Source organism: Robertkochia marina, from assembly GCF_004799345.1.
GTDB classification, from domain to species: domain Bacteria; phylum Bacteroidota; class Bacteroidia; order Flavobacteriales; family Flavobacteriaceae; genus Robertkochia; species Robertkochia marina.
The window spans coordinates 57,672-115,342 of sequence record NZ_SSMC01000001.1 but is presented as its reverse complement, the minus strand read 5'-3'; the positions used below and the strand labels follow the sequence as shown (position 1 = coordinate 115,342).

45 protein-coding genes and 1 tRNA gene (1 of these 46 only partly in view) are annotated in these 57,671 nt (G+C 44.7%); 22 read left to right on the top strand and 24 right to left on the bottom strand.

Annotation, left to right across the window (positions count from 1 at the left end; genetic code table 11):
• The 14 genes from E7Z59_RS00435 to E7Z59_RS00370 form a co-directional block, all read right to left on the bottom strand.
• On the bottom strand, positions 1 to 129 hold the beginning of the coding sequence (locus E7Z59_RS00435) for a GAF domain-containing protein (protein WP_136334321.1). The gene continues 327 nt to the left of window position 1, outside the view; the window shows 129 of its 456 coding nt (coding positions 1-129); the start codon lies at positions 127 to 129; the stop codon falls past the left edge of the window.
• A gap of 63 nt (positions 130 to 192) precedes the next feature.
• Entirely contained in the window at positions 193 to 1,167 is a 975-nt protein-coding gene (locus E7Z59_RS00430; protein WP_136334320.1) for a hypothetical protein, read from the bottom strand.
• Positions 1,168 to 1,357: 190 nt separating this feature from the next.
• Positions 1,358 to 2,308, bottom strand: a complete 951-nt coding sequence (locus E7Z59_RS00425) for a hypothetical protein (RefSeq protein WP_136334319.1) — start codon at positions 2,306 to 2,308, stop codon at positions 1,358 to 1,360.
• On the bottom strand, positions 2,305 to 3,195 hold the full coding sequence (locus E7Z59_RS00420) for a pepsin/retropepsin-like aspartic protease family protein (RefSeq protein WP_143969424.1): 891 nt from the start codon (positions 3,193 to 3,195) through the stop codon (positions 2,305 to 2,307). Before E7Z59_RS00420 ends, E7Z59_RS00425 begins: the two co-directional genes overlap by 4 nt.
• A gap of 182 nt (positions 3,196 to 3,377) precedes the next feature.
• Entirely contained in the window at positions 3,378 to 5,009 is a 1,632-nt protein-coding gene (gene groL / locus E7Z59_RS00415) for a chaperonin GroEL (RefSeq protein WP_136334317.1), read from the bottom strand.
• Positions 5,010 to 5,067: 58 nt separating this feature from the next.
• On the bottom strand, positions 5,068 to 5,346 hold the full coding sequence (locus E7Z59_RS00410; RefSeq protein ID WP_136334316.1) for a co-chaperone GroES: 279 nt from the start codon (positions 5,344 to 5,346) through the stop codon (positions 5,068 to 5,070).
• 145 nt (positions 5,347 to 5,491) lie between these two features.
• Positions 5,492 to 5,851, bottom strand: a complete 360-nt coding sequence (secG, locus tag E7Z59_RS00405) for a preprotein translocase subunit SecG (RefSeq protein WP_136334315.1) — start codon at positions 5,849 to 5,851, stop codon at positions 5,492 to 5,494.
• 4 nt (positions 5,852 to 5,855) lie between these two features.
• Positions 5,856 to 6,800 carry a hypothetical protein gene (locus E7Z59_RS00400; RefSeq protein ID WP_136334314.1) on the bottom strand — a complete coding sequence of 315 codons (945 nt, stop codon included), beginning with the start codon at positions 6,798 to 6,800 and terminating at the stop codon, positions 5,856 to 5,858.
• Between the two features lie 3 nt (positions 6,801 to 6,803).
• On the bottom strand, positions 6,804 to 7,295 hold the full coding sequence (lptE, locus tag E7Z59_RS00395; protein ID WP_136334313.1) for an LPS assembly lipoprotein LptE: 492 nt from the start codon (positions 7,293 to 7,295) through the stop codon (positions 6,804 to 6,806).
• A gap of 35 nt (positions 7,296 to 7,330) precedes the next feature.
• Positions 7,331 to 8,602: a sigma-54 interaction domain-containing protein gene (locus E7Z59_RS00390; RefSeq protein ID WP_136334312.1), complete on the bottom strand. Its 1,272-nt coding sequence runs from the start codon at positions 8,600 to 8,602 to the stop codon at positions 7,331 to 7,333.
• A 28-nt stretch (positions 8,603 to 8,630) separates the two neighbouring features.
• Positions 8,631 to 10,076, bottom strand: coding sequence for a tRNA (N6-isopentenyl adenosine(37)-C2)-methylthiotransferase MiaB (miaB, locus tag E7Z59_RS00385; RefSeq protein ID WP_136334311.1), 1,446 nt, complete (start codon positions 10,074 to 10,076; stop codon positions 8,631 to 8,633).
• Positions 10,077 to 10,337: 261 nt separating this feature from the next.
• The gene (locus tag E7Z59_RS00380; protein WP_136334310.1) at positions 10,338 to 11,435 is read right to left on the bottom strand and encodes a BspA family leucine-rich repeat surface protein; all 1,098 of its coding nucleotides are present in this window, start codon (positions 11,433 to 11,435) and stop codon (positions 10,338 to 10,340) included.
• Positions 11,436 to 11,584: 149 nt separating this feature from the next.
• Entirely contained in the window at positions 11,585 to 13,378 is a 1,794-nt protein-coding gene (locus E7Z59_RS00375) for a BspA family leucine-rich repeat surface protein (RefSeq protein WP_136334309.1), read from the bottom strand.
• A gap of 149 nt (positions 13,379 to 13,527) precedes the next feature.
• Positions 13,528 to 14,808 carry a BspA family leucine-rich repeat surface protein gene (locus E7Z59_RS00370; RefSeq protein WP_136334308.1) on the bottom strand — a complete coding sequence of 427 codons (1,281 nt, stop codon included), beginning with the start codon at positions 14,806 to 14,808 and terminating at the stop codon, positions 13,528 to 13,530.
• Positions 14,809 to 15,430: 622 nt separating this feature from the next.
• Here E7Z59_RS00370 and E7Z59_RS00365 point away from each other — a divergent pair.
• The 8 genes from E7Z59_RS00365 to E7Z59_RS00330 all read left to right on the top strand — a co-directional run bounded on the left by E7Z59_RS00365 (position 15,431) and on the right by E7Z59_RS00330 (position 26,154).
• On the top strand, positions 15,431 to 16,210 hold the full coding sequence (locus E7Z59_RS00365; protein ID WP_136334307.1) for a hypothetical protein: 780 nt from the start codon (positions 15,431 to 15,433) through the stop codon (positions 16,208 to 16,210).
• Positions 16,211 to 16,324: 114 nt separating this feature from the next.
• A complete protein-coding gene (gene topA / locus E7Z59_RS00360) occupies positions 16,325 to 18,808 on the top strand; it encodes a type I DNA topoisomerase (protein ID WP_136334306.1) in 2,484 nt (827 codons plus the stop codon).
• Positions 18,809 to 18,811: 3 nt separating this feature from the next.
• Positions 18,812 to 19,969 carry a formimidoylglutamase gene (locus tag E7Z59_RS00355; protein WP_136334305.1) on the top strand — a complete coding sequence of 386 codons (1,158 nt, stop codon included), beginning with the start codon at positions 18,812 to 18,814 and terminating at the stop codon, positions 19,967 to 19,969.
• A gap of 147 nt (positions 19,970 to 20,116) precedes the next feature.
• A complete protein-coding gene (gene porK, locus E7Z59_RS00350) occupies positions 20,117 to 21,472 on the top strand; it encodes a T9SS ring complex lipoprotein PorK/GldK (protein ID WP_136334304.1) in 1,356 nt (451 codons plus the stop codon).
• Between the two features lie 42 nt (positions 21,473 to 21,514).
• Positions 21,515 to 22,168, top strand: coding sequence for a type IX secretion system motor protein PorL/GldL (gene porL / locus E7Z59_RS00345; RefSeq protein WP_136334303.1), 654 nt, complete (start codon positions 21,515 to 21,517; stop codon positions 22,166 to 22,168).
• 34 nt (positions 22,169 to 22,202) lie between these two features.
• Entirely contained in the window at positions 22,203 to 23,813 is a 1,611-nt protein-coding gene (porM, locus tag E7Z59_RS00340; RefSeq protein WP_136334302.1) for a type IX secretion system motor protein PorM/GldM, read from the top strand.
• 15 nt (positions 23,814 to 23,828) lie between these two features.
• Positions 23,829 to 24,716 (top strand): type IX secretion system ring subunit PorN/GldN, encoded by an 888-nt coding sequence (porN, locus tag E7Z59_RS00335; protein ID WP_136334301.1) that lies wholly within the window; start codon positions 23,829 to 23,831, stop codon positions 24,714 to 24,716.
• A 379-nt stretch (positions 24,717 to 25,095) separates the two neighbouring features.
• Positions 25,096 to 26,154: an NAD(P)/FAD-dependent oxidoreductase gene (locus E7Z59_RS00330; protein WP_136334300.1), complete on the top strand. Its 1,059-nt coding sequence runs from the start codon at positions 25,096 to 25,098 to the stop codon at positions 26,152 to 26,154.
• Here the strand turns inward: E7Z59_RS00330 and E7Z59_RS00325 are convergent.
• A complete protein-coding gene (locus E7Z59_RS00325; protein ID WP_136334299.1) occupies positions 26,151 to 26,534 on the bottom strand; it encodes a DUF983 domain-containing protein in 384 nt (127 codons plus the stop codon). The genes E7Z59_RS00330 and E7Z59_RS00325 overlap by 4 nt on opposite strands.
• 65 nt (positions 26,535 to 26,599) lie before the next feature.
• Between E7Z59_RS00325 and E7Z59_RS00320 the strand changes: the two genes are divergently transcribed.
• The 5 genes from E7Z59_RS00320 to E7Z59_RS00300 all read left to right on the top strand — a co-directional run bounded on the left by E7Z59_RS00320 (position 26,600) and on the right by E7Z59_RS00300 (position 34,538).
• Positions 26,600 to 28,513, top strand: a complete 1,914-nt coding sequence (locus E7Z59_RS00320; protein WP_136334298.1) for an ABC-F family ATP-binding cassette domain-containing protein — start codon at positions 26,600 to 26,602, stop codon at positions 28,511 to 28,513.
• Positions 28,514 to 28,672: 159 nt separating this feature from the next.
• The gene (locus tag E7Z59_RS00315) at positions 28,673 to 29,830 is read left to right on the top strand and encodes an efflux RND transporter periplasmic adaptor subunit (protein ID WP_136334297.1); all 1,158 of its coding nucleotides are present in this window, start codon (positions 28,673 to 28,675) and stop codon (positions 29,828 to 29,830) included.
• A complete protein-coding gene (locus E7Z59_RS00310; RefSeq protein ID WP_136334296.1) occupies positions 29,827 to 33,033 on the top strand; it encodes an efflux RND transporter permease subunit in 3,207 nt (1,068 codons plus the stop codon). The genes E7Z59_RS00315 and E7Z59_RS00310 overlap by 4 nt, the downstream gene beginning before the upstream one ends.
• Positions 33,020 to 34,345, top strand: a complete 1,326-nt coding sequence (locus tag E7Z59_RS00305) for a TolC family protein (RefSeq protein ID WP_136334295.1) — start codon at positions 33,020 to 33,022, stop codon at positions 34,343 to 34,345. The genes E7Z59_RS00310 and E7Z59_RS00305 overlap by 14 nt, the downstream gene beginning before the upstream one ends.
• A 13-nt stretch (positions 34,346 to 34,358) precedes the next feature.
• Positions 34,359 to 34,538, top strand: a complete 180-nt coding sequence (locus E7Z59_RS00300; RefSeq protein WP_136334294.1) for a CPXCG motif-containing cysteine-rich protein — start codon at positions 34,359 to 34,361, stop codon at positions 34,536 to 34,538.
• Here E7Z59_RS00300 and E7Z59_RS00295 read toward each other — a convergent pair whose 3' ends face one another.
• Complete coding sequence (locus tag E7Z59_RS00295) at positions 34,539 to 35,303, bottom strand: LexA family transcriptional regulator (protein WP_136334293.1); 765 nt, start codon at positions 35,301 to 35,303, stop codon at positions 34,539 to 34,541. It abuts the gene before it with no gap.
• Between the two features lie 158 nt (positions 35,304 to 35,461).
• Here E7Z59_RS00295 and E7Z59_RS00290 point away from each other — a divergent pair, with 158 nt between their 5' ends.
• A complete protein-coding gene (locus tag E7Z59_RS00290) occupies positions 35,462 to 36,103 on the top strand; it encodes a hypothetical protein (protein ID WP_136334292.1) in 642 nt (213 codons plus the stop codon).
• Between the two features lie 30 nt (positions 36,104 to 36,133).
• Here E7Z59_RS00290 and E7Z59_RS00285 read toward each other — a convergent pair whose 3' ends face one another.
• The gene (locus tag E7Z59_RS00285) at positions 36,134 to 36,838 is read right to left on the bottom strand and encodes a hypothetical protein (protein WP_136334291.1); all 705 of its coding nucleotides are present in this window, start codon (positions 36,836 to 36,838) and stop codon (positions 36,134 to 36,136) included.
• A 201-nt stretch (positions 36,839 to 37,039) separates the two neighbouring features.
• Between E7Z59_RS00285 and E7Z59_RS00280 the strand changes: the two genes are divergently transcribed.
• The 4 genes from E7Z59_RS00280 to E7Z59_RS00265 all read left to right on the top strand — a co-directional run bounded on the left by E7Z59_RS00280 (position 37,040) and on the right by E7Z59_RS00265 (position 43,920).
• A complete protein-coding gene (locus tag E7Z59_RS00280) occupies positions 37,040 to 38,491 on the top strand; it encodes a GDSL-type esterase/lipase family protein (RefSeq protein ID WP_136334290.1) in 1,452 nt (483 codons plus the stop codon).
• A gap of 3 nt (positions 38,492 to 38,494) precedes the next feature.
• A complete protein-coding gene (locus E7Z59_RS00275; protein WP_136334289.1) occupies positions 38,495 to 39,796 on the top strand; it encodes a GDSL-type esterase/lipase family protein in 1,302 nt (433 codons plus the stop codon).
• Positions 39,783 to 41,441, top strand: coding sequence for an MBOAT family O-acyltransferase (locus E7Z59_RS00270; protein ID WP_136334288.1), 1,659 nt, complete (start codon positions 39,783 to 39,785; stop codon positions 41,439 to 41,441). Before E7Z59_RS00275 ends, E7Z59_RS00270 begins: the two co-directional genes overlap by 14 nt.
• Positions 41,442 to 41,820: 379 nt before the next feature.
• Positions 41,821 to 43,920 carry a hypothetical protein gene (locus E7Z59_RS00265; RefSeq protein WP_136334287.1) on the top strand — a complete coding sequence of 700 codons (2,100 nt, stop codon included), beginning with the start codon at positions 41,821 to 41,823 and terminating at the stop codon, positions 43,918 to 43,920.
• A gap of 99 nt (positions 43,921 to 44,019) precedes the next feature.
• Here the strand turns inward: E7Z59_RS00265 and E7Z59_RS00260 are convergent, their stop codons facing one another.
• A complete protein-coding gene (locus E7Z59_RS00260) occupies positions 44,020 to 44,718 on the bottom strand; it encodes an aspartate/glutamate racemase family protein (protein ID WP_136334286.1) in 699 nt (232 codons plus the stop codon).
• A 176-nt stretch (positions 44,719 to 44,894) separates the two neighbouring features.
• The gene (locus E7Z59_RS00255) at positions 44,895 to 45,242 is read right to left on the bottom strand and encodes a DUF202 domain-containing protein (RefSeq protein WP_242015652.1); all 348 of its coding nucleotides are present in this window, start codon (positions 45,240 to 45,242) and stop codon (positions 44,895 to 44,897) included.
• 130 nt (positions 45,243 to 45,372) lie between these two features.
• Between E7Z59_RS00255 and E7Z59_RS00250 the strand changes: the two genes are divergently transcribed.
• A complete protein-coding gene (locus E7Z59_RS00250; RefSeq protein WP_136334284.1) occupies positions 45,373 to 46,065 on the top strand; it encodes a CPBP family intramembrane glutamic endopeptidase in 693 nt (230 codons plus the stop codon).
• 477 nt (positions 46,066 to 46,542) lie between these two features.
• Here the strand turns inward: E7Z59_RS00250 and E7Z59_RS00245 are convergent, their stop codons facing one another.
• On the bottom strand, positions 46,543 to 47,253 hold the full coding sequence (locus E7Z59_RS00245; protein ID WP_136334283.1) for a membrane or secreted protein: 711 nt from the start codon (positions 47,251 to 47,253) through the stop codon (positions 46,543 to 46,545).
• A 700-nt stretch (positions 47,254 to 47,953) separates the two neighbouring features.
• Positions 47,954 to 48,035 (bottom strand) — tRNA-Leu (locus E7Z59_RS00240).
• 735 nt (positions 48,036 to 48,770) lie between these two features.
• On the opposite strand from E7Z59_RS00240, the gene E7Z59_RS00235 reads away from it, so the two are divergent.
• Positions 48,771 to 50,012 (top strand): peptidase U32 family protein, encoded by a 1,242-nt coding sequence (locus tag E7Z59_RS00235; RefSeq protein ID WP_136334282.1) that lies wholly within the window; start codon positions 48,771 to 48,773, stop codon positions 50,010 to 50,012.
• Positions 50,012 to 50,242 (top strand): ferredoxin, encoded by a 231-nt coding sequence (locus E7Z59_RS00230; RefSeq protein WP_136334281.1) that lies wholly within the window; start codon positions 50,012 to 50,014, stop codon positions 50,240 to 50,242. The genes E7Z59_RS00235 and E7Z59_RS00230 overlap by 1 nt, the downstream gene beginning before the upstream one ends.
• Positions 50,243 to 50,658: 416 nt before the next feature.
• On the opposite strand, the gene E7Z59_RS00225 is transcribed toward E7Z59_RS00230, so the two are convergent.
• Together E7Z59_RS00225 and E7Z59_RS00220 are read right to left on the bottom strand one after the other, a co-directional pair.
• The gene (locus E7Z59_RS00225; protein ID WP_136334280.1) at positions 50,659 to 51,855 is read right to left on the bottom strand and encodes a hypothetical protein; all 1,197 of its coding nucleotides are present in this window, start codon (positions 51,853 to 51,855) and stop codon (positions 50,659 to 50,661) included.
• A gap of 652 nt (positions 51,856 to 52,507) precedes the next feature.
• A complete protein-coding gene (locus tag E7Z59_RS00220) occupies positions 52,508 to 53,677 on the bottom strand; it encodes a hypothetical protein (RefSeq protein ID WP_136334279.1) in 1,170 nt (389 codons plus the stop codon).
• 191 nt (positions 53,678 to 53,868) lie between these two features.
• Here E7Z59_RS00220 and E7Z59_RS00215 point away from each other — a divergent pair, with 191 nt between their 5' ends.
• A complete protein-coding gene (locus E7Z59_RS00215) occupies positions 53,869 to 55,509 on the top strand; it encodes a S41 family peptidase (RefSeq protein WP_136334278.1) in 1,641 nt (546 codons plus the stop codon).
• Positions 55,510 to 55,938: 429 nt separating this feature from the next.
• Here E7Z59_RS00215 and E7Z59_RS00210 read toward each other — a convergent pair whose 3' ends face one another.
• Positions 55,939 to 57,573 (bottom strand): DUF885 domain-containing protein, encoded by a 1,635-nt coding sequence (locus tag E7Z59_RS00210; RefSeq protein ID WP_136334277.1) that lies wholly within the window; start codon positions 57,571 to 57,573, stop codon positions 55,939 to 55,941.
• Between the last annotated feature and the right edge of the window lie 98 nt (positions 57,574 to 57,671).

The window sequence follows — 57,671 nt, the reverse complement described above, 5'->3', positions numbered from 1 at the left end:
ACCAACCCAGTCATAATAGGGTACAGAATTGCGAAGTAATTCGCAGATGGCGGTTAATTTTTCTTCAGTATTCCCGGAAGTGCCGGCAATAATACGGTCTATTTCTGGTTTCAGGGTTTCGAATTCCATAGCGTTTATTAAAAATTGTGAAGGTAGTCTTTCTTCCGCAAAATACCTTACAGTTTTTTTGGGTCAGTTTACAATGATCACTGAGTTGATGTTTCCGTTTACATCGTATTCCTGGGTAGGGTTTGCGGGGTCGGTGATCCAGATGTCATCAACAACGAATTTGTAATGGTGTTTGCCGTTGGTGAGTTCTATTTTTAGTTCCCAGCCTTCCGGGGTTCGTTGCATCACATCAATGCCAGGTTTCCAATTATTGAAAGTGCCTACTACTGCCACCTTACCGGCAGATTTATGAGTGTGAAGAAAAAAGCGCACTTCCCTGGTTACGCGAAGTACAGAGACAAGATCCAGTTCCTGGTGTTTAATAAGGTTGTCATTAAAAGGGTCCGGCATATAGGTGCCGTCTACAATGAATTTGTATTGATGGTATCCGGGTTCGAGGTCAACCGCCAGGTTCCAGCCGTTCTGGGTCTTATTCATGACCAGGTTATGGTTGTTCCAGTTGTTAAAGCTGCCGGTAACTACAACCTCACTGGCTTCGATGAATCCGGGTAATCTGAACAGGGTGTTACCCATGGGGTCGGCCGTGAAGGTGTTGAGTTGAAGAAAATAGCTGGGACTCCCGTCAGGGTGGGTCCCGGCAACCACGTGATCTCGAAAACTGGGGTCCGGTTCTGCCCAGAATTTACCATTCACAACATATTTAAAGTCCCAGGTGAGCTCGTCCTTAAAAAAGGAAAGGGGCTGCGATAATACAAAAACCTCATCTCCCAATGGTTCCATGTAGACCCCCTCCTTGCTCCAGTTATTAAAATTTCCTGAGATGCATACTTCCTTCACCTTCACTCGTGAAGGTTTTTTAAACCGCCCGTTCTTAAGTCTCTGAAAGGTTTCGTAATCCTCGGGGGTAAAGACAAAGATCACCTGGTCGTCCTTTATGTAGTGACCCAGTTTTTGAGCCGAAGAAATGCATGGGGTCATCATCAGGATCAGAATAATGAACCGGGCCGAAAAAAAAGGTATGCATCTTTTAGTTTTCATGCATTGTTCTTGGCGGCAATGAGTTCATTGTGAAGGGAAAATCGGGCTGCCCATGGCGTTTAGCAGGTTGAGAGCGACGTTGTAGGAAAGGGGGGTGGGAGTAATTAGGAAATTTACCGAATTATAGTAACAGCTGAACAGGAATTCCGTTGAACTTTGTTTTTATCTGACAAAATAAGGGGCAATTTCCTCATTGAACCATGATGACCGAATTCAGGTTGCCATATCGGTCAATTTCTTTGATCTCATTGTCAGGGTCAATGATCCAATTGCCGTCTACAATAAATTTGTATTGATGCTTACCGCCTGTTAGGTCTATGCAGGCTTCCCAGTGATCTCCGTTTTTGGTCATAGGTGTGGCTTCAGGGTTCCAGTTGTTGAAGGTTCCGGAAACATATACCCTTTGGGCCTGTATGTGATCGTAAAGTTCGAAGAACGTAGGCTTGGTGATCTCTTTTACAGAATTAAAACCTCCGTACTCATTCGTGATCTTGATCGGATTTTTAACATCATGCTGCCACTCTCCATCAATGATAAACTTATAGGTGTATTGACCCGGAGGAAGATCCAGGGTAAGCTGCCAGGTATCCCCGTTTTTATGCATCCTGAGGGCTTCTTCATTCCATTTGTTGAAACTGCCGGACAAGATGACTACTGTGGCATTTTCATGACCTTCCAGGGTGAAAGTAGCATTGCCGTTCGGGTTGGGAATAACGGTGTGAAGTTTCAGGTTGTATACGCTATTCCAGAAATCGCTCTGTTCAGATAGGGTGATATTCTCAAAATTGGTGTCGGGCTCTGCCCAGAAAGATTGGTTTGCCAGGTATTTGAACTCCCAGTCAATATGATCGTTCAATTCTTTGATGCTTTTTACCAGTTGAAATTTGGTTGCAGAAACCCTTTTCATCTTCCAGCCCTGACGGGACCAGTCATTAAATTCACCTGTCAAATACACATTGTTAACATCCAGGTCTTCGGCTGAGATGCGCCTTCCGTCTTGGTCGTTCGTATACTTTTTATAGTCCTTGAGGTTAAAGGTAAAGACCACCGAATCGTTAACGATCTCATAGCCCTTTTGCTGGGCAGTCCCAACTAAGGTGCTTACAGAGAATAGTAATATGAGAATCCGGGTCAGCTTCATGTTCTCGTGGTCTTATAGGGTAGCTTCACAAAAGTAATGAGTTTCTTTTTGTAGTTGATCAGTAATCTTTTCATGGCAATGAAGTCGTATCCCAATACACCGTCAACCCGGGTCCCGTAAGCTTCTTTCATATCGCTCAGGTCGGCAAGAATGGTTCTCATTACGCCGATGGGGTAGGAGTCATCCAGTCGCAGATCATAGAGTCTTCCTGCCAGCATTTCACTTTTTTTATGGCCCATACCTCTTAGTTTAATACGTTTGATGCCTCTGAATTTCTTCAGGGCTTCCCCCGAAATATCAGAATCGAGAAAGTTGATCTCAGCCCCGGTATCAAGGGCCATTTTTAAGGGCGTGGTACCAAGAGTGGTATTCAATACAATGCAATGTCCGTGATCGAGAAAGGGTATTTCTGCTGTGGGGGTGTCTATAAAAAAGTGATCGTCAATGCGGTTTCCTACATTGTCAGTTCTGAACAGGGTAACCTGTTTAAGATAGAAGTCAATATAGATCTCGAAATCATAAAGCACACTTTTGCCCATCACCCCAAGGATCTTTAGTTTTTTGTTTTTTTCGATATGTGAGAGGTCTAAGAGATCACCAAGTTTATAGGGTATTTCAAAGGAATTAAAGTTGAAACTTTCTATGCGTTGAGCAGAGACAGACTGCAGGCTTCCGGTTACACTGTACCCAACTCCTTGTTTGATCTGAGTGTGGCGTTGTTTGAAGTGATTTTTATTGATCACCAGGTTCTTCGAGCCTGTATCGAGGATCAGATTGCCTTGCTGGCCGTTAATACTGCCTTTAAGGATGATGAGATGGTCGGCAAGTTGAAAGGGAATACGAACAGTATTTTCAGAGAGGACTTCGGCTTCAGGAAAACCTATCATGGCAGTCCATATGGCCGGGGGACAGGCATGACTGTTCAAAATAATGAAGAAGCATAAGATATATAAGTGCCTTAAGGTCAATTCCTGTCGCTTTATTAAAAAGACGACTTTAGGGAGGTTGTGTTACAATAAAAAAAAGAGCCGCGAACGGCTCTTTTCTTTGAATTCTGTCTGAAATGTGATTACATCATTCCGGGCATTCCTCCACCACCCATCGGAGGCATGGCAGGATGCTCTTCTTTAATGTCAACCAGCGAGCACTCTGTGGTCAGGATCATTCCTGAAACAGAAGCAGCGTTTTCCAGGGCGATACGTGTTACCTTGGTTGGGTCAATAATACCCGCCTTAAGCATATTAACGTATTCATCGGTTTTGGCATTATATCCGAAGTCGTCTTTACCTTCGTATACTTTAGCAACCACTACAGAGCCTTCTTTTCCTGAATTTTCTACGATAGTTCTCAGAGGCTCTTCGATGGCTCTGGCAACGATTTGTACTCCGGTTGCCTCATCATCATTTTCAGGGCTAACACTTTCAAGAGCTGCCTTTGCTCTGATCAGGGCTACTCCTCCTCCGGCTACAATTCCTTCTTCAACGGCAGCACGGGTAGCGTGAAGGGCGTCATCAACACGGTCTTTTTTCTCCTTCATTTCAACTTCTGAGGCTGCACCAACGTAAAGTACGGCCACTCCTCCGGCTAACTTGGCCAAACGCTCCTGAAGCTTTTCACGGTCGTAGTCTGATGTAGTAGCTTCGATCTGAGCTTTGATCTGGTTTACTCTGGTCTGGATGTTGTCGGCATCACCACTACCGTTAACAATGGTGGTGTTGTCTTTGTCAATGGTAACTGTTTCAGCCGTACCCAGCATATCAAGAGAAGCATTCTCCAAAGAGAAACCTCTTTCTTCAGAGATCACGGTACCACCTGTAAGGATGGCGATATCTTCAAGCATGGCTTTTCTTCGGTCTCCAAATCCGGGAGCCTTTACGGCAGCGATCTTGAGTCCGCCGCGAAGCTTGTTCACTACTAAGGTAGCCAGCGCCTGTCCGTCTACATCTTCTGCAACGATAAGTAGTGGTCTTCCTGATTGAGCTACAGGCTCAAGTACCGGAAGGATTTCCTGAAGATTCGAGATCTTTTTATCAAATAAAAGGATGTAAGGATTGTCGAAAGACGTGATCATCTTTTCTGAATCGGTAACGAAGTATGGAGAAAGATATCCTCTGTCAAACTGCATTCCTTCTACCACGTCTACATAGGTATCGGTACCTTTGGCTTCTTCTACAGTAATAACACCTTCTTTTCCTACTTTTTCAAAGGCCTGGGCGATCAGATCTCCGATAGTTTCATCGTTGTTGGCAGAAATGGCGGCCACCTGCTTGATCTTCTCTGAAGAGTCTCCTACTTCCTGAGCTTGTTTGGTAAGGTCGGCAACAATAGCTTCAACAGCTTTGTCGATACCTCTTTTCAGGTCCATTGGGTTGGCTCCGGCAGCTACGTTCTTCAAGCCTTCCTTAACGATTGATTGAGCAAGAACGGTAGCCGTGGTAGTACCATCACCTGCAAGGTCATTGGTTTTAGAGGCAACTTCTTTAACCATCTGAGCTCCCATGTTTTCAAGAGCATCTTCCAGTTCGATCTCCTTCGCTACAGATACACCATCTTTGGTTACATGAGGTGCGCCAAAAGATTTGCTGATGATTACGTTTCTTCCTTTTGGTCCCAGGGTTACTTTTACCGCGTTAGCCAGGGCGTCAACACCCTTTTTAAGGCCGTCACGTGCTTCAATATCAAATTTTATTTCTTTAGCCATTTTCTAATGTTTTTTTGATTTTGTTTCTATGAAACGGTATGATTATACTGGTTGAGATTTATACGATAGCAAGAATGTCGCTCTCTCTCATCATAAGGTAGTCGTTGCCTTCCAGTTTTAATTCTGTGCCTGAGTATTTCCCGTAAAGTACGGTATCTCCAACTTTCACAGTCATTTTTTCATCCTTGGTTCCCGGGCCAACAGCAACCACAGTTCCTTTTTGTGGCTTTTCTTTGGCGGTATCAGGAATAATAATACCTGAAGCAGTTTTGGTTTCTGCTTCTAAAGGTTCTACCAGAACTCTGTCTGCTAATGGTTGAATGTTCACTTTAGACATATGCTTTATTTTAGTTAATGAAACTTTTAAAATTCACTTCCTCCTAAGAGGCAGAAACTATGCCAATGCTCAAGGCCTGACAAAATGCAAAAAAAAATGCCAGCTTTCTGACAAGCTGGCATTTTTGCTATTGTTGTAACCTATATTATTCTGCTCCTGTAGTATCTTCACCTGTAGTGGTGGCAGGAGTTTCAGTTGGAACTGTTTCAGGAACGGTGGTTTCGATCTGTGAATCTTCCAGAAGCTTAGAGTCGCTTCCAATCCCGTTATTAGAAACAAGGGTGATGTTTGAAAGCAGGATCAGCACTACCAAAATGGTAGCCAGGGTCCAGGTACTTTTATCAAGAAAATCACCTGTTTTCTTTACTCCACCAACAACCTGGTTGCCTCCGCCTCCAAATGAAGAAGAAAGTCCTCCTCCTTTTGGGTTTTGAACCATAATCACCAACACCAACAGGAACGCCACAATAATGATCAGAACCATGAAAATATTAAAAGTACTCATATCGTTATTTATTACTATCTCTTAATTTCTTAATCGCTTGAATTTGGTCTGCAAATAAAATACTTTTTTCCGGATATTTCAAACTTAATATTTTATAAGCCTGAATGGCCTTCTTGTATTTCTTCTGCTCAAGGTATACCCGCGCCAGGGTTTCTGTCATAAGGACAGAACGAGGTGCTTCTTCTTCTTTGATGAGGCTTTCTGACGGACCGTCTTTTTTGATCGGAGAGATCTTAGGGTTGTTTTCTATAAACTTGTCTATGAGGTCAAGTTTGCTTTTCAGGCCGGATGCCTGTTCTTGTTTTTCCTCCTGCTTTTCTTCTGATGGAAGGGGTGTGGTTGGTGAAACTATTTCCTCTTCGGGTTTCCGGTCTACCGGGCTGAGTTTACCTGACAGGCGCAGCCATTCACTGAACGAATGTGTCTCTGATCGATCAAAATCAAGGGGCTGCCCCAGTTTTAATGTTGCTTCCGGCGTTTTCGGTTCTTCTTCATCTTCATCCGCCTTTGGTTTTGCGTCTGAAGAAGTGCGAATGGGGTCTTTAGGTTGAAACAGCTCCGGGTCCATCACCGTTTCTGAATCGACGTGGTTGAAGTCGAAAGCGGTTTTATTGTCTTTTACGATCACCTCTTCCTGGTCTTCCACCTCCAGTTGTTCAACTGTCATTCCCGTTGCCGACTGCATGATCCTGTTGGCTACCTGATTCTGAATAAATTCCTTGGAGGTAATAAATTCAAAAAGGATAGACCGATCGCAGGTATAGGCTGCTGCCACCTTGAGGCTGTTGTTATACTGAATGCTTTTGTCTTGTTTCAGGGCTTTTAATTGCAGGGCCCGGGCGGGTTGAAAATACGGATATTCATTGATCACCTCCTGGAACTCCCTGGCGTGATCTGCCGTTACTTTCTCCGGTTTGTGTAATAAAAATGAAAACCTTGAAACGTTCATAGTTTACCAATTAGCCAAGGAGGCGTTAAAAATATCCTGTGTAATACGCTCAAAGATCTCTTCATAAGCAGCATCTCTGACCGTTACCAGCTGAGTGCTGGCCGGGTAATCGTAGAAGAACGAGAACGTACGTTCAAAGTTTTCTTCTTCATTGTCTGTGTTGGTAAATCGTACCCTTACCCCAATGGTGAGCCTGTTCTGTGCAGCACGCTGGTCGGCGGTTGCCGACATCGGGGCTATCCGGTATTCGGTGATCTCACCTTCATAAATGAGGTCGCCATTGTCGGTTACCAGTTGCAGGTTGGTCTGATTCAGGATCAGGTCCTGCAGGGTGTTGGTAAACAGGATGTCAAGGCCGGGTTCAACAATGGGGGCGTTGTTTTGGAAAAAATTCACCTGGTAGCTCTCTGCAGTGGTATTGACTCCTGTGAAGTCATATACACCGCAGCCACTTAGCATTACACAGCAGATAAATAAACAAAAAAATCTTTTCATGAAGGTCAGGATAAGGTTCAAAAGAACGAAAAAAATTATAAATCGTACTGCTTGATCTTGCGATAAAGGGTACGCTCTGAAATGCCCAGTTCGTTAGCAGCTGCCTTTCGCTTTCCTTTATTGCGATCCAGGGCTTTTTTAATAAGTTCCAGTTCCTTGTCTTGCAAAGAAAGGGTTTCTTCTTCTTGGATCTCTTCGGCAAAATGATACTTGTCTTCCTGGGTGATCGGGGCGGGTGCAGAGACATCTTCCCGGGGTTGATCGAGTTCGAGTATGGCAAGGTCAGAAGGTTCATCCTCAGTGTAGTCTACAACATCTTCATCACCATAGATCTTTTTGATCAGGGTTTCATTGTCGCGTTGCACCTTCTCCTTATTGCCCTCCTTCATGAGCTCCATCGTAAGTTTCTTAAGGTCATTGAGGTCGCTCTTCATGTCAAAGAGCACCTTGTACAGGATCTCTCGTTCACTGCTGAAGTCGGTGTCTTTTTTCTCGTGGCTGATCACTGCCGGCAGATTATTTCCTGCATTAGGAAGATAGCCTGAAAGGGTAGAGGTTTTGATGCCTCTTTGCTGTTCGAGAACGGATATTTGTTCTGCTACATTTCTTAGCTGACGTATATTGCCGGGCCATCGGTAAGCGTTGAGCATTCGTACAGCATCATCCTCCAGTCTGATGGTAGGCATCTTGTATTTCTGGGCAAAATCTGCCGCAAATTTTCTGAAAAGCAGGTGAATGTCCTCCTTGCGATCCCTCAGGGGAGGAAGGTGGATCTCCACAGTGCTTAAACGGTAGTAAAGATCTTCTCTGAACTTCTCTTTTTTAATGGCCTCGAACATATTGATGTTGGTGGCTGCTACGATGCGTACATTGGTTTTCTGTACCTTAGAAGATCCGACTTTTAAGAACTCACCGTTTTCCAATACCCTCAATAGCCTTACCTGGGTAGTTAAGGGCAGCTCTCCCACCTCGTCGAGAAAGATCGTTCCCCCATCAGCCTCTTCAAAATATCCGCTTCTGGTTTGGGTGGCACCGGTAAAGGCTCCTTTTTCGTGTCCGAAAAGTTCCGAATCTATGGTGCCCTCAGGAATGGCACCGCAGTTCACGGCTATGAATTTTCCGTGTTTTCTGTGTGAGAGGGCATGAATGATCTTAGGGATTGATTCTTTACCAACACCACTTTCTCCTGTTACCAGAACGGAGATGTCTGTCGGAGCCACCTGAATGGCCTTTTCAATGGCACGGTTCAGTTTAATGTCGTTTCCGATAATACCAAAGCGTTGTTTGATGGCCTGTACAGATTCCATGGTTATATTTTGCCGGGGTTAATAGAATTTAGTTGTTGTCGCTGTATCCCACGGCCTCCCCGATAAGGGTGGCAGAGGTACAATCGTTGATCTTTACATTTACAAAGTCGCCCACCTTGTAGTTTTCCTTGGGGAATACAACTACGGTGTTCTGGGTGTTTCTGCCCATCCAGTGAGCGTCAGATTTTTTGGAGGGGCCTTCAATAAGTACCTCTTCTACCTTGCCAAGATGCTGTTGGGTGCGGTAAAGACTGTGTTTTTGCTGCAGGTTAATGATCTCTGTAAGACGTCTCTTTTTGACATCCTGTGGAACGTCGTCTTCCATCTTTCTTTCTGCCAGGGTTCCGGGGCGTTCTGAATAAGCGAACATGAACCCGAAATCATATTTCACGTATTCCATCAGAGACAGGGTATCCTGGTGATCTTCTTCGGTCTCTGTAGGGAATCCGGCGATCATATCCTGAGAAATGGCGCAATCGGGAATGATCTTTCTGATGTTGTCGATCAGCTCAAAGTATTCCTCCCGTGTATGAAGCCTGTTCATGGCATTCAAAATACGGTTGCTTCCGCTTTGAACCGGCAGGTGGATGTATTTACAGATATTCTTATGTTCGGCCATGGCCTCGATCACATCGAGGGTCATATCCTGTGGATTGGAAGTGGAAAAACGAAAACGCATTTTAGGCTGCGCCTGGGCTACCATATCCAGCAGGCCTGCGAAATTGATTGCGGTGGCTTTTTGCATTTCACTGGCTTTGGCAAAGTCTTTTTTAAGTCCGCCTCCGTACCAGAGATAACTGTCTACATTCTGCCCCAACAGCGTAACTTCCTTAAAACCTCTGTTCCACAGGTCGTTGATCTCTTCAATGATACTTTGTGGGTCACGGCTCCTTTCACGACCGCGGGTAAAAGGTACCACGCAAAAGGTGCACATATTGTCGCACCCCCTGGTGATGGATACAAAAGCACTTACTCCGTTGCTGTTCAGACGCACCGGAGCAACGTCTCCATAGGTCTCTTCCTTAGAAAGGATCACATTAACGGCATCACGCCCTTCATCAACCTCGGCAACCAGATTAGGCAGGTCCTTATAGGCATCAGGCCCCACCACCATGTCGACGATCTTTTCTTCTTCCAGGAATTTACTCTTAAGACGTTCGGCCATACAGCCCAGAACTCCCACCTTCATTTTAGGATTGATGCGCTTAACGGCATTAAAGGCCTCCAGTCGCTTTCGAACGGTTTGTTCTGCCTTCTCCCTGATAGAACAGGTGTTTACCAGTACCAAGTCGGCCTCTTCCATTTGCTGGGTGGTATTAAATCCTTCTTTGGCAAGGATAGAGGCAACGATCTCACTATCAGAAAAGTTCATCTGACAGCCGTAGCTTTCTATGTATAATTTTCGTGTGTTGTCCTTCTTCTGATCAAGCACCAGCGAATCGCCCTGCTTGTTCTCATCTATGATCTTCTCCATAACCCGTAAGTTCAATTAGACTGCAAAGATAAAATTTATTGTGGAGCAGTGACAAATTGGCAGGAAAAATAAGTTGCGAGGTTACGGAGTTACGAGGTTACGAGGTTGTGTCTTCGCGAAGGCCTTCTTGAAGGCCTGTGGCAATCTCCCGAATTCACCTCCGATGCTCTTGCGGGACGAGGCAATCTCCCGAAATTTAATCAGTACGCTATGCAAAGGTGGGGGCTTCTTCACGAAAAGACAGTGGAGAAGATCTTTCTGTTAAAACGGATCGCAATTGGTAAAATCTGGTTTGGGCAGGGTCCAGCTGGAGGCATTCAGAGAGAAGTAGGCGCATTTGGTTACGCTTTCTACCATCCAATTGCTTATGTTCTGGTTAAAATCGTATGCTTCAGTAAACATACCTGCCATGTCATCAACCATGGATACATTCCAGGAGCTGATGTCCTGGTTGAAGCGGTATGCAGAGTGGAACATGCCGGGCATTAAAATAACATTACTAACATCCCATTCGCTGATATCCCTGTTGAACTCATAGGCATAGGCAAACATACCTGCCATATCAACAACCTGGCTCACATTCCAGTTGCTGATGTTCCCGTTAAACATCGGGCAATAGGAAAACATACTGTTCATATTGGTCACGTTACTTACGTCCCAATTATTGAGGTCGCCGTTAAACGAATCTGCAGAATAGAACATCAGGGTCATACGGGTTACAGAACTCACGTTCCATTTGCTGAGATCTCCTGTGAAACTTCTGGCAGCGTCAAACATGACGGCCATATCGGACACATTACCTACATCCCATGAACTGATATCTCCATTAAAGGAGGCGGCATTCCAGAACATTCCCTCCATATTCGTAACACTGCTCACGTCCCAGCTGTTCAGGTTTTGGTTGAATAAATAGTCTCCTCTGAACATTTGCTTCATGCTGGTTACCTTACTTACATCCCAATTGTTAAGCGGTTGGTTGAAGATGTCTGCATTGAAAAACATGTAATCCATATTGGTTACGTTGCTCACATCCCAGTTGCTGATGTCTTGCTCAAAAGTATCTTTGTCTTTGAATAAATTACTCATATTCGTGACTAAGGTGGTAGCTAATGTGGTTACATCCTCATGATGGGCAACCATGGTTCTGAGGGTAGATTCATCCACAACGGTATAGGTAACCCCGTTGATCTCTCCTGTATCCCCGGGTTTTGCCCAATCCCTTGCCTTTACAGTAACCCCGTTGGTATCGAGGTAAACAGGATTGTTTGCGATTTCTTCTTCCTTGTTTTGGGTTTCCTCCTTTGTACATCCTGTAAATAACAGAACAAATAAGAGGGTGATACAGGTATTGACTTTCATAACTGTTGGAATTGATTAAGTGTGGTCTTTCTTTATTGAAAGATGAATTCCGTTAAAGAACATTAAATATTCACTGCTATTGAGATTGTTATTTTTTTGGGTTCTCTCATCGACTCAACACTTACAACCCACAATTCACCACACCCCACTTAAGGCACGCAAAGCGCGAAATTGGGCTTAGGAAGTGTCCAGTTCCCTGTGTCAAAAGCAAAGGCACTGCAATTGTCTACTCTGGAGACGTCCCAGTTACTGAGGTCCTGATTAAAGTTTTTCGCACTAAAGAACATGGCCTGCATATTGTTAACGCTACTTACATTCCAATTGCTGAGATCCTGGTTGAAAGCATAGTTATTAGCAAACATAGCCTTCATGTTGGTTACCTTGCTGACATCCCAATTGCTGAGATCACCATTAAAGTATTCACACCCGCCAAACATGTTTTGCATGTCGGTAACGTTGCTTACATTCCAGTTGCTTAGGTCACTGTTGAAGAATCTGGCGCCGTCAAACATGAATTGCATGTCGGTTACCTGGCTCACATCCCACTGGGAGAGATCCTGGTTAAAGCTGGTAGCGCCTTGAAACATATCCCTCATATCTTGAACGTTGCTTACGTTCCAGGTATTAAGCGGGGAGTTGAAATTGCTCGCTTTGGCAAACATGGAGCGCATGGTCGTAACCATGCCTACATCCCAGGATGAAAGATCCTGGTTGAATGCTGTGCAAAAGGAAAACATGAAACTCATGGCCTTCACATTGCTGACGTCCCAATTGCTGATATCGCTGTTGAAGGCGTGATTCCCTGAAAACATTAGGGCCATACTGATGACCTTACTTACATTCCATTTGCTGATGTCGCTGTTAAATACGGTGTTTCCTGAAAACATATGGGCCATGTAAGTGACCTCTCCGACATCCCAATTACTCAGATCTTTATTGAAATTTTTGGTTCCGGAAAACATGGCTGTCATATCGGTTACTTTACCAACGTTCCAGGTGCTGACGTCTCCATTGAAAGCCGTAGCGTCAAAGAACATGCCTGCCATGTTAACCACCTGGCTGACATCCCAGAAGGCCAGGTCCTGATTAAAACTGCTGGCTCCCCTAAACATTTCGACCATCATGTTGACATTGCTTACATCCCAACTACCGATATCCTGGTTAAAATCGATATTACCTTGAAATAACTGACTCATGTCGGTGATCATGGTCGTAACCACATGACGTACATCGGCATCATTGGCAGCCATATCTCTCAAGGTGGTTTCATCAACTACAGTATAAACAATGTTATTGATCATGCCGGTGTCGCCTGCCTGTGCCCAATCCCTGGCTTTAACAGTGACCCCGTTGGTATCCAGGTAAACGGGTTGTAACACACACCCGTTCTCATCAATGGTATCTCCCGGCTGGGTGTCATTACATTGGTCCAGGTCGTCAGAGATGCCATCTCCGTCACTGTCCTTTTGAGATGGGGCGCATCCGTTCTCATCTGCGGTTTCGCCCTGGGGCGATTCCGGGCAGATGTCCTTATCGTCTGTTATCCCGTCATTATCACTGTCCTTTTGAGAAGCAGAGCACCCATTGGCATCGACTTCGACTCCAGGAGCTGAGGAGGTACACAGGTCGATATCGTCGGTAACCCCGTCACCGTCGCTGTCGAGCTTGGTGAAATGGGCGCGGACGGTTTTGTTGCCGTCCATTTTAAACGAAAAGGGATTGTTGCTGCCGGTAACATCGCCCGACCATTTGGAGAATTGGTAAAACTCATCAGGGGTGGCACTGATGGTGGCCTGTTGCCCCTCGGTAAACACTTTTTCGGCAGGGGTGGCTACCCCGCCTTGTTCTGCGGTTACTCTAAGGGAGTAGGATGGGATTTCGTCTTTTTTACAGGATGCCGATAGCATAAGCAGGCACAGGGGGAGGGTGAAATGGATCTTCACAATGTTGATTGTTAGGTTTTTCCTGTAAATATATAGAAAATAAATAACAAAAAGAAAGTGGAAATATCAAGAATTGCAGGAGTTACAGGGGTGCAAAGGTGACAGGGGGTTTAGGGGTGTTTGCCCGCTTACCCGTCTACCTGCCTCCCTTAAGGCGTGCAATTCGTGAAATTGGGTTTTGGCAGGGTCCAATTAGGAGTGTTGTTACTGAATAAAGGGCAAAAATCAACCTTAATCACATCCCAGTTGCTGAGATCCTGGTTAAAAGAAATAGCCCCTTCGAACATTTGGGCCATATTGGTTGTGTTGGATACGTTCCATGATTCAAGAGATTGGTTGAAATTGCTGGCATTTTGAAACATATTCCGTATGGATGTTACATGGCTTATGTTCCAGTTGCTTATGTCTTGGTTAAAGGTGGTTGCGCCCGAAAATAGGAATGAAAGATTCTCTGTTTTTTCAAGCTGCCATTTGCTGATGTCTTGGTTAAAGGATGATGCGTTCTTAAACATTGCACTAATTTGGTATACGTTTGATACGTTCCAGTTGCCAATATCGGCGTTGAATAATGTTGCGTCGGCAAACATTCCTTTCAGATTTGTCACCTTCGATACATCCCAGTCACCAATGTTTTGGTTAAATACAGATCCATAAAACATTCCCTCCATGTTGGTTACGGTGCTTACATCCCACTCGGATATGTCAGCGTTAAAATGTTCGCACCATCTGAACATGAATTCCATATTTCTAACCTTGGCAACTTTCCAATTACTGATGTTTCCGTTGAAAGCGGTCGCTTGATCGAACATCCAGCTCATATCTGTAACGTTCTCCACAACCCAGAAATTGAGATCCTGATTAAAACTTTCTGCTTCGCTAAACATGCCGCGCATCGTTTCCACATTCGAAACATTCCAACTCCCGATGTCGCCATTAAAGCTGGTGGCTTTAGAAAACATACTATTCATATTGGTTACACTGCTCACGTTCCAATAGTTGAGGTCCTGGTCAAAAGCGTATGCCTTATTAAACATTCCTTCCATATTTTTGACGTTGCTTACATCCCAGGATCCTATATCACCATTAAAGGTCCATGCATCTTTAAGGAGATAGCTCATGTCTGTAATCTTGGTGGTAACCGCCAGGTCCAGATTGGCTCCGTTTCTGATTAGTGTTTCCAATTGATAGCGATTCACGACAGTATATGTTTTTCCCTGAATGGTGCCGGTAAATCCGGGTTCGGCCCAATCGTAGGCTTTTAGGGTAACTCCATTATCGTCAAGATAAACAGCATTTTTGCTGCAACCACTAATCAGATTATTAGCGCAGGCATCTTTGTAATTTATATCCTCTTCCTCTTTATTGCAGCTCGTAAGCGTTGTTATTATGAGTAGGCAGACGAACTGATAAGCTTTAAATTTAAGATTCATCCGGTTTGATATTAAAATTTACTTGTAGGCCAGGGGAGTATTATGTTAGAGGGAACAATTTGTAAAATTAGGTTTTGGCAGGGTCCAGAAGTGTTTTTAAAATGCATTATTACTGTAGATATAACCTATTAAATATAGTAAATAAATAGCAGGTAGTCTGTGATTTGACCGTGAGTATGAGCCGCAGGGCAGGGTGTTGTGGAGGTGTTCTGTATGCATTAATCAGCTTGCCCGTTTAGGAATACTCCTTTCATCAGCGCTGCCTGCACGCCTCCCCATAGCCATCGGGATGCCCCCACGCTAAGAACAGCTGCTGGTTGTTTTTGTTAACCCTCGGGCCTCCCTTAACATGGGGAAGGCGAAGAAGAAAAGGGGTAAACCTGCGTGCCGCCAGCCAGGGAGGCAAACTGGTAAAGGGGTAAATTCCAGATCATAAGATTTTCCTTCACCCCCGAGTCTCACCCTCAAGCCTCACCCTCCATCTCGATACAATTGCTGGGCAAGCACCCGGGGTGACGCGGTACTCAAACTCAAACTCAAACTCAAACCTGCCTGCGGCAGGCAGGCTCGTCCCTCGAACTCAAATTTTATCTCTACATTTACTTCAACTAATCCAACTAAAATGACTTACGAACAACTTCTTCAAAGGCTCGATGCCGGCAAAATACCGGATCTGGGCGATGTACTCGGCAATGCTTTCGAATTGTATAAAAAAACATGGTTGCACGGATTTCTTTATGTGCTGTTAAGTTTTATCCTGGTGGCGCCGGCCTTGCTTATCATTTATTTTCCGATACTGGGGGCGGCCATCTTCGATGCCCAGGGGTATGATCCGGCTGATGTTATTGAGTCGATGCCGGCCATATCCATCATTTCTATGACCCTATTGTTCCTTGTGGTCATGATCTTTGTTCAGGCTATCGTCATGGCTTTGCAGGCGGGTCTGTACCGATTGTTTGCTGCTGCGGAGAAAGGGGAGGAAGTCAAAGCAGGTATTCTTTTTACCTTTTTAAAAGGGAGGTACCTTGGGAAAACCTTTCTGCTTTCACTCATTGCCATGTTGATCGCTCTATTGGCAACCGCGATGTGTGTGCTTCCGGTGATCTATGTAAGTGTGCCTATCTATTTCTTTGCAGCGGTATTTGCTTTTCATCCTGATTTCAGTGCCGGACAAATAGTAAGGGCTGCATTCAGATTAGGAAATAAGACCTGGATTGTTAGCTTTGTGCTCATCATTCTTTCTTCCCTGATCGCGCAAATGGTGGGATTTCTGGCCTGCGGAGTAGGGGTGTTGTTTACATCTGCTTTTGTTTATATGACGATATACAATATATATAAGGGTGTTGTATCAGGAGGTGATGAGGGTGGAGAGCCCGGGATAAATATTGGTACTAACGTGTAAAGATCGCCCGAAAATTGTGACCTTCCGAGAGGTGCGGATCGCAATTGCGGAGAAGGTGTACAGGAGGATATTAAAAAATCTGTATACTTTTGTAAACTCAATAACAAGGAGCTTATGGCAAAGAATTTGGTAATAGTGGAGTCGCCTGCCAAAGCGAAAACCATAGAAAAATTTTTAGGGAAAGACTATCAGGTTGAATCCAGTTTTGGTCATATTGCAGATCTTCCGGCCAGGGAGTTAGGGGTGAATGTCGAAAAGGATTTTAAGCCGAAGTATGTTGTCTCTTCCGATAAGAAATCGGTTGTAAAGAAATTAAAAGACCTGGCTAAGAAAGCTGAAATTGTATGGCTGGCCAGTGATGAAGACCGGGAGGGAGAAGCTATTGCCTGGCACCTTGCAGAGGAGCTTAAATTGAATAAGGATAAAACCAGGAGGATCGTATTTAATTCTATTACCAAGAGTGCGATCCAACGGGCTATAGATAATCCGAGAACTATAGATTACAACCTGGTCAATGCGCAGCAGGCAAGGCGGGTACTGGATCGTCTGGTGGGTTACGAATTATCTCCCGTGCTCTGGAAAAAGATAAAAACCGGTCTTTCGGCCGGTAGGGTGCAGTCTGTTGCTGTGCGTCTCATCGTAGAGCGTGAACGTGAGATCAGGGAATTTACGCCTGAGGACTCTTTTCGTGTAACTGCTGTTTTCAGCACGGAAGACGGAAAGTCATTTAAAGCAAAACTCGGAAAAACCTTTGCTACCGAAGAAGAGGCCAGGTCTTTTCTGAAAAAGAATATAGGTGCAGGTTTTAAGGTGGCGTCTCTGGATACCAAGCCTGCCAAGAAATCACCTGCCCCGCCCTTTACAACATCCACCTTGCAGCAGGAGGCTTCCAGAAAGCTGTATTTCTCGGTTGCCAAGACCATGAACATGGCACAACGGCTGTATGAGGCCGGACTCATCACTTATATGAGAACCGATAGTGTGAACCTTTCGCCTGAAGCTATCAGCGCAGCAGAGAAAGAAATCAGGGATTATTATGGCGATGAGTATAGTAACCCTAAAAATTACAGCAGTAAATCAAAAGGAGCCCAGGAAGCGCACGAGGCCATACGCCCAACCGATATGAGCAGGCACACGGTTCAGATAGAAAGAGACCAGGCGCGCCTTTATGAGCTGATATGGAAGCGTACTCTTGCCTCACAGATGAGTGATGCCCGTTTAGAGCGTACCAATGTAAAAATCGAGGCAGATTCGCATCAGGAGTTATTCCAGGCTAATGGAGAGGTGCTAAAGTTTGAAGGATTCCTGAAGGTGTACCTCGAAGGTACTGATGATGAGGATGAAGAACAAAGTGGTATGCTGCCACCTCTTAAGGAAGGGCAGAAAGTATTGGATAAGGCCATTACGGCTACCCAGCGATTTACCCGACCGCCATATCGTTATACCGAGGCGTCTTTGGTGAAGAAACTTGAAGAATTAGGTATCGGCCGACCGTCCACCTATGCACCTACTATTTCTACTATTCAGAACAGGGGTTATGTAGAGCGTGGAACTGTTGACGGGGAGGAGCGTACATACAAGGAGTTGGTGCTGCTCAAGGGTGAGCTTAAGGATAAGGAGCTTACTGAAATGGTGGGTTCAGATAAAGGAAAGCTGGTGCCAACCGATATAGGTTCCATTGTAAATGACTTCCTGGTAAATCACTTTTCGGGTATTCTTGATTATAATTTTACCGCAAGAGTAGAGGAAAGTTTTGATAATATTGCTTCCGGAGAGGAAGACTGGACCCAGATGATGAAAGAGTTTTATAAAGACTTTCATCCTAATGTAAAAGATGTTGAAGAAAATGCCGAGCGCGAAAGCGGCGAGCGTGTTCTGGGTACAGACCCTGAGACGGGACGTCAGTTAAGTGTGCGTCTTGGTCGTTTCGGTCCCATGGCGCAAATCGGTACTTCAGAAGAAGAAGAAAAGCCGAAGTTTGCCAGCCTTCTTCCAGATCAGTCTATAGACAGTATCACCTTTGAAGAGGCTCTCGATCTGTTTAAGCTTCCTAAAAAATTAGGAGTTTATGAAGGTCAGGAGGTTGAGGTGAACGTAGGACGCTTCGGGCCCTATGTGCGATTTGGTAAATCTTTTGTGTCTCTGGCCAAAGGTGAAGATGTTTTTTCTGTAGACATGAAAAGAGCTGCTGAACTGATCAAAGAAAAGCAAAAGGCTGATGCGCCCATCGCGGCGTATAAAGGAAAAGACGTTACCAAGGGTAAGGGGCGTTTTGGTCCTTTTATTAAATGGGATGGGATGTTCATTAATGTGAATAAGAAATATGATTTTGATAACCTGAGTCAGCAGGATATTGAGACGCTGATCGAGGATAAGCTGCAGAAAGAAAGAGATAAGCTCATTCAGAGTTGGGATGATGAAGGTATCAGGATCGAAAAAGCCCGATGGGGCCGCTCCAATATTATTAAGGGAAAGGTCAAGGTAGAGTTGTCGAAAGATGTAGATGCTACCAAGGTAACCCTTGAAGAGGCCAAAGCCTTGTTAGAGAAAAAAGCCCCTGCAAAAAAGAAGACCAAAAAAACCAACGCTAAAAAATAACCTATGAACACCGACTTTCTCTCTCCTGTAGAGAGTGTGGTCCTTGCCCACAATGAACTGCTGCCTTCTCAGGCTATTGGGAACAGCATAGAGATCCATTCAGAAAAGGATGGACTGCCAGATCTCGAAGGCGTTAAAATGGCGATTATCGGGGTCAATGAATTCAGGAATGCCAAGGTGCAAAAACACGATCATCTCAAGATCAAGGAATTCAGAAAACAATTCTACCAATTATTTATGGGGAATTGGGCGCATAAAGTGGTCGACCTGGGGGATATTCATCCCGGCGAGACGGTAGAGGATACTTATTTTGCCCTTTCGAATATCGTTTCAACCTTATTGAAGCAGCACATCCTTCCGGTGGTTATCGGTGGAAGCCAGGATTTAACCTATGCCATGTACCGCGCCTATGACGATATGGAGCAGATGGTAAACCTGGTGTCGGTTGACAGTAAGTTTGATTTCGGGGAGGCAGAAGACCTGATCTCTTCAGAGTCCTATTTAAGTAAGATCATCGTTAACCCCCCTAACAATCTCTTTAATTTTTCCAATATTGGTTTTCAGACCTATTGCAATGCGCAGGAAGAGATCGACCTGATGGATCGGTTGTTTTTTGACGCCTACCGTTTAGGAGAGGTTATTGCTGATGTAACCGTGGTAGAACCTGTGTTCAGAGATGCCGATTTGGTGAGTGTTGACCTTACTGCAGTAAGGGCTGCCGATCTTGGTTCTTTGCCGCATTGTAACCCGAACGGATTTGACGGGAGGGAGATCTGTGCCATAGCCCGTTATGCAGGTATTAGTGATAAGCTGAGTGCCTTTGGTCTTTTTGAATGTGAGGCCAGCCCTCAGGGAGCTCAGCTGGCAGCTCAACTGATATGGTATTTTATAGAAGGGGTGAATATTCGTAAAAATGATTATCCATTCGCATCGATAGAAAACTTCACGAAATATATCGTACCTATAGACGATTTTGATATCCATTTCTTTAAAAGCAATATTTCCGGACGTTGGTGGATAGAGGTTCCTAAAAATGATGATCCGTATAATAATGTTGAAAGACAAACGTTATTACCTTGTACGCAGGAAGAATATCTGCGTGCCAGTGAGGGCGTTGTGCCCGAACGGTGGTGGAAAGCCTGCAAGAAGATGTTGGTGTAATGTGCTTAAAAATAACGTGTAAGATATTTTACACAGTGTTTTGTAAGCGTTTGACAACAAAAACTATGGCAATATTGTTTTTTTGGAATTTATTGGATAGGTTTACCATCCTGAATTTATGAATGTAATTTAACCTCGTATATGCATATGAAAAAGCTATTTCTATTAGCGTCTGTTTCATTACTATTGGCCAGTTGTGGGTCAAATGACAGAGGAGAACTAGTTGGTGTTCGCGGAAAAAGCTGGCATCCTGAGAAGCCTTACGGCATGTCACTGGTACCCGGTGGATCCTTTATTATGGGTAAATCCGATGACGATGTAGCCAACGTTTTAAACGCTCCAACCAAAACAGTTACCGTTCGTTCGTTCTACATGGACGAAACTGAGATCACGAATAGCGAGTATCGCCAGTTCGTGGAATGGGTAAAAGACTCTATCGTACGTACCCGACTTGCTATTTTCGCTGAGGAGCTGGGAGAAGTTCCAGGCAACGGCGGTATTGGTGAGTACGCTTTTAAAGACGCTGATACCACCAACCTATCAGAATACGAAAAATATATGCTCTTCAACTACGAGAGTTTTGACGAGGAAGGTTATCGTGGAAGAAGACTTAATAAAGATGTTGATCTGGTTTGGAATACCAGCAGATATCCTGATCAGTACTATGCTGAGGTAATGGATTCTATGTACATTCCGGAAGAGGAGGCCTATAACGGTCGCAGATCCATTGATGTAACAAAACTAAAATACGCCTATAATTGGATGGATATTCAGGCGGCTGCCCGGGCTAAAGGTCAGGGAGACCGTAAGGATTTCATCCGTAAGGAAGAAACCCTTGTGTACCCTGATACTACGGTATGGATCAAGGATTTCAGCTATTCTTATAACGAGCCCATGCACAATGATTACTTCTGGAGCGAAGCTTACAGTGAGTACCCTGTGGTTGGCGTAACATGGCACCAGGCCAAGGCATTTTGTGCCTGGAGATCCAAGTACAAGAATGACTTTAATAAAGGTAAAGGAAAACAACCGGTTAACCAGTTCAGACTGCCAACAGAGGCTGAATGGGAATATGCTGCCCGTGGAGGTATCGAGTCAGGGACCTATCCCTGGGGAGGACCTTACATCCTGAACGACAGAGGTTGTTTTATGGCTAACTTTAAGCCACTGCGAGGAGATTATGCAGCCGACCAGGCCCTGTATACTGTAGAGGCCAAATCATATGATCCTAATGACTATAACCTGTACAACATGGCAGGAAATGTGTCAGAATGGACCAATTCATCTTATGACCCCAATTCTTATGAATATGTTTCAACCATGAACCCGAACACCTATGATGGTGAAAATAAACGAAGAGTTATTAGAGGTGGTTCGTGGAAGGACGTAGCGTACTTTCTTCAGGTAAGTACCAGAGATTACGAGTACCAGGATTCGGCCAGAAGCTATATCGGCTTCAGGACAGTTCAGGACTACATGGGTACAGAAGCGACCCAAAACTAAACCGCCAACTTAATAACTTAACTTATCTAAAAATTAGTAACTATGGCACAATCAAAATCAACTAAGAAACTTTTTAACATGGCCTACGGGCTGGGTGCATCGGTTGTAATTCTCGGTGCGTTATTCAAGATCCTTCACTGGGAATTCGGTCCCGTAGACGGAGGAGTATTACTTGCCTTCGGTCTTATTACTGAGGCTGCTATTTTCGCTATCTCAGCGTTTGAACCTGTAGATGATGATCTGGACTGGTCGTTGGTATATCCTGAATTGGCAGGAGGTCAATCAACCGGTGTTAGACAGAACGAAGCTGCTGAAGCTAAAGAAGCAGAAGGTCTTCTTTCTAAGAAACTGGATGACATGCTTAAAGAAGCCAAGGTAGATGCTCAGTTGATGGCCAGTCTTGGTGAGAGTATCAAGAATTTTGAAGGTGCCGCCAAGAGCATTTCTCCAACTGCAGAGGCTATGACTTCTACCAAGAAGTACAGTGAAGAACTTTCTTTGGCCGCTGCTCAAATGGAATCTCTAAACAGCCTTTATAAAGTACAATTGGAAAGCGCTAACCGCCAGGCAACCATCCAGGAAGAAGTGGCTCAGAATGCTGATGCCCTTAAAGATCAGATGCAGGCCCTTGCCAGCAACTTGTCTTCTCTGAACGGAGTTTATGGTGGAATGCTTTCTGCAATGAACAAGAGCTAATTAGTAACCCTTAACCCTAAAAATCTAATTAGTTATGGCAGGAGGAAATTTATCACCACGTCAGAAGATGATCAACCTAATGTACCTGGTTTTCATCGCAATGCTGGCGTTAAACATGAGTAAAGAAGTACTTTCGGCTTTCGGACTATTGAACGAAAAGCTGGAGGCTTCAAATACGAAAGCGACCCAAAATAACCTGATGGCCTATGAAGGACTTAAGCAGAAAGCTGCTGACCAGCCTGAAAAGTATGCCGGAATGTTAGAAGAATACAACGGAGTGAACTCTATGTCTGATGAGTTCTATGCCTACATAGACGGGATTAAAACCAAGATCACCGAAAGAGTTGATCCGGATGATCTCGAGAGCGGAAACTATGAGGTGATGGACAAAGCTGATGAGCTTGATCAGATGTTTTTCCAGGGAGATAACTACTCTCAGGAAGGGAAGAAGTTCGTTGACTATATTAATGAATACAGAGAGCAGGCTCTTACTACTGTAAAGAGTATTCCTGACACCCTGATCAACGCGACTCAAAAAGAATCTTTATTGGCAACGATCTCAGATCGTTTCTATACAGGAGATGAGAACGGTGAGGTTGAGCGTAAAAGTGATCAGAAGATGCAGCCTTGGTTGAACTATCATTATGAAGGGTTCCCCTTGATCGCATCGCTGACCAAGCTAACCAACCTTCAGTCTGACATCAAAACTACCCAGGAAGATATACTTTCTTCTATGGTGGCAGGTCAGATGGCTTCTGATGTTTCTTACAGCAATTATTCTACCTTGTTAGAAACCCCAAAATCAGCTTATTATTCAGGAGAGGAATTTGATGGAGCTATCGTTCTTGGACGTGTAGATGCTACTACCGTACCTGACAGAGCTGAGCTCACCCTTGACGGAAGAGAACTGAAAGAAGGGGAGGATTACAAGTTTGAGAATGGCCAGGTGAAAATGATGGTAAATGCCGGACGTCCCGGAGATCACACCCTGGAGGGAACCCTGATCTTTAAGGAAGATGGTCAAGAGATCGAAGTTCCTGTAAGTCAGACCTTCGCTACCATCAGCAAGCCGAACGGAGCTGTTATTTCTGCCGATAAGATGAATGTGGTTTATCGGGGAGTTACCAACCCACTAACCATTTCTATCCCTGGAATTCCTGACAATAAGGTAAATGCCAGTGCTCCCGGTCTTTCAAGAGTTTCGGGTAGTAAATATGCCATGAAGCCCGGAACAGGACGTACGGTGAAGATCACTGCAAGCGGAGTGCTTCCAACAGGAGATCGTGTAGGATCGTCTACCGAGTTCCGTATCAAGGATATTCCAAGACCTTCGGGAACCGTTCGTGGAGAGTTCGGAGAGATCAAGATGCCACGTGCCAACCTGGAGATCTCCACCATCGGAGCCATGCTTGAAGACTTTGACTTTGACCTGAATATCGCCGTAAGCGGATTTAAATTTAAAGTTCCGGGGCAGCCAACCGTGCAGGTTAACGGTAACAAGCTGGACGGACGTGCAAAAGCGGCTCTTAAGCGAGCTGATAGAGGAGAAGCTGTTCAGATCTTTGATATTGAAGCCTATATTACCAACAACAGATCGTATAAACTTAAGAAGGTTTCTCCGGTTGTTGTGGAGTTAACAAACTAATAAAGACTTATGTTTATGAATTGGAAAGGAATTTTAGTAACAATCTCAGCCCTGTTTATTTCAGGGTCGGCAATGGCGCAGGCAAATCTGCTTAACGCCACCACGCCGGAAATGGTTGGGGTAAAATCAGAGGCCCAGAAAGAGGCCGATAACGATGAGCCGCTTCCTTACGGTTATGTGGATGACCGTGATATCCTTTGGTCAAAAACTATCTGGGAACGGATAGATCTTGACGAAAGAGTAAACTTTCCCTTCTATTATCCTATCGATACCGTTGGTATCGGGAAAGACAGAAGATCGTTATACGACGTGCTGATGAAGTACGCCAAGAGAGGCGAGATTGATCTGTATGCTGATTCTTATTTTACGGAGAAGCGTACCCTGAAAGATCTCGAAGCTACCCTTGCTAAGGTAGATACCACCGACTTGGGTTACGACCAGTTGAATGCCGGAGAGCAGATCTCTCCTGAGTATATTAACCGTCGTGACCTGACCGCTGCCGAGATCGAGGAGTGGAGAATTAAAGGTGTGTGGTATTTCGATAAGCGCCAGGGAGAACTGAAGTATCGTTTACTGGGAATTGCACCTGTTGCTCCCGATGTGAACTTTATTGACAGTGATAATCCTGACCTGGTTGAATTGTTTTGGGTATGGTTCCCATCTGTAAGGGATATTCTCCATGAAGCTAAAGCATTCAACAATAAGAATTCTTCACGTCCTATCTCCTTTGATCAATTGCTTAACGCAAGAAGGTTCAATGCCTATATCTATAAGGAAGAGAACGTTCAGGAAGACCGCGAGATCAACGAATATATTTCAGATAACGCCTTATTCCAGCTGCTTGAAGCTCAGCGAATCAAAGAGAATATTCGCGACAAGGAGCAAGACATGTGGAGTTACTAGTTCTGTAGATCCAATTCAAAACATATCATAACAAAAACCGCCCGGTACTTCCGGGCGGTTTTTTTGTTTTTAATCAGTCGTCTTTGCGAAACCTGCAGAGCAGGTTGTGGTGACATCCCGAATCATCCTGAATCCCTTCTGGTACTGCAGATCTTTTTGGAATCCAATTATACTCCCTCCTTAAAAAGGAGGGGTGGCCGAAGGCCGGGGTGGTTAGACACGCAGGGCGTGTCGTGGCGATCTCCTGAATTTACCTCCAATGCTTTAGCGGCACGATGCATTCACCTGACTTAGGATATCTTAACCCGCATAACCGCATAACCGCATAACCGCATAACCGTATAACTTTATAACCCCTAACTTTCCCTACTTTTGTATCATGACAGATTACATCATTGTTGGTTGCGGACTCGCGGGGATCGCCTTTTGTGAAGAGCTTAGAAAGCAGGGAAAAAGCTTTGTGGTTTATGATGATCGCTCCCAGGTGTCTTCCCATGTTGCGGGGGGTATGTATAATCCCGTTATTCTGAAACGATTTACTCCCGTATGGCGTGCGGGTGAACAATTGGGGCACCTGGATGCCTATTACAAAGGGTTGGAAGAAAAACTGGGTGTTACCGTTGATACCAAACTGCGTCTCTTTCGAAGATTCGTCTCCGTTGAGGAGCAGAATGAATGGTTTCATGCAGCCGACAATCCCCTCCTGGAGCCTTATATGAACACCTCCTTGCATCATATGAATTTACAGGGTGTTGAGGCGCCTCATGGTTTCGGAGAGGTGTTGCATACCGGATGGGTGAATACAAGACGTTTGCAGGAATCCTATATGGCTTTATTAGAGAAGGAGGGGCTGTTAAAACGAGAGGCTTTCGATTACCATGGGCTGGAATGGGTTGATTCCGATTTGCGCTACAAAGACATTCCTGTTAAACATGTGGTATTTTGTGAAGGATACGGTATTAAACACAACCCGTATTTCAATTACCTTCCTTTGAATGGCACCAAGGGTGAGGTGCTGGAGGTTGAGATCCCCGGACTTGATGTAGATTTCATTCTAAAGTCATCAGTTTTCCTGCTTCCTTTGGGCGGGCACCGTTATAAGGTGGGAGCTACTTATAAATGGAAGGATAAGACCAATGAACCTACAGAAGAATGTCGTGTAGAACTGCTTGAGAAACTGGAGCGTTTTCTGAAACTCCCCTACAAGGTGGTCAACCACCAGGCGGGCATACGCCCCACCGTTGCCGACAGGCGACCTTTACTGGGGACTCACCCTGAGAACAAGGGATTACATATCCTGAATGGTCTGGGCAGTCGCGGAGTGATGATCGCTCCCTGGGTGGCTCCCCTGTTATATCAGTCCATAGAAAACGGGGAGCCCGTCCCTGTAGAAACCAATATCGAACGGTTTAAAAAACGTTGGCTGAAAAATAATTAATGCTTGCCTGCCTTTGGGTCGTAGCTCATAAAGAAATTGATCCATATGTTTCGGGCCAGGCGCATAATGACCGGCATAAAAACGATCATGGTCACCACGATGCTGATGAAGGCTGTTTTAAGGCTTGAGCCAAGAAATAAGAAAGAAATAACAAAGGCAGCCACCGCAAACGCAATTCCTACCGCATAACTCACATACATGGCGCCATAAAAAAAGGAAGGTTCAATTTTGTATTTGGTGCCGCAGTGCGAGCATGTCTCATTCATTTTCAGGGTTCGTGAAAGTAAATAGGGGTTTTTGTAAGTATACATTGACTCCTGATGGCAACGGGGGCAAGTTCCTGTTAAAATGCTGTATAGTTTACTTCCTTTTTTTAACATTTGCAGAAATTTTCCATAAAATTAGCGCTTTCCGTATAAGCGCGATGTAACCTTGGTCACAAAATATGTTGAACGTACATAATTTATCCATCTCCTTCGGAGGAGAATACCTATTCGAGCAAGTATCCTTCAAACTGAGTCCGGGCGATCGGGTTGGATTGATCGGAAAAAATGGTGCCGGGAAATCCACCATGCTGAAATTGCTTTCCGGGGAGGTGCAGCCCGATGAGGGTACCCTGGCAACCGATAAGGATGTAAGGATCGGGTTTCTGAAGCAGGATATAGATTTTGAACAGGGATTTACGGTACTCGAAGAATCATATAAGGCTTTTGAAGAGATCAGAAAGCTTGAGTTTCGTATGGAGGAGATCAACGCTGCCCTTGCCGAACGTACCGACTATGAAAGTGAAGGGTATCACGATTTAATGGTAGAGCTTAGTGATAATACCCATCAGTACGAAGTGTTGGGAGGGTATAATTACCGTGGAAATACCGAAAGGGTATTACAGGGACTTGGATTTAAACGCAGCGATTTTGAGAAGCTTACCGACACCTTCTCCGGTGGGTGGCGTATGCGTATCGAACTGGCCAAGCTGTTATTACAAAATAACGATGTGCTGCTCCTGGATGAGCCTACCAACCACCTGGATATTGAATCTATTATCTGGCTGGAAGACTTTTTGAGATCCTACTCAGGGGCTGTGGTTATTGTTTCTCACGACAAAATGTTCCTCGATAATGTTACCAATCGTACCATAGAGATCTCTTTAGGTAAGATCTATGATTACAACAAGCCTTACTCAGAATACCTAGAACTTCGTTCGGAGATGCGTCAACTGCAGCTCAATGCACAAAAGAACCAGGAAAAGCAGATTCAGCAAACAGAAAAACTGATCGAGAAATTCAGGGCTAAGGCTTCTAAAGCCTCTATGGCACAATCACTCATTAAAAAACTGGAACGTGTAGAGCGTATCGAGGTTGATGAGGAAGATAATGCCGTAATGAATGTTCGTTTTCCTGTTTCAGTGAGGCCGGGGAAAGTAGTGGTGGAAGCAGAAGGAGTATCGAAGTCGTATGGAAAAAAAGAGGTGTTAAAAGATATTGATCTGCTTGTAGAGCGCGATAGTAAGGTGGCATTTGTAGGGCAGAATGGCCAGGGTAAAACCACCCTTGCCAAGATGATCATAGGAGAGCTGGAGCATGAGGGAGTCATGAAACTGGGGCATAATGTACAGATCGGATATTTTGCCCAGAACCAGGCTGAATATCTTGATGGTAATAAAACGGTTTTGGATACCATGCTCGATGCCGCCAACGACGGCAACAGGATCAAGGTACGTGATATGTTGGGAGCATTTCTTTTTCGGGGTGATGAAGTGGATAAAAAGGTGAAAGTACTTTCGGGAGGAGAACGCAATCGACTGGCGCTTTGTAAGATGCTGCTGGAGCCTTTTAATGTTCTGGTGATGGATGAGCCTACCAACCACCTGGATATAAAATCGAAGAACGTACTTAAAGAGGCGCTCAGGGAGTTTGAAGGTACTCTTTTACTGGTGTCTCACGACCGGGATTTTCTTCAGGGGTTAACCAATCTGGTCTATGAATTCAAGGATGGGAATATTCGCGAATACCTGGGAGATATCAATTATTACCTCGAGGAGCGGAAGGCTGCCGATTTCAGGCAGATAGAAAAAGGGGAGGAGCAAAAACCTCAGGAAAAGCCTGCTGTCAGGGAACCTGCTAAGTTGAGTTATGAGGATCAGAAAAAACAGAAGGCTCTGAAAAATAAGATCAGCAAGCTCGAGTCAAGAATGGCTCAGTTGGAAAAGGAGATCAAGGCTCGTGATAAAGAGCTTGCTGAGAACTACGACGAGCTCGCTGCCAATACCGAGTTTTTTGGGGCTTATGAGGCGCTTAAAAAGGAGCAGGAAGAGGTAACCGAACAATGGTTTCTACTCAGTGAAGAGCTGGGTGAATAATAAATTTCAACATCAGTGTTGTTAGTTGGTTGATGGTCAGTGTCTTTGGTATTTGACGGTGATTGCATAATAGTTGCGTCATCCTTGCATATTTAAGAAAGTTTTAACCTGTTAAAGCCGGTCATATAGATAGCTTTGCATTGCGTTAAACAATCAACGATGAATCATAAGTACGTATCTGCATTTTTAGGCCTTGTCCTCATTGCTATAGGGTTTTTTGGGGCCTCATATCTTATTAAAAATAAAAAAAGACCCCAATCTGTTGTTCAGAAGGTGGTAAAAACCGTATATGTAGATACGGTACAAAATGGCGAGGTGCCTGTGATCATTAATGCTAACGGTAACCTTGTAGCTAAGAGAAGGATCGAATTATTCTCAGAGGTGCAGGGTGTATTTCTCAGCAGTGCGAAGCTTTTCAAAGAGGGGCAAACCTATCAAAAAGGAGAGGTGCTTCTACGATTGAATGATGAGGAGTTTTCCGCCTCCGTACAATCTCAGAAAAGTAGCCTGATCAACCTGATCACCGGGATCATGCCCGATCTCAGGCTGGATTATCCTGAAGCCTTTCCTACATGGGAAGAATATCTCGCAAATTTTGAAATGAATGGCCAGACCAGGGCATTGCCGGATCCCGCATCTCCCCAGGTAAAGAACTTCCTGATCGGAAGGGGGATCTATGCGGCTTATTACAATTTAAAGAATGTTGAAAACCGCCTTTCAAAACATATTATTCGGGCGCCATTTACCGGGATCTTAACGGAGGCATTGGTGAACGAAGGGACCTTGGTTCGGAACGGACAGAAGCTGGGAGAATTTATAGATCCGAGCACCTATGAGGTTGAGGTGGCTGTAAACAAAACGTTTGCCCCTTATCTGAGGGTAGGGGAAGAAGTAGTCCTAAATAATCTTGACAATACACAGACCTGGAAAGGAACCGTTTCAAGAGTAAACGGTAAGATCGATCAGGCAACGCAAACCATCACCGCCTTTGTAGAGGTAAGCGCCGATGAGCTGAAAGAAGGAATGTACCTGGAGGCTCATATACATGCCCGTGATGCCAGTAATTCATATCAAATAGAGCGATCACTGCTAATAGATCAGTCCAGGGTTTATGCGGTAAAAGATACCGTACTTGAGTTGCTGCCGGTAAAACCTGTGTTCTTCTCTGAAAAACATGTTATTGTTGAAGGGCTGGAAGACGGCGCCATGATACTTAGTAAGTCGGTGCCTGGAGCCTACCCCGGGATGGTGGTTAAAATGGCCGGGAACTCCGGAGTTAATGTTGGTGAAGCAAACCCTAATATGGCGGCTCAATGAGAAAGATCCTAGCGTATTTTATTAAGTATGATGTGGCCGTTAATGTGGTCATCATAGCCTTTTTTATTTTTGGGATCGTAGGGGCATCTTCCCTGCGTTCTTCCTTCTTTCCCCTGGTTGATTCTAAGATCATTTCTATCAATGTAACCTATCCGGGAGCTGCTCCGCAGGAGATCGAAGAAGGGATCATTATTAAGATCGAGGATAATCTTAAAGGGATAGAGGGGATAGACCGTGTAACCTCCACGTCCAGGGAGAACGGCGGAAATATAACCGTTGAGATTCTCAAGGGTTACGATATTGATTTTATGTTGTTGGAGGTAAAAAATGCGGTAGATCAGGTGCCCGGTTTTCCAACAGGAATGGAGCCCCTGGTGGTTGGAAAGCAAAGGGCCATCCGGGAAACCATTACTTTTAATGTAAGTGGAGAGGATGTGGCTTTATCTACCCTGAAGCAGATCGCCAGGCAGGTAGAGCGCGACCTGAGAGGGTTTGATGGTGTGTCGCAAATAGAGATCTCGGGATTTCCAAGAGAAGAGATCGAGATCGCAGTAAGAGAAAAGGACCTTCAGGCTTATGAACTTACCTTTTCTGAGGTGGCACAAGCGGTGTCTGAAACCAACCTCCTAATAACAGGGGGTAATATTAAAACCGATTCAGAAGATTACCTGATCCGGGCAAATAACCGCTCGTATTACGGTGACCAGCTGAACAACGTGGTGGTAAAAGCCCTTCCTAACGGAACCAATGTAAGACTTAGAGACGTTGCCGATATTCGCGACCGTTTTGAGGAAAATCCAAATGCCTCTTATTTTAATGGTAACCTGGCGGTCAATATGGCCATTAGCAATACCAATAGTGAAGACCTTATTCCTACAGCCGAAAAGGTACAGGAGTACGTAGATGAATTTAACAGCAAATACAATAATGTACGTCTCGATGTGGTGGCAGACCGTTCAATTACCCTGAAACAGCGTACTGCCCTGTTGTTTAAAAATGCCTGGCAGGGTATCCTGCTGGTATTGGTGTTCCTGTCGCTTTTCCTGAATTCAAGAATGGCCTTTTGGGTGGCTTTCGGATTGCCGATCTCCTTTTTGGGACTGTTTATTTTCGGGGGCATGTTCGGGATCACTATCAACGTGCTTTCCCTCTTTGGGATGATCATCGTTATCGGTATCCTGGTAGATGACGGGATCGTGATCGCAGAAAATATTTACCAGCATTATGAGAAGGGAGCAACCCCGGTGCAGGCAGCTATTAATGGCACCATGGAAGTGCTTCCGGCCATTATTTCGGCTATTATTACCACCATTCTGGCTTTCTCGACCTTCCTGTTTCTGGATAGTAGAATTGGGGAGTTCTTCGGAGAAGTTTCAACTGTGGTGATCATTACCCTGACCATCTCTCTTATCGAGGCCCTGATCATTTTGCCTTCGCATATAGCCCACTCCAAAGCCCTGCACAGGGAAGAGGAGAACAAAGAGAAAAAGCCTCAGAATATCCTGCAGAAGTTCTTTTCGGCCATGCGTAACATTAATGTATACGGTGACCGCATGATGGAATATATGAGGGATAAGCTATATGGCCCTACTTTAAAGTTCTGTTTGAGATACCAGGTACTTACCATGAGTATCTTTATCATGGCCCTGGTTATTACCTTCGGTTCTATTGGTGGAGGAATTATCGGAACCACCCTGTTTCCGAGTATCGCGAGTGACAGGGTTAGTGTGAATCTGTTGATGCCTGAAGGTACTTCGCCCAGGGTTACCGATTCCATCATAACCATGGTTGAAGAAAATGCCTGGAAGGTGAATGATAAATTTACTGCAAAGCAGTCCGGGAATAAGCGGGTTATTGAAAATATTGTAAAACGAGTAGGGCCCGGTACCAATAAGGCCTCTTTAGATATTAACCTGCTACCTGGTGAAGAAAGAGATTTTGAGTCGTTCCTGATCTCTAACGCACTTCGTGATACCACCGGACCGGTTTATGGGGTAGAGCGCCTGACTTTTGGTTCAGGAGGTAACTTCGGAGGAACGCCCGTTTCGGTTTCTTTGTTAAGTAACAATACCGAAGAACTAAAGGCTGCAAAAGATTATTTCCGTGCTGAACTGGAAAAAGATCCAAGATTAAAGGATATCGTAGATACTGATCCTGAAGGGATCAAGGAGATTCGCATTGAACTCAAGGAAAATGCTTATGCCCTCGGACTCGATCTGAGAACAGTAATGGGGCAGGTGCGAAGCGGGTTCTTTGGTTTTCAGGCCCAACGCTTTCAACGCGGGCAGGATGAGATCAGGGTATGGGTGCGTTACGACCTGGCCGACAGAGGTTCGATCAAAGATCTGGATGAAATGCGTATTCTCACACCTTCGGGAGAGCGAGTGCCTTTTACAGAGATCGCAACCTATAGTATTGCCCGTGGAGATGAATCTATTCAGCACCTTGACGGGGTGAGAGAGATCCGTGTAGAAGCCGACCTGGTGAACCCGAATGCGTCGTCTACCGATGTGTTAACCTCGATCCAGGAAAATATTGTGCCGGAGATGCAATCGCTCTTCTCTACAGTACGAGTGTCTTATGACAGTGGTCAAAACAGGGAGGCCGGAAAGCTTTCCAGTTCTGCCGGGAAGGTGTTCCCGGTGGTGATCTTCCTGATCTATGCGGTGATCGCATTCACTTTCCGAAGCTACAGTCAACCCTTGCTGCTTATCCTGATGATCCCGTTCAGTCTGATCGGTATCGGTTGGGGGCACTGGTTGATGGGCTTCCCTATAAACGTCCTGTCAATGTTGGGTATTATTGCCCTTATTGGAATTATGGTTAACGACGGACTGGTGCTTATCGGTAAGTTTAACAGTTATCTGAAAGAAGGGGCGTCTTATGCAGAAGCGATCCTGATGGCCGGTAAATCAAGGTTCAGAGCTATCTTCCTGACCTCGCTGACTACCATTGCCGGATTGGCTCCTTTATTGTTTGAAAAAAGCCGCCAGGCGCAATTCCTGAAACCTATGGCCATATCGATCTCTTTTGGGATCGCCATTGCCACCTTGCTAACGCTGCTGATGCTTCCTGTGTTGCTTACTTTGAGTAACCAGATCAAGATGGGAACATTCTGGCTGAGAAAAGGCGAATTGCCTAAACCGAGAGAAGTTGAACGTGCAGTTAAAGAACAAAAGGCTGAAGAGCATGAAGTGTACTAGAACCCTACCTTTTTTCCTACTTTCTTTTTTTACCCTACTCACCGTACGCTCCCAGGAGCTGTTGAGCAAGGAAGAGGCTGTAGACCTTACCCTGAGTAATAACCTGGGTATTGAGATCGCTGAGAATAATACGGAGATCGCTGAGAATAATGCCAGCGTATTGAATTCAGGATACTTGCCTACCCTTACGGGTAATGCAGGCTTTAACATTGACCGAACCTCTACAGAAGGGCAGTTGGCCAACGGGGAGGAACGCCAGGCTGATGGGGTCGAAACCAAACGTTACAATGCATCGGTTAATGCTAATTACGTTTTGTTTGACGGTTTGGGAAGGTTGTATAATTACAAGTCTTTAAAAGAACAACAGAACCTTACAGAGCTTCAGGCCCGGGAAACCATTGAGACCACCATGTTGCAATTATTTACGGTCTATTACGAAGTAGCAAGACTGAGCGAAAACGTAGACAACCTCGAGCAGGCATTAGAGATCTCAAAAGACCGTTTAGACAGGGCCCGCTACCAGTTCGAATACGGGCAGAGTACCGGGTTGGATGTCTTAAATGCAGAGGTCGATGTGAATACCGATAGTATTAACCTGATCAACGTCCGACAGATTTTGAAGAATACCAAAAGGGACTTGAATCTTATTATGAATCGCAACCTTGAGGCAGAATTTCAGGTAGATACTTTGGTAACCTTCGTGCCTGGATTACTTATGGAAGATATGCTGAATGATGCCAGTGAGAATAATGTCAATCTGTTGCAGGCAGAGTCCGGAGAACAGATCAACGAATTCGGGATCAAGGCAACACGGGGCGGATTTTTACCTACGGTAGGTTTGTTCGGTTCATACGGCTGGAACCGAAGTGAGAATAACAGCCCGCTGGCCTTCCTTTTACAGAATACTTCTAGCGGTCTTTCAGGAGGAGTAAACCTGACCTGGAATCTTTTTGACGGAGGGAGAACCATTACCCAGTTTAAGAACGCTAAAATTGCCTTTAAGAACCAGGAACTGACTAAAAAGCAGGTTGAGTTAAATGTAGAAAGAGATATACGCAATGCCTGGGAGACGTATAAAAATGCGCTCTACATCTACGAGGCCCAGAAAAAGAATGTGGCAACTACCCGTAATAACTTTAACAGAACTGACGAGCGTTTCAAGTTTGGAAGGGCCACTTCTTTGGAATTTCGCCAGGCACAGATCAATTACCTGAATGCTATTCTTACGAAAAACCAGGCTAAGTATACGGCGAAAATAGCTGAATTGGCAGTACTTCAGGTGAGTGGTCAAATTCTTAACACAGAATTTTAATTGCTGAATTGCAGTGCTCGAACACTTCTTTCAATGTCCGTATTGCTGGGAAACCATTTCCATGTTATTAGACCCTTCTAATAACCAGACCTATGTGGAAGATTGTGAGGTGTGTTGCAACCCCATCGAGGTCACGGTATCATTCGAAGAAGGAGCGTTGAGCAGCTTTACTGCTCAAAGTCTGGAGCAATAATTACTTTTTAAGAGAAGCAATATCTTTTTTGATCTCCGTAATGGCTTGCTGGATCTGTTCCAGGGAAGCATTTCCGGGATCTTTGTCGATCTCCATGCTGATCTTACTGTTCACCTGCCAGATCTCCTGTATTTCATTTGCATTCACCGTGATGGGAGGGTATTCAGTATTTAAAGAGATCAAAGACAGACGATCGTTCTCTGGGTGTTTCTGTATCTTTTTAACCAATACACTGTCTTGTAGTACTACCACGCAGATCGCATGATTGTCTAACATACTGAGGCTTTCTACAGCCCTTCCCAATACCCATTCTCCCGGATAAAGAGAGGGTAGCATACTATCTCCCTGTACCTGGAAACCTCTGTAGGTGGCATTGCGATATTCATTCAAAGGGAGTTGAAAAGCCGGAAGCTCTTCATACCAGTCTACATCCTGCAGGTTATGCGGATATCCTGCCGCAGCCTTAACATTCACCAGAACGATGTTGTCATTGTTGGTACTGTCAACGGTAACCACCTTTGGAGTGGTGTTTACCGTTAGTTCAATGGTTTTTCGATGACTCTTCCCGTAAAGCCACAGAGGGTTTACCCCGAAAGTGTTCAAAAGCTCTGCAACCACCGCTCCGGAGATCTTGCTTTTACCACGTTCGATATCTGCAGTGGAGTTTTTTATGCCCAGAGCTTCGGCATAGGCTTGTTGGGTGAGGTTGTGCTCCTCCCGGATCTCTTTAAAACGGATGACTTCTATGGGCAGGTCAGACTTCATAGGGTAAATATAAATAAAAAAATGGAAATATTCCTTTTTATTGGAAATAATCCTATTTTTGAATTGTCAACAGGTAAATATAACAAGCCTGAGACAATTATTTGCGGAAGTTCATTAAAATCCAAAGGGCTTTCTCTTAACCTGAAAATACCTGAATTATGAATAGTGTTTTAGTATACGATGGAAGTTTTAAGGGGTTGTTAACGGCAGTTTACCGCGTCTTTGATCAGAATTTGAAATCAGTGCGAATCAGCAGAAAAGGGAGGAGTACTCCTGATATCTTTAGTGAGCAGGTACTGGTAGAAACCAATCCGCAAGAGGCGCTGAAGGTTTGGAAGGCACTTCGGTTAAAAGCCGGGTCTTCCGGAGCCGACCGCATTTACCGGGCTTTTTTGAGTGAATTAAAAGGTGCAGAGAATTGTATCCTGGAGTATGTGAAAACCGCATATGGGGTAGAGCAGTTCAATGCTCAAGATTCAGGCTATTCCTGTATTAAGAATATCAATCATGCTGCGGCCATGGTAACTCGCTCAGAGGAGCGTAGTTTCGAGGTGATTGGCCGCTCTATGAACAACCATGGAAACAAATGGATACGGGTAGCTCCCGATTTTAATGTGGTACCCCTTATCGCAAAAAGGCTGCAGGTTTCTGAGGGAGATAGGCCATGGGTTATTTATGACACTAAAAGAAACTACGGTTTTCGCAATACTTCCTCGGGACTTGAGCCTGTTTATGAAAGCCATGTAATGGAAATGGATACATCGCCGGAAGTAGAGACCAGGGTGGTTTACACTTCTTGAATCGGGTTGCATAAGTGCCTCGCCAAAATTTTACTTATGCCCTTCTGAAATTATTTCGTAATTGCTGTACGATTTGATCTCTTTAACCCTGGTGGTTCTGCCAAAAACATCGGCCATGATCTCGGTTTGTTCTTCCTTGATAAGAAGGGTTTTATCCCGGCCGGCAGGTTCAAAAAAGACGCTTCGGTGGAATGAATGGACCGGCAGTAGTCGGAATTCCAGGGGAGCCGTGTTAGAGATCTCTGTGCGCTCAAGGTGTTTACTTGTTTTACTGAACCAGGCAACACCTTTGCACTTTTTCAGGTACTCTAAATGTTCAGGAAGCTCTTCTTTATTGTAGTAGAATTCTATTGCTAACTTGGTTTCCGAATTCTCCAGGATAGCGATGCGTGTTGTATCGATAAGGGCATGCGGACGCTCCACAGGGGCGGTTCTGAATTCCCGGAATTCCTTTTTATGATGCTTTGAAGGGGTGCTGTCGTTGTAGGCTGTTAATTGCCAGCGTTCTTCTGACGGACGTCTCGGGTCAAAATTCGCCTCGTATTTTGTAGTGTCATCCTCTTTAATGATCAGGTAAGAGTAGTTAAAACTTCGATCGGCTAGTTCGTCGGTCAGGTGTTCTTCGATCTGCCAGATCTCCAGCTGTAACTCCCGAAAAAGGGTTTCTGCCGATGATTCCTGGGCCCTTGAGCCAAAACCCCCGAAAACAATCAGAAGGATTGCGCAATATCTCATAAAAACAAAAGTTTACTGTTTAGAGCAGAAGAGTCTCATGGAATGGGAACTAAAAGATACATCTTTTGGGGTGATCTTTCCGGCAACTTCTGTTCAGTTGGAATTATAACCTGTTTAGCGGTTAACTGCATATTGATCGGTTGCAGGTACCCGCAGACATCATTTATTTTTTAAATTGCGAACAACTGGAAAAATTGGAGCATGAACCCCAAGACCATTAGCATATTTATTATTACCTGCCTCCTGGTATTGTTTGGATTTACCTATATCAGTGAAGCCCAAACGGATCAGGCGGGTAAAAGTCAGGACGGGTTCACTGTCTTTGATGAGGTGATCAAATACCCTACTACCGACACCTTTCTTATGTCGGGTAAGCGATCAAAAACCGATACCAGAGAGATCGACAGCATTGTAGCGAATATTGAACAGGTGGTCTTAAATGAAGAGTTACCCATAGAAGAAGAGCCGGTTATCGATTACCGAAAAATAGATACCTCCAGGATACGTCGTGTTGACTGGCCCGATAATAAGCCTGAATTGATAGCCCGATTAAAAAAACAACTGGCCTCAGGAGATTGCCGTATTATTCATTACGGTGACAGTCAGTTAGAGGGTGACCGTATTTCGGCTTATGTTCGTAACAGGCTGCAAACCCAATATGGCGGAGAAGGACCCGGATTTGTTCCGGTAAAGCAGCTTTATCACCAGTTAAAAGCGAAGGTTACTCCTTCAGAGAATTGGTTGCGTTTCGCAGCCTTTGATCCGAACCAGGAAAAATTTGAACATAAGAAATACGGAGCCTTTACCTCCCTGTCTCGTTTTACTCCTTTTGTACATCGCGATAGTGTGTCTCTGGATACCATTCCTATCACTGAGGCCACCATCGATATTGCTGCTACCCGGGTGTCTTATAAAAGAATAAGAAACTTTAACCGGGTTGGTTTGCACATGGGGCATATACAAACCCCCTTAAAGATCGAAGTCTATAACAATGGAGAGCTGATTCGGGAAGACAGCCTGGAAGCCGATCTGAGATATCGTAATTACCGCATAGACCTTGACACGGCCCCCACCGATATGAAGATCGTTCTCCGGTCTCAGATCAGCCCTGATTTTTACGGACTAACCTTTGATGGCAACTCCGGAGTAACCCTGGATAATGTAGCTATGAGGGGGGCATCAGGGACGGTATTTACCAAATTAGACCGACAAAATTTCGGTGCGATGATGGCTGAATTGGATCCTAAAATATTTATTTTTCAATATGGCGGAAATTCAGTGCCCTATCTGACCACTCCAAAGGCCATCGATAAATATGCGAAATATGTAATGACTAACCTGAAGTGGGTTCGCAGAACACAGCCGGACGCCAGTGTGATCTTTATCGGACCTTCTGATATGTCGACCCTGGAAAACGGACAATATATAAGCTATAAACACCTGCCTTATCTGAATGAAAAATTAAGGGAGGTGTGTCTTGAGAACGGGATCGCCTACTGGAGTATGTTTGAAGCCATGGGTGGCTCCAACTCCATGCAGCACTGGGTAGATCAGGAATTGGCGAAGGCCGATTACACCCACTTTTCCCGTTCCGGAACCAAGGTGATCTCCGAATTGTTCTATACAGCCCTGAACATGGACCTAAACGACTAATGCATGAGGAAACTTTTACCGGGACTTGCTGCTATGCTTTGGGTATTTACGGCCCTTTCCCAAAACTATGTGCTTGATAGTGTAATTACCGTGTATCCGGACTTGGTGAACCTGGAGGCGAATACTTTGTACTATGCCGAAGAATCTCCTGAGTTTAGTCGCTTTTTCTCCAAGCTCGACAGTGTGTACAGCGGCAAACGGGAAAAGCTTCATATCATGCATATTGGCGGTTCTCACATTCAGGCCGACTTTTATTCCAATAAACTGAGAACCTACCTTCAGAACATGAGCGAGGTGGCCACCAGTCAGCGAGGCTTCGTATTTCCTTACCATCTTGCGCATACTAACAATCCGTTGAATTACAGGGTAGAGGCCAATAACGATCTCTGGGAAGGCTACCGGTGTTCGGTCAATCATCATCAAAGTACCTGGGGCCTGTCTGGAGTTACAGCTGCCTTTTGCAGGGTAAGAGATACCATAGTGGTAAAAAGCAACTATAAGAACGATGTTCTTAATACCCGTTACTGCTTTAACCGGTTAAGGGTGTTTTACGATACCTGGACAGACGATTATGACGTAAGGGTTACAGAACCCGACCTGGTGGTCATGGATACCATTGTTGATCAGGGTAAATACCGGGAATTTCGGTTTAACAGTGATATCGAGGAAATATCACTGGTCGTTGAACGAAAATTTGACGCAGGCAGAGATACCGAATTTCTTCTCATGGGGCTTGAAATGATGAATGATGAACCCGGTATTGAATACACATCTATAGGAGCTAATGGGGCAAAATTTGATTCCTATTTCAGGTGTGATCTTTTTGAAGAACAGCTTGCCCTGTATTCGCCCGATCTTTTTATTATTTCCATTGGTACCAACGATGCCTATACCCCCAATTTTAAGCCTGAAAAGTTTGAATCCCAGTATGAAGAGTTCCTGCAAATGGTAAAGCGGGTAAACCCGGAATGTGCCATTTTATTGACCGTACCAAACGATTCCTATTATAAGCGCCGGCACCCCAATCCGCATACTGAAAAGCAACAAAAGATCATTCATGAACTTGCCAGACGACACCAAATGGCTGTGTGGGATTTTTATGAGGTCATGGGAGGCCTGGGAGCCTCAGGGCAATGGTATCAGAAGGAGCTCATGCCCAACGACCGTATTCATTTTACCCTGCCCGGATATAGCGTTAAAGCAGACCTGTTGTTAGATGCCCTGGTGAAGCAATGGGAGCAGATGACCTCAAGACCCGTGAACAGTTTATTAACCCATTTCAAGACTATCGGTGAACAGAATTAAAGATATTTTCACGTTTACAGAAGATTTCCCCCTCATTTTTACCCAGGCGAATTTCTGGATCTTTTTCGGGGTGATCTACCTGATCTTTGCCTTTGTATACAAACGTATCCGTATCAGGAATGTATACCTGTTTCTCATTTCACTTTTCTTTTATTACAAGACCAGTGGCATGTTTATCGGGCTGCTGATATTCTCCACCATTGTCGATTATTTTATAGGGAAGGGCATATACAGGAGCGATGATCCCTTGCGAAGAAAGGTGCTGGTAACCCTAAGTGTTATCGTTAACCTGAGTACTCTGTGCTACTTTAAGTATGCCTATTTCTTTACCGATTCCTTTAATTATTTATTCCAGACCGATTATGAGGTAGTTAACTGGTTGGCCCAATGGAGTAATAGCTTTACCACGGTAAATTACTTTACGGTAGATAAGATCATCCTGCCGGTGGGTATCTCTTTCTTTACCTTCCAGACCATCAGTTACAGTGTGGATATTTATCGTAATAAGGTCAAACCCCTTAACTCCATTCTCGATTTCGGATTTTATGTGAGTTTCTTCCCCCAGCTGGTGGCAGGACCCATTGTGCGGGCAGAGAATTTTGTACCCCAGATCGATGCACCTACCCGGATAACTCGTGACGATTTTAACCGGGGGAGTTTTATGATCCTGAAAGGGTTGATCAAGAAGATGATCTTTGCCGATTTTATTGCCATGCATTTTCTTGACAGGGTGTTCGATACCCCCGATATGTATTCCGGATTTACGAACGTCATGGCTATGATAGGGTACTCCCTGCAGATCTATGGTGATTTCTCCGGGTATACCGATATCGCTATCGGACTGGCCCTTTTAATGGGGTATAAGCTGCCCACCAACTTTAACTCTCCCTATAAGGCAGAGAATTGCGGGAACTTCTGGAAACGATGGCATATTTCTTTATCCACCTGGTTGCGGGATTACCTATATATCCCCCTGGGAGGTAATCGTGAAGGAACCAGGGCTTCCTATATTATTTTAGGGGTTATCCTTCTCGGGGTGATGATTGCCTTTGGCAACATATGGACGTATATTCTGATCCCTTCTTTAGTAGGGGTAGCCGTGTTAGGTGCCCGGTTTTCACCCACGGTAAAGAATCACATCAATACCAATATCAACCTGATGCTGACCATGCTCATTGGCGGACTCTGGCACGGGGCTTCCTGGAAGTTCGTGATCTGGGGTGGTCTGAACGGCCTTGGCATCGTGGTGTATAAATTCTGGAGAAAGGTGAGTCCCTGGGAAAACAAAACAGGAATGCTGGTCCATGCCTGGAAGATCCTGGTCACTTTCATTTTTATCACCTTTACCCGTATCTATTTCCGGGGAGAGAGCATGGAGCAGATCAGTATGCTCTACAACCAGATCTGGAATAATTTTGACTGGGCCGGGGCAGGAACCGTGCTGAGTGCTTATAGCTCGGTGTTCTGGGTCATGCTGGTTGGGTACATCACCCATTGGTTACCCCAATCCACAAAAGACGGTCTTCAGGGCCTCTACGGCCGCAGTCCGATGCCGGTGAAGGTAGGGGCGGTTGCTGTAGTCGGGGTACTGTGTTACCAGGCCTTTTCGAGCGATTTTCAGCCGTTTATTTATTTCCAGTTTTAAGGTACGGGGTACGTGGTACGGGGTACGGGGTACGGAGGTATGCAGGAGGGAAGTACTAAACACTTTTTTGAAACGAAACTATTCCCCTCCTTTTCAAGGAGGGGTGGTCGCACCAACGGCTTGAGCGGGGTGGTTCTGAAGGAGGGGTGCTCCGCAGGAGTGGGGTGGTTATAGCCGAAGGCTGCGGTACTCCCCGAAGAAATCTATCATTTACCATTTATAATCTACCATCCCTACATCCCTATATCACTAAAATAACTATCCATCCCTCGCGCCGGCTGGCCCCTTCGCTAAAAACAGCCACTGGCTGATTTTTAAACGCTCGGTCCCCCCACATCCCTACACAAAAATTTTCTATATTGTAATGAATTTCAACCACATGAAAAACTTCTTCGAAGAGCTAAAGCGCCGTAATGTGATCAAGGCAGCCATTGCCTATGTGGTCGTTGCCTGGGTGGTATTGCAGGTGATTTCGATTCTGGCACCCCTTTTTGAAGTCCCTTCAGGGGTTACCAAATTCATAACGGTTTTACTATTTATCGGTTTTCCTATTTGGATCGTTTTTTCCTGGGTATATGAGGCCACCACAGAGGGAGTTAAAAGAACCTCAGAGGTGCAACCCGGTGAGAGTATGAGCCATGTCATTAACAAAAGGCTGAATATTCTTATTGTGGTTATGTTAGTGGTAGCCGTGGCAGTAAATCTTTTAATGGGTACCCCTGTTTTGAATAAGGCTGATAATCAATCAGAAGAGCCATCCAGAAATACCGCTATCGTGGTACTGCCCTTTGATGATGAAAGCCCCGGGGAAGACAGTGAATGGTTCAGCAAGGCCATGACTACCGATGTACAGAGCAATCTGGCTTTGTTGTCTGAACTGAACGTTATCTCAAATACCTCGGCTGCACGCTATAAGAGTAGTGAAAAAAGTGTGCCTGAGATCATGCAGGAGCTCGGGGTAAATTATGTGTTGGAAGGCAATGTCAGTATACATGACGGGTACATGCGTATCAATGTGCAGCTCATTGATAGCAATGATCATCCTGTTTGGAATGAGGTTTTCAGGGAAGAATTTAAGGAAGTGCATCATATTCAGGAGCGCATTTCCAGGGCTATTGCAGAAAAATTAAAAGTAGCCATTAGTACTGAAGAAGATCGGGAACTGGTGAAGTTACCTACTTCCAGCCTGCAGGCCTATGAATTGGTAAACAGAGCTGTGATGTTATTAGACAGAGGTAACCGTGAAGATGAAAAAACCGTTAAAGAATTACTGAACAGAGCCATTGCCCTGGATTCAGGATATGCCGATGTCTATGCGCTGAAAGCCTGGGTGCTTCTGAATGACGTTTGGGAGTATGGAGGAGAAACGGAAACCTTGGGCAAGATTGATAGTCTTACCAGGAAGAGTCTGGAACTTGATCCTCAGAATATGCATGCCTTAATCCTTAAAAGCGATCTGAGTTATCGGGAACTTAATTATGAACAAACAGAATATTGGCTTGAAAAGGCGTTGGCTATCCATCCCAACCAACCGTTAATTAATGAGATAGCCTATTACCTTTATACTTCCCCTTTTGCCCCTGATACGCTTCGTGCCTATCAACATATGGAGAAAGCCCATAAACTCGATCCGTATTCTCCTTCTATAAATAGAACCTATTACTATTACCTCAATCAAAAGGGAGATTATGACGCCGCCTACGATCATTTAAAGACACATGATCTTGGTTGGGATGAAGATGAACACTGGTGGGCGAATACCTGGTGGACAGGTGTTGCAGAGAATGACCCCACCTATGCGGGGAAAGCCCTCATCGAACAATTAGAAAAAGACCCCGGCAATGCTAAATGGCATCAACAAATAGCCAGGTATTACGATGGCGTTTTTAATGATAATGAGAATTATGTTAAATATGCGAAGTCGGCTTATGCATTAGATAAAAAAAACCTGGGTATACTGTCAGAATATATTCAGGCCCTGGCGGAGTATGGAGCCTATGAGAAGGCGTTGAGTATTTTAGATACCCTTGATATTAGTCGTTATGAGAGAAATGCACTTGAGGTAAACCGGATGAGATCAAATGTATTATACCAACAGGGTAAGTATGAGGATGCCCTTAAGGAACTTGAAGAATTTTCTAAAGTATCAAGAACGAGTGCTAAATTTTGGACACTCGCCCAATTAAAGGATAAGGCGGCTATTGATGAATTTATTAACGATTACCGTTTGGAATTAAATCAGAATGATTGGGCGTTTTATTATGCGATTCAAGGCAACCGTGATTCCATGTATTTCTATTTAGATCACCCGAAAATTTTTGCAGAGCTGGTTAACAGTCGTTTTGAATTTGACCCTTACCGAAACGATGAGCGTTACAAGGACTTTTTGCGTAAACATGGCTTTCCTATTCCGGGGGAATACAATCCTTCAGAACTGGAGATCAAACAACCCAGAACCATCGAGGTAGAGGGGCAGTAAATACAAAACCTTGATTTTTTGACCGGAAGTTTGAAAATTTCCAATTTTCAAACTTCCAAATTCCAAAACTCGTCCCTCATACTCGTTCCTCAAACCATCTTATTCCCAAACCCCGGTGCCAAGAATAAAATCAGCGGCCATTCGCGCGTGCAGGTCGGTGGTGGGTAGCAGGGGGATGTCAGACTGTTCGTCGGCTAATAAAATAGGGAGTTCGGTGCAGCCCAGGATAATTCCTTCTGCACCCCTGGATCTAAGTTTGTCGATCTGTTCCCTATAAAACTCCCTGGCCTTCTCGGTAAACTGCCCCCGGGTGAGCTCTTTGCTAACAAAATAGTGTGATTTGTTAATACTGCCTTCGTTGTCGGGAATGAGAGTTTCGATACCATATTCGTTTTTCAGGATCTCCGGAATATAACCCAGGGTCATGGTGGGGCGGTTTCCAAGCAATCCCAGGGTGGTTAATGACTGATCTTCTGCGGCCCTCCCGGTTGACCTGGCTATATGGAGGATGGGGATACTGATCTTGGGCTGAACAAAGTTGTATACCTTGTGAGGGGTATTGGCGCAGATCAGGATGCCTTCGGCCCCGGCTGCTTCCAGTTTTTTGGATACTTCCAGGTATTTTTCATTGATGCGGTCCCAGTCCTGAGAACGCATGATCTCAATATTAATGCTGTAAATAATGAGTTCGGGGTTAGTTTGGCTTCCGAGCTCTTCGGCCACCATTTCGTTGATCAGTTTGTAGTATTCCAGAGTAGAGTACCAGGAGGTGCCCCCAATAAGTCCAAGGGTTTTCATATTTCTTTGGATTTCAAATGGCCGGTAAAGCCCCGGGTAGACTTTACAGGCTTGTAAAATTTATTTTCATTTTATGACGGGACTGTCAAAATACTTCGATCCCGATGCATGTAGGTTCGGTCTGGTATAATCTTATTCCAATGATCGTTTTATAGAAGCGCGAAATGATCTGTGATTTATGGTTGATCGGTTTCGGGGAGCTCCCCATCATAATCATACATTTTTTTAATATGTCGTCTTACATAGTAAAAACGGATTGCCCCGATAAAAAGCAACACCGGACCTATCACTATAAGCAAATAACCTATCCAAAGTATATCTTTAAGAATATCCAGTTTTACAATGGCCAGTCCGGAGCTGAGAAACACCACAAATGACCGGAAATAGGCCAGGAAGGTACGCTCGTTGGCCAGGCGCGTCCTGTCGAGGGCCAGAATATCAGTTAAACTCAAATGTGATTTAAACGTGACCTTGTATTTCATTTTGATCGGAATCATCAAAGTACTCCTATAAAGATACCTCATATTTACATAGTAGTTTGTAACCCGTGTTGCAAATGTCTGAACCCCTGCTGCTGAGAAATGATATTTTATTATTTAGCCCAGCCAAAGCAAGGAATTTGTGTATTTTCGAAGGCATTAGTCCCGTTATTCTATGGAGATGTCTGTTAACCTGATACTTTTGCTTCTTTTTTCAGCCACCCTGCTTCTCGGTAAAAGACTGGGCTTTGGTTGGGACGTTTTAGGTCTGAAGCCGGAAACCTTACGTTCGATGGACTTTTTGATCGGTTTCGTAGCTTCAGCGGTGGCCGGGGTATTGTGTTTCGGCATCCTGATCTGGCAAACAGAGGCCAGGGTGATCACAAATTCCTACAGCTCTTTTCAGTTTTTTACAGCAGCCTGGTGGACCCTACGGTCGGTACTCATTGAGGAACTTTTGTTCAGGGGTGTTTTACTGCTCCTCATTGCCCGTCACCTCGGAGTGCATAAGGCATGTATTATCTCTGCTGTGACCTTCGGTTTTTACCATTGGGGTAGCTATGGAGTATTTGGGGATATTCCCAGAATGCTGGAAGTCTTTGTGCTTACAGGGGTCGGAGGGCTCATGTTTGCCTATGCATTTTTGCTCACCCGGTCATTTTACCTGCCGGTAGGGCTGCACCTCGGGTGGAACCTGGTAAGTGTGGTGGTGTTTTCTGAAGGTCCGCTGGGAATGCAGTGGCTGGAGGTAGCCCCTCAACAAGATCTCGGACTGTTCATGACCGTAGTGATCTTTTTATACCAGATCATAGTGCTGCCCTGGGTAACCTGGTATTACCTGAAACAACGAAAAGGCCTGTTGTGGTAAGAAGTAGTTGAATATTTCGAGATTTTTGAAATCCAGATTTCTTATGGATTGGGATGACGATTTTTTAAAGGAGTAAAGGAGCGAAGGAGCAAAGAAAAAAAGCCGTCCTCAGGTTCTGGCAGGCCAGGATCCGCTTGATGAAGTTGCCGTGAAAAGCCAGGTGCTGTTTGAGCCACGCTGAAAGCGTAGTGAGCCTGCCTGCGGTAGGCAGGTTCAGCTGGCTTAGGCTACGAATCGTTAGCGGATGGCCGAAGAACCAGGACTAGACTTTTTTGTTACTTTTTTACTCACAGCTTTTATATTGTTTTAGAGGTGTTCGTGAGCCCTACTGGGTTGGGCAATGCAAAAAAGTAAGGTTAATGATTCATGAGAAGTCAAATTTAAAATTCACCAGTGGTAGTAATGCAGGAATTGGAATGGTGTCGACAAAATATAATGCGGAAATGTACCCAATACACCACACTTTTAGGAAGTTTTCTATTTTCTTGGCACCCAGATCTCATAGATAGGAACTCCCTTGCTGCTCTTACCGGAATGATGCCAGTTGCCGTCCTTGAGCTCATAGTTAAAATCAAGGCTGGCCCCGACACGGGAATCATCTCTTGAAAAGAATTCAATGTTTTCAATGTACTTCCCACCTTTTGCTGTATAAGTGCCTCCTCCGGTACCCATGAACTCCTTGGTTTCTGTATTATAAGCGATCCATTGGAAGCGCGTTCCTGAAAGGATCTTCATGGTCTTTCGCGGCCCGTCGGTGTCTCGCATTTGGATCTCTCCATCTCTTTTTCTTCCGGAGATCAGCCAGGCGCCGGCAAGTTTTGTCTCATCTCCCTGATCGATGCGGTTAAAGACCACCTCACTGCCTTTTTCCTTTAGGGTCATCTCGGTAAGTTCGATCTCAATACTCACGGTATTGCCTACCCGCTGAGGGATGGTGCAATCCCATTCCACGGTTTCATGCATCGTATTGCCATCCAGGCGCCAGCTACCACCATTGGCTCTTAAAAAATTGCCGTTGTCGGCCTGGTAATAGGCTACCGATTGATAGTTCTCCGTAAATATGGCTACGATCCGGACGTCATCGCCATGGGCATTGACGGTAGTGGCCTCCCAGGCGCCTACAGGGGATTGTGCAAATAAGGGGCTGCAAAAGAATATGGAGGATAATGCAAGAATGAAAGACTTCATAACGTATTGGTTTAGAAATGTTTACTAAAAATACGAAATGTTTGTGAGGTAATGCCAACCTGCGCCAAGGCTTCGGTTGGTGAAACAGTTAAACAGTTAAACAGTTAAACAGTTATACCGTTATACAGGGATTTAGGGGCCAGCTGGCGCCAGGGATGGATAGTTATTTTAGGGATATGGGGATATGCAGTTGTATGGTTCTATCTGTGGAGCCTAATGGCAAATTCCAGCAATAAAATTGAAAACCATAGAGTGACAAGCTAACTCGTCCCTTTTCATCATCCGAAGCTTTAGCGTAAGGTGACAAACTCGCCCGCCAAGCCGAATTTATTTGCCGTAGGAAGAGGCATGGTCCCTCAAACTCGTCCCTGAAACTTGTTCCTCGAACTTATTCGAGGAGTACCTCGCATTGCTCGGTCAACCTTATTGGGGGTGCTTTACCCATTATCCCGGGACTGCTCACGCAGTCCTTTCGGGAAAGTCCAAATCTTAAATTCCAAACTCGTCCCTGAAACTTGTACCTCGAACTTAATCGAGGAGTACCTCGCTTTGCTCGGTCAACCTTTTTGGGGGTGCTTTACCCATCATCCCGGGCCTGCTCTCGCAGCCCTCGGCATTTTTTGTTTCCTGCCTTACACTAACAAGTTAGTGACGTCTGAAAACAAAAAATCCCGATCAACTTACGTTGACCGGGATGATGTGCACATGAGAGGAGTCGAACCTCCACGCCCGGAAGGCACTGCCACCTGAAGACAGCGTGTCTACCATTTCACCACATGTGCGTGTTGCCTTGTAAAGAACGTTACTTGTTTTTAGGCGGGGGCAAATCTAAATAAATTGTTTGAAATGGGAAAGCAGAGAAGGTGATTTTCTTTTTACTTGTGTGAAGGAAGCCCTCTCCCGAAAGCTTTCGGGACGTCCACGCTGTGAGCGTGGCCACCTTCTTGAAGGTTCTGTTGAGGAAGTATCCCTCATCCGTCCACGCTGTTAGCCTGGCCACCTTCTCCCTGAGGGAGAAGGATTCTAATTTCTAAAGTGTTTTTTTTCTCCTTTACGGGATGATTTCAGAAGTACTTACCCTTCCCCCGCTGGGGAGGACTGAGCGGTTAAAAAAAGGTCCAGTGGACCTTTTTAGCGAAAGGGCCAGCTGGCGCGTGGGAGTCATATAGCATCCAGATCGGAAGGGGTTGGGTTAAACTAATTTCTCTGTTTATTAATAGCCCATTCAGGATGAGTCAAAACATTTGGCAGATCGCCACGTTGGCCCAAATGGGCCATCTCGCGAAGACGAGAAACCACCCCGCCCTGCGGGCACCCCTCCTTGGAAAGGAGGGGAATAGTTTCGTTTCAAAAAAGTGTTTAGTACTTCCCGCCTGCGTACCTCCGTACCTCCGTACCTTCGTACCCTGTAACAATCTAACTATCCTCCAATCAGCATCTTGCATCGTATTCTCACTCTTACCAACTTTGAAATCCAACAAAAAAATGTATTTTTGCACTCGCTAAATTTTTATGCTATGACCGAATCTGGTAAGATAGAACTAATGGCTCCGGCCGGAAATTTTGAATCACTGCAGGCTGCCCTCGATAACGGGGCCGATTCTGTGTATTTCGGAGTGGAACAGCTCAATATGCGAGCCCGTGCCAGTATCAACTTTACCATGGATGATCTGCCGGAGATCACCCGAAGATGTAAGGAGAAAAAGGTACGTACCTATCTTACCCTGAATACGATTATCTATGATCATGACCTCACCCTGATCAAAACCCTGCTGGATAAAGCCAAAGAGGCAGATATTACAGCCGTCATAGCAATGGACCAGGCCGTTATCGCCTATGCGCGACAGATCGGGATGGAGGTGCATATCTCTACCCAGATCAATATTACCAATATTGAGACCGTACGCTTTTATGCCATGTTTGCCGATACCATGGTGATGAGCCGTGAGTTGAGCCTGCGGCAGGTGAAAAAGATCTGTGATCAGATCGAAAAAGAACAGATCAAAGGTCCGTCAGGAAACCTGGTAGAGATCGAGATCTTTGGTCATGGAGCTCTTTGTATGGCCGTATCCGGGAAGTGCTATCTGAGCCTTCACTCTCATAACTCGTCTGCAAACCGAGGAGCCTGTAAGCAAAACTGCAGAAAGAAATACACCGTGATCGATCAGGAAAGTGGGTTCGAGATCGAACTCGATAACGAATATATGATGTCGCCCAAGGACTTGTGTACCCTCGACATTCTTGACCAGGTGATCGATTCGGGGGCCAAGGTGCTTAAGATAGAAGGTAGGGGCAGAGCTCCTGAGTATGTGGCCAGGGTGATCAAAACTTATCGGGAGGCTATTGATGCCTATGACGAAGGAACTTACAACAAGGAGAAGGTAACTGCCTGGATGGAGGAGCTGAGCAAGGTATATAACAGAGGGTTCTGGAATGGGTACTACCTGGGGCAGAAACTCGGAGAATGGAGTGACGGACCCGGGTCGCAGGCCACTCAGAAAAAAGTATATGTGGGTAAAGGCGAGCACTTCTTCCCAAAAGCCGGTATTGCCCAGTTCAAGATAGAGGCCTATGATATCAAGGTAGGAGATAAACTGCTGGTAACCGGTCCGACAACAGGGGTAGAAGAGTTTGAGCTCACCGAAATGATGGTGAATGATGACAAGGCTGAATCGGCTAAAAAAGGAGATTCTGCCACCTTTAAAACAGATTTCAGAGTTCGTCTTTCTGACAAACTTTATAAAATAGTTTCTGCATAGTGGTTGTAGTTACCTTACAAAGAGAAAAATGTATCGGGTGTAACTACTGCGTAGAACTGGCCCCCGGGCAGTTTCAGATGTCTAAAAAGGACGGAAAAAGCGTACTGCTGCACTCTAAGGAGAAGAAGGGGTTCTTCACCATTAAATCTCACGACAATACCATCTTTGATCCTTGCAAGGAAGCTCAAAAGGCTTGTCCGGTAAAGATCATTGTTACGAAGATGATTTAGTTTTAGCTAAGGAGCAAAGGAGCAAAGGAGCAAAGGAGCTAAGGAACTAAGGAACTAAGGAGCTAAGAAGTAAAGATGTGAAGAGGCGAAGAAGCTGAGGATATGCGTGTCTTTGCGAGCCGTAAAAGTTGCGACGTGGCAATCTCCCTATAACAGTCCGGACTACCTAAGAATATATTTCATTTGAAGTAATGAATAGTTCTGGGGATTTTTTCCAGCATTTCGGTGTTCAGGATCTTCGATTGTCCTGATGATCGTTGTTTCACTAATGTAACATAGAGCATCGCAGTAAAACAAAAAAGATTGCCGCGTCAGGGATTTGCCCTTCCTCGCAAAGACGATTAGTTCGCAAACTGCAAAAAAAAACTGCCCCGGTTATCCGGGGCAGTTTATGAGATCAATGAGATTACATAGTACTAATCATCCTCATACTCATTATCGTAAGAGTCATCTTCAAAGTCGCCACAGACTTCTCCATGGGCGATGAGGTATATAGATCCCGACAGGCCGTCAACGGTATAGGAGTCTTCTTTTGCATAATCCAGGTTTTCATTTTTACCGGGATATTGACCGGGTGCAACGGTTGGCCTTCCGTTTTTGCTTTCAGGATATAGTTCGGTGCCTGCATAGAAATGCGTTTCGGTGATATAGAACCCATCCATCATTTCATAGGTGGCTGTCAGCGAACCTTCCATATAGGTAACATGGAGGTAACCCACCAGGGTTCCCTTTTCAGTATCGCACTGTCCGGCTCCTGCCCAAAGTTCCAGTTTGCCTTCAAAGCCTTCCTCCAGCGGATTGGTCCACCCCCAGCGCTGAAAAGCCGGATCGGTATCATTAAAGCACATGCCTTCGGTATCTTTGGCAAACATGGTTTCACAACCGGTAATAATATTTTCACAGTGAAATTTCAGATCGTCTATAGCTCCTGAATTGTTGAGGTTCAATACCATTTTGACCACCCCTGGAGTGCTTTCCAGGTCAACCATTTGTTTTCCGTTATCATTCATAGGCAGGATCTCCTTTTCCAGAAGCAGGTTGTCTTCTCCGTCAAAAAGTCTTACAAAGGTGCCTTCTCCCTTGCTCTCTCCATCAAGATCGATCATCAGAAAGGAATCCATGGTAACGCTTCCGCTGCCATATCCGGAAAAGTTAATCTCGTAATAGGATCCTTCCACAAAACTGTCGTCTGGATCTTCACTGTCAAAGTCTTCTGTAATTATTAAGAGGTTGTTTTGAGCCGTATCGTTAGAGGCTTCATTTCCATCGCTGCTGGAATCAGATACTCCGGGGCCACCGTATTGCTGATTGGGAGTGCCCAGATCAATATCTTCTCCTGTTGGGTTGTTGGAATCAAAGATCATTGCCGCATTTTGCCCCGGAAAATCGGGATTTTCAGCGTAAATGCTAATTTCTCCCGTACATCCGCCGGGAACAACGACCTCAATAAGGTCGCCTGCAGCATACCCCTCGTCAAAGGTAATGGTGGCTGGTTCACTGATCACGGCCTTTGAATAGACCTCTAATAGTTTTTCTTCTTCAGAGAGTTCAGATGTCTGACACCCAAACATAATTAAAGTTGCAAATAATGCCGCTCCGAGAACTCGTTTCATTGTAATAGGTTATTGATTAACAGCCCTTTAAATTACATATATTGCTGATTGTCAAGTAAGTAAATTCGTTCTAGTTCTAGTAAAAACGTTGTAAGAATAATGTGTTTTGAATTATCGAAATTTATGGTAACCAGGTGTAGTGAATCAAATATTTTTATTCTGCAAACTGCTTAACTTGTTGATATTCAAAAAAGAAAATATTTATTCGTTTTTTACAATCTATATACTATGCATGCATAGTATATTTGCAGTGTTGAATTTTTGAATAGAGAGTTGAGCGGGAATCAGAATAGCGTAAGCATCCCGTATCACTAAAAAATATTACTTATCCTACTTGAGATAAGACCGAATTCCGCCCCATTGGAATTCGAATTACGATCTCATAATTAGTTGGTTTTGATTATTTAAGTTGGTTGGTTAGAAAGGTTGCTCATTTGGGTAACCTTTTTTTTTAGATGAAAGAGTCAAGACAAAAGAATCAAGATAACTTACTTCTGGTTCAAACCTGGTCTACTATACAGAAAAGGCATTGAGTAAGATTTGGAAGATTGCCACGCTCCGTTTAAGCGGAGATCACAAAGACGAAAAAAAACATACCTAAGAGCTGATAGGCAGGCTCGTTCCTCAAACTCATACTCCCTACTCACTCTCATCACTGCCCAACATCCCTGCACACACTCCCCCCAGCAATCAGGTAAATGTCTCCCTTCAGATCGTCTATGGTAATAGCACCTTCTGTGGCGTATTGAATATCCTGTATCAGCGAGAAGGCCTCAGGATCTATGGTGTAATTTCCATTGGCATCCTTAGGAAATTTATCTTCGCCGGCATAGAACAATGCTTCGGTTAAATAGAAGCCTTCCAGCATTTCAAAGCGGATTTCCAGGACACAATCCTTGTAAGAAACATAGAGTTCTCCCGCAAGAACTCCATTAGAGATATCACATCCGGCAGCTCCCATCCATAGTTCCAGGGTACCCTCATATCCATCTTGTATTAAGTTGGTCCATCCCCACTGGTCTGTGCTTATACCTTGCTCATCTATAAAACAAAGTGCATTTTCATCTCCGGCAGAGATCCTTTGGCATTGAAAATCATCCTGGCGATTACAGGTAAAGGTGATGTTGTCAATAGCTCCTGAATTGTTCAGGTTGATCACCATTCTTTCTACACCTTCGGTGTTTTCCAGGTCGATCAGGCGAACCTCATTATCTTGTCCGAGAGGAATGGGTTTGGTTAACAGCAGTTCATCATCTTTTCCGTACAAATTTACCACAGTGGCTTCTCCAAGGCTTGCTTCGTCTACATCGATCAACAGAAAAGACTCCATAGTCACATAACCATCACCGTATTTGGTGAAATTAAACTCATAGTACGAACCTACAATAAAACTATCGTCAGGATCCCGTCTGCTAAAGTCTTCGGTAATGATCAGGACATTGCCCAGGGCCTCCTGGTTAGAGTCTTGTATCCCGTCTTTTGACCTCCCCGGACCACCGTAACCCTCGTTAGGTGTACCCAGGTCCCAGTCGTCGCCGGTGGGGTTTGCGGAATCGAAGATCATAGCTGCATTTTTAAAAGGAAATCGTGGATTTTGAGCGTATAGGTATACCTTGCCTCCGCATCCGTCAGGATTTACCTTGTATACGTAATCACCGGCTTTAAAGTTGTGGTTCGGTTCATCAAAAGTTATGGTAACAGATTCTGTAAAGGGGAGCATCTCTTCCGTTTCGGAAAACCAGGCATCTTCATTTGGGTCCGTCGAACGACAGGACCACATCGCTAACAGGATAATGAAGGCCAGGCGATAAACCTGTTTCATTGTTAATAGGTATTACTTTAACTTAGCTTAAATTACGTAAAATATTGCAAATCAGATAATTAAATAGTTGTTTTACCACTTTTGAATTGCCAGGTTTCCTTTAGCATTTCATGATATATTAAGAAAAAGTGTAACAATTCAGTCCAAAACTCAACTCATTAGATATTCATCAACCAAAATAAACAAGCCTTATGAAAGGAATTTTCACCTTGATCTGCAGCTTTATGCTGTTCTTACAGCTAACTGCTCAGGATACCGTAAACACCAACTGGAAAGAGGATATAAGCTACCTCAAAGAACTTATTGACAGTGAGTACCCCTTTCTGTATAAAAAGATCAGCAAAGATGATTTTCATGCTGCAGCCTCAGAACTGATGGCCCAAGCCGAAGATGCAGAAGATCATGAAATGGTCGTTGGATTAATGAAGCTGGTATCTTCTTTTGGATACGGACATACGAGTGTAGGATTGCGGGATACGCCCTTTTCGTTGCGGCAACTTCCTTTGAACTTAAAGGAATTTAAGGACGGGATTTATATAGAAGGTTCTCAGGAAGCCTTTGCAGCAGATGTCGGGGCCAGGGTTTTGAAAATTGCAGGGGAGGACGTAAAAGAGGTCTATAAAAAAGTATACCCCTATTTTCCTGCTGAAAATTCACAATTCTTTAAAGCTTATGGAATGAACTTTCTTATCACCACCGAGCTGTTGGCCGGGGAGGGGTTGATAGAAAATCCTTTGTCTGAAGTAAGCCTTACTTTGTTGAAAGATGGCCTTGAATACCAGCGGGTATTCGCTCCTATGGAAAAGGGTGAACGCGCTCCAACCGCATATGGTTACACCAAAAATGACGAGGGATGGATAAGCGCCAGGGATACCACATCAAGCCCAAATTATCTAAAGCATTTAGACCGTATTTACTATAGTGAATATATGCCTGACCATAATACCATGTACGTGCGGCAAAGTCAGATACAGGATGACTCATTGATGGCCATCCCTGAGTTTTATGACAAGGTCTTCCGGGAAATAGAAGAAAAGAATATAGAGAAGCTGGTAATAGACGTCCGCTTAAATGGAGGAGGAAACAACTATAAGAACAAAGCTGTTCTGAAAGATATTATTACGCATCCTGAGATCGATTCTCTGGGGCATCTTTTTGTGATACTCGGAGACCGTACCTTTTCAGCCTGTCAGAACCTGGTTAATGAACTTGACAATTATACCAATGCCGTTTTTGTTGGAGAGCCTACCGGAGAGAATATCAACTTTTACGGTGATAATAATAAGGAAGAACTGCCACATAGTAAGATACCTGTATACCTGAGTTTCGCCTGGTGGCAGGATAAACCCCAATGGGAAAACCAGCAATGGCTGCCGCCGCATGTGGCTGTTCAAATGAGCTTCGAGGAGTTTGTGAACAACCAGGATCCCGTTCTGGATGCCGCATTAAACTTTGATGATGATGGCTTTATTCTTGACCCTATGGGGCATCTCACGACCTTGTTCATGAAAGGCGATATTGAGACGCTTAAAAAGGATGCCTTTATGCTGTCTAAAGATGAGCGGTATACCTTTTTTGACCTGGAGTCCAGGTTTGTTGAAGTAGGAGAGCGCTTGGCGAATACCGGACAGGTTAATGAAGCCATGTTTGTGTACCAGTTAAATACCGAATTGTATCCTGAATCAGTTGCTTCCTGGTATGGACTGGCCAAAACTCTGAAAAAGAGTGGTAAAATGGAGGAGGCCAAAGGTGCCGGGCAAAAAGCGCTGTCACTCGCTAAAGATCAAACAGAATTGCAAACAGAACTCAAAGGCTTTCTCGAGGATTTCTAAGAACGGCTGATGATTAATGATGTTAAGTTTATACTAAATACTTTTTAATTATTGATACATCAATTAATTTAGTAGTGGAATTCAATCATCAACCAATAATGAACAGTTTAATCAAAACTCTGACCATTATTCTGCTGACACTCTTTTTAAACCTTTATGTTTTATAAGGGTTTAGCAGAAATGTAATCCTAACCAACCAAAAAATACGGGAGAGAATTTAAATCCCCCAAAGCTCCCTGCCACCCCCATGGCGGGGATTCTTTTTTTGAAGTAAAGGGGCAAATTAGCGAATTGGCAAATAGGCGAATAGACTGAAGTTACCGACTTACGAAGAGTTGATCAATTTTACGGTTCTCCAATTACTCAGTTTTAAAATATCCTGACCACAGACCATCTTTAATTCTCGACTCCCGACTCCCGACTCCCGACTCACCATTTCACTCCTGTCAATTCCCATTGTCCCAATGCGATCGGGATATTCCCAATAGCATTGAGACCGTCAAAGAATTCTTTTAATACAAAGGGCTCATTTTGCAGTTCCTTCATCTTCGCATATTCTTTCAGAGCTTCTTCCACCAGGTATTTCCCGGTAATATAGCTGGTACCGTACCCGGGTTGTCTCAGGTATAGATGTTGTTCGAAAATAAGAAGTTCTTTTTCTGTTTTCATCCAGCCTCGAGGAGTGTATTCTGAGTGGATGCCTGCGGCCTCTTCCATGGTCATTTCATTGGCATGGGCGTAGAGTGATCCGAGTCCCCTGGCGGCTCTTTGTGCGATCATGATGTAGACGATCTCCCTGGCCCTGGGATTATCATCGTAAAGGCCGGCCTGCATGAATAGCTCTTCTACAGCTGTTGCCATGCCTTCATTGCGGGAATCAAAAATATTGTAAAGTACAGCGTCTTTTCTTATCGGATTTGGATTGGGTTCCAGGTCCATTCTTGCCAGCTCGAACCAATGATAGAAATGAGAGAATAAGGGTTTTGGATCAAGGTGGGCCGTTATCCAGAAAAAGTTTCGGGTTTCTTCAGGAACAAAACGACCCAGGTGGGCTTGAAGGGCGGGTTCAAAATAGTCTTTTACGGTTACAATGTCGTTCTCATCTAAAAAGCTGAGTAACTCTTCTGCAGCCTTTTTTGCCAGCGTATCGTAAGCCTCAGCATCCCTGGCCGGTTCCAGTGGTGGGAGATGTCTGTTGCGGTGTTCTTCCAGTTTAAGCGAAGCCCATGCCCGTGCCAATTCTCTTTTTAACAATATGACTTCATCCTCCCAGGTAAGGGGAACCAAATGGACATTTTGCTGGTACCAGGTGTAATTGTCTTTTCCAATTCCCGACGGGCCGGTTTTTTTATCGGCTTCAGACTTTAACCATTCAGCCAAATCAAGGGTGGAGGTTTTGGCTTCGTCGATCACTGCCAAAAGTTTGGTGTCATCACCAACTCCTGCCAAAGTTTTGAGGTTTTCAAGGTCGGCAGCCTGGGTTTCAATATCCCGAATCCCGGCAACCCAAAGATCGCGGGCATTTCCTGTAAGGTTAGTTTTTGCCTGGTCGTTCAATGCGGGTATGATCTTTAGGGAGGCGATAAACGCCTCGCGCTGCTCTTGTGATAATGGGAATTTGTATTGCCATACCTCGGTAACAGCATGATGGGTAGGACCTTCATGGGCCGGAACATCACTTCGGGAGGTCCAGATCGATTTATAAAATGCAGGATCTCTTTCCCAGGGTTTCAGAATATTTTGATTGAAATCATAGCCGTTCATTTCTGCCCATACAATATACCAGTCTGCCTTCTCTGAGGGGGTCCAGTTTGTGGTGTCAATAGCCTCCAGGGCGGCTCTGAGTTCCGTAAAAACCGGCCACTTTTTTTGAAAGGTTTCGCGGCTATAATCAGGAGCCCCTTCTTTTAATGGGGGGAGCTCAAAAGCTCTCCATTTTTTAAAAAGGGCTGTGAGTTCAGGATGACTTTTTTTCTGGTCACCTTCCGTCTGCGCCAGAGCATGAAATGAAGGTGTGAGTAAAGAAAGGAGACAAAACAGCAGAAAGAAAGATCGGATATTCATATGGTTAGTTATTGTAGTCGGTTGGTTTGTAGGGGTGAAGTTCTAAATCTACTCCCTGATCCATGACCGAAAATTTTTACTTTCTATCAAAGAAACAA

Coding starts and splice junctions, on each gene's coding strand:
- porL (WP_136334303.1), top strand. CDS start 21,515: ATGGCACAATCAAAATCAACTAAGAAACTTTTTAACATGGCCTACGGG.
- E7Z59_RS00370 (WP_136334308.1), bottom strand. CDS start 14,808: ATGAATCTTAAATTTAAAGCTTATCAGTTCGTCTGCCTACTCATAATA.
- E7Z59_RS00430 (WP_136334320.1), bottom strand. CDS start 1,167: ATGAAAACTAAAAGATGCATACCTTTTTTTTCGGCCCGGTTCATTATT.
- lptE (WP_136334313.1), bottom strand. CDS start 7,295: ATGAAAAGATTTTTTTGTTTATTTATCTGCTGTGTAATGCTAAGTGGC.
- E7Z59_RS00330 (WP_136334300.1), top strand. CDS start 25,096: ATGACAGATTACATCATTGTTGGTTGCGGACTCGCGGGGATCGCCTTT.
- E7Z59_RS00400 (WP_136334314.1), bottom strand. CDS start 6,800: ATGAACGTTTCAAGGTTTTCATTTTTATTACACAAACCGGAGAAAGTA.
- E7Z59_RS00260 (WP_136334286.1), bottom strand. CDS start 44,718: ATGAAAACCCTTGGACTTATTGGGGGCACCTCCTGGTACTCTACTCTG.
- E7Z59_RS00390 (WP_136334312.1), bottom strand. CDS start 8,602: ATGGAATCTGTACAGGCCATCAAACAACGCTTTGGTATTATCGGAAAC.
- E7Z59_RS00255 (WP_242015652.1), bottom strand. CDS start 45,242: ATGAGGTATCTTTATAGGAGTACTTTGATGATTCCGATCAAAATGAAA.
- porM (WP_136334302.1), top strand. CDS start 22,203: ATGGCAGGAGGAAATTTATCACCACGTCAGAAGATGATCAACCTAATG.
- E7Z59_RS00245 (WP_136334283.1), bottom strand. CDS start 47,253: ATGAAGTCTTTCATTCTTGCATTATCCTCCATATTCTTTTGCAGCCCC.
- E7Z59_RS00265 (WP_136334287.1), top strand. CDS start 41,821: ATGAAAAACTTCTTCGAAGAGCTAAAGCGCCGTAATGTGATCAAGGCA.
- porN (WP_136334301.1), top strand. CDS start 23,829: ATGAATTGGAAAGGAATTTTAGTAACAATCTCAGCCCTGTTTATTTCA.
- porK (WP_136334304.1), top strand. CDS start 20,117: ATGAAAAAGCTATTTCTATTAGCGTCTGTTTCATTACTATTGGCCAGT.
- E7Z59_RS00365 (WP_136334307.1), top strand. CDS start 15,431: ATGACTTACGAACAACTTCTTCAAAGGCTCGATGCCGGCAAAATACCG.
- E7Z59_RS00235 (WP_136334282.1), top strand. CDS start 48,771: ATGACCGAATCTGGTAAGATAGAACTAATGGCTCCGGCCGGAAATTTT.
- E7Z59_RS00295 (WP_136334293.1), bottom strand. CDS start 35,303: ATGAAGTCTGACCTGCCCATAGAAGTCATCCGTTTTAAAGAGATCCGG.
- E7Z59_RS00355 (WP_136334305.1), top strand. CDS start 18,812: ATGAACACCGACTTTCTCTCTCCTGTAGAGAGTGTGGTCCTTGCCCAC.
- E7Z59_RS00410 (WP_136334316.1), bottom strand. CDS start 5,346: ATGTCTAAAGTGAACATTCAACCATTAGCAGACAGAGTTCTGGTAGAA.
- E7Z59_RS00275 (WP_136334289.1), top strand. CDS start 38,495: ATGAGGAAACTTTTACCGGGACTTGCTGCTATGCTTTGGGTATTTACG.
- E7Z59_RS00310 (WP_136334296.1), top strand. CDS start 29,827: ATGAGAAAGATCCTAGCGTATTTTATTAAGTATGATGTGGCCGTTAAT.
- E7Z59_RS00305 (WP_136334295.1), top strand. CDS start 33,020: ATGAAGTGTACTAGAACCCTACCTTTTTTCCTACTTTCTTTTTTTACC.
- E7Z59_RS00420 (WP_143969424.1), bottom strand. CDS start 3,195: ATGATAGGTTTTCCTGAAGCCGAAGTCCTCTCTGAAAATACTGTTCGT.
- topA (WP_136334306.1), top strand. CDS start 16,325: ATGGCAAAGAATTTGGTAATAGTGGAGTCGCCTGCCAAAGCGAAAACC.
- E7Z59_RS00220 (WP_136334279.1), bottom strand. CDS start 53,677: ATGAAACAGGTTTATCGCCTGGCCTTCATTATCCTGTTAGCGATGTGG.
- E7Z59_RS00280 (WP_136334290.1), top strand. CDS start 37,040: ATGAACCCCAAGACCATTAGCATATTTATTATTACCTGCCTCCTGGTA.
- secG (WP_136334315.1), bottom strand. CDS start 5,851: ATGAGTACTTTTAATATTTTCATGGTTCTGATCATTATTGTGGCGTTC.
- E7Z59_RS00325 (WP_136334299.1), bottom strand. CDS start 26,534: ATGTTAAAAAAAGGAAGTAAACTATACAGCATTTTAACAGGAACTTGC.
- miaB (WP_136334311.1), bottom strand. CDS start 10,076: ATGGAGAAGATCATAGATGAGAACAAGCAGGGCGATTCGCTGGTGCTT.
- E7Z59_RS00210 (WP_136334277.1), bottom strand. CDS start 57,573: ATGAATATCCGATCTTTCTTTCTGCTGTTTTGTCTCCTTTCTTTACTC.
- E7Z59_RS00285 (WP_136334291.1), bottom strand. CDS start 36,838: ATGAGATATTGCGCAATCCTTCTGATTGTTTTCGGGGGTTTTGGCTCA.
- E7Z59_RS00215 (WP_136334278.1), top strand. CDS start 53,869: ATGAAAGGAATTTTCACCTTGATCTGCAGCTTTATGCTGTTCTTACAG.
- E7Z59_RS00380 (WP_136334310.1), bottom strand. CDS start 11,435: ATGAAAGTCAATACCTGTATCACCCTCTTATTTGTTCTGTTATTTACA.
- E7Z59_RS00250 (WP_136334284.1), top strand. CDS start 45,373: ATGGAGATGTCTGTTAACCTGATACTTTTGCTTCTTTTTTCAGCCACC.
- groL (WP_136334317.1), bottom strand. CDS start 5,009: ATGGCTAAAGAAATAAAATTTGATATTGAAGCACGTGACGGCCTTAAA.
- E7Z59_RS00425 (WP_136334319.1), bottom strand. CDS start 2,308: ATGAAGCTGACCCGGATTCTCATATTACTATTCTCTGTAAGCACCTTA.
- E7Z59_RS00315 (WP_136334297.1), top strand. CDS start 28,673: ATGAATCATAAGTACGTATCTGCATTTTTAGGCCTTGTCCTCATTGCT.
- E7Z59_RS00290 (WP_136334292.1), top strand. CDS start 35,462: ATGAATAGTGTTTTAGTATACGATGGAAGTTTTAAGGGGTTGTTAACG.
- E7Z59_RS00320 (WP_136334298.1), top strand. CDS start 26,600: ATGTTGAACGTACATAATTTATCCATCTCCTTCGGAGGAGAATACCTA.
- E7Z59_RS00225 (WP_136334280.1), bottom strand. CDS start 51,855: ATGAAACGAGTTCTCGGAGCGGCATTATTTGCAACTTTAATTATGTTT.